Origin of the sequence: Paenibacillus caseinilyticus, assembly GCF_027533645.1 — a bacterium.
GTDB classification, from domain to species: domain Bacteria; phylum Bacillota; class Bacilli; order Paenibacillales; family NBRC-103111; genus Paenibacillus_G; species Paenibacillus_G caseinilyticus.
The window spans coordinates 57,672-113,830 of record NZ_JAQAGY010000015.1 but is presented as its reverse complement, the minus strand read 5'-3'; the positions used below and the strand labels follow the sequence as shown (position 1 = coordinate 113,830).

The following is a 56,159-nucleotide window of genomic DNA, read 5'->3' as shown; positions in this document are numbered from 1 at the left end:
GGGATACGGCGACGGATTATACTGTGCATATACTTACACAGTATAATCCGTCCCTGCGGCAATGCAGGACTGGACGGAGGGCAGGCGCAGCGTATTCGATTCTGTACTCTTATATTTCTAATAAGCGCGCATCGTCCTTAAAGGACCGCGAAGCTGTTTATCTTGCACTATACTGTGCAAAAAAACACTCAGTAAAAAAGCTCGATAAAAAACTCAGTAATGAGATGAGAGGACAGATGACTATGGAAACGACGAAAGAGAAGGCCCTTCGAGACTATTACAGCGTGGTGCGGGAGCGCCGTTCGGTCCGGCATTATGATCCAAGCGTGAAGATCACGCGGGAGGAATTGACCGAGATACTGCAGGAAGCGGTGCTCGCTCCGTCGAGCTCGAACCTGCAGCCGTGGCGTTTTCTCGTGATCGACGAAGCGCCGCTGAAGGAGAAGCTGCTGCCGATCGCATTCAACCAGCAGCAGGTGATCGATGCCGCTGCGGTGATTGCCGTGATGGGCGACAAGGATGCCTACCTGAACGCCGGCGCGATCTATGAATCCGCGGTAGAAGCAGGCTATATGGACGAAGAGCGGAAGAATCTGCTCGCCGGCAATGCCCTGAAGATGTATGCGGAGATCGGGGAAGAAAGACGCAAGGACATTGTGCTGGTCGACGGGGGACTCGTGTCCCAGCAGTTCATGCTGTCGGCCAAGGCGCGCGGCTATGATACGGTGGCCATGGGCGGCTACAATGCGCAGCTCTTCCGGGAGGCCTTCGGGGTGCCGGAATCGTACGTGACCGTGATGCTGATCGCGGTCGGCAAAGCGGCGCAGCCCGGTCACCCGACGACACGGCTGCCGATCGAAGCGGTCACGTCCTGGAACCGCATCGGGGAGAAGTAAAGAATTCATGCCTCAGCAGGAAGTCCCTGCCGGGCAGAGGAAAGGACAGAGAGCATGATCACACTAAGCGTGTTGGACCAATCACCTATCCCGGAGGGCAGCACGGCAGCCGAGACGCTGGCGCAGACGGCCCGGCTTGCGAAGGAGACTGAGCGGCTCGGGTACCGCCGGTTCTGGGTCTCCGAGCATCATGCCGCCGGCAGCCTCGCGGGGTCGAGCCCCGAGGTGCTGATCTCGCACCTGGCCGCGGTCACATCGCGCATCCGCCTCGGCTCCGGCGGCGTCATGCTGCCGCACTACAGCGCCTATAAGGTCGCTGAGAACTTCCGGCTCCTCGAGGCGCTGTATCCGGGGCGCATAGACGTCGGCCTCGGGCGGGCGCCGGGCGGCATGCCGCTGGCGACGCAGGCGCTGCAGGAAGGCCGCGCCTCAGGCGTCGACCGCTACCCCGAGCAGGTGGCGGACCTGACGGCTTACCTGCGCGACGCGCTGCCGGAGGGGCACCGCTTCGCGGGCTTGAAGGCGTCGCCGGTGATTCCTGCGTCGCCGCCGGTCTGGCTGCTCGGCTCTAGCGACGAGAGCGCCCGGCTTGCGGCGGAGCAGGGGACGGCCTTCGCCTATGCGCACTTCATCAACGGCTACGGCGGGCCCGAGGCGATGCGCTGGTACCGGAACCACTTCCGCCCGGCGGCGGAAGGCGACCGGCCCCAGTCGCTCGTTGCGGTGTTCACAGTCTGCGCGGACACGGACGAGGAGGCGGAGCGGCTGGCCTCCTCCATGGATCTCTCCTTCCTGTTCCTCGAGAAGGGCGTCCAGTGGCCGGGTATCCCCTCGCCGGAGACGGCGGCGAACTATCCGTACTCGGCGTACGACCGCTCCCGCATCGAGGGCAACCGCAGCCGCATGATCATTGGCTCCGCGGCGACAGTCAAAGCGAAGCTGCTCGAATTCAGCGAGCGGTATGGGACGGGCGAGCTCATGATCGTCACGATCATGCACGATGTCGAGGCGCGGCTGCGCTCCTACCGGCTGTTGGCCGAAGCCTTCGGCCTGCTGTCTTAGCCGGCGGTGCGCCGCCGCAGAGATGAACCACCTCTTGGCCTGACCGGCCGGGGGTGGTTCTGTTCATTCGCCGGGCGGTTCGCGCGGCAGCCCGCCCGCTGCCTGGCCGCCGCTGTCTGCATTCCGGCCGGCATCGTGATATGATAGTCTCACTAGCTACCACTAACTTACTACCGGGCCTGCACAGGATCCCGGCGAAAGGACTCAGACTATGCTGTTCATCGACAATCAGGGCGTGACCGATCCCGCACAGAATTTGGCCCTAGAGGAGTACGCGCTGCGGCATCTGCCGCCGGAGAACGATTACCTTCTCTTCTACATCAACGAGCCTTCGATCATCATCGGCAAAAACCAGAATACAGCCGAAGAAGTGAACCGGGAGTATGTGGAGGAGAAGGGCATCCATGTCGTCCGCCGGCTGTCCGGGGGAGGCGCGGTGTACCATGACCTCGGCAACCTGAATTTCAGCTTCATCACCCGGGATGACGGGGCCTCGTTCCACAATTACCGCAAGTTCACAGAACCTGTGATCCGGGCTCTCCATGAGCTTGGCGTGCAGGCGGAGCTCAGCGGCCGCAACGACATCCAGGTCGGCGAGCGCAAGATTTCGGGCAATGCCCAATTCGCCACGCGGGGCCGCATGTTCACCCACGGCACGCTGCTGTTCGACTCGCAGATGGAGAGTGTCGTCTCCGCCCTGAGGGTCAACCCGCTCAAGATTCAATCCAAAGGCGTCAAGTCGGTCCGCAGCCGGGTGGCGAATATATCCGAATTCTTGAATGAGCCGATGACCGTCGAAGCCTTCAGAGCGCATCTGCTCCGTTCGATCTTCGCGGGGGCCGAGCCTGCGGAGTACAAGCTGACGGAGGAGCAGTGGGAGGGAGTCCGCCGTCTTGCGGCCGAGCGTTACCGGAGCTGGGACTGGAATTACGGCCTCTCGCCCGCATTCAATCTGCACAAGGCGGCCAGGCTTGCGGCCGGCACCTTCGATGTACGGCTGGATGTGGCAGAAGGCTTGATCCGGGGCGCAGCCATCTATGGCGACTTCTTCGGTGCCGGCGACGCGCAGGAGGTCGAAGCGAAGCTGATCGGCGTCAGGTACGAAGCATCGGCGATCTCCAAGGTGCTCGAGGAGATCGATCTCGGGCATTACTTCGGTGCAGTGACCCGGGAGGAGTTCGTGGGGCTGCTGCTGTAGGGAGCAGCTGGACCCGCTGCGGGGCAATAAAGATGCTTGAGAGGCCGCAGCGGGCCGCGCGGCCTGCTATATTCTCCAGCGTATGTTTAAGCTGCATAGGATCGGCCTATAATGGGGGTAAGAACATGCTGTCATCGCGCCAGTCCAAGGCGCTTCCGGGCACCGCACGAGCGGACCAGGGAGGCGGGAGGGGGGACGCAGGGACACCATGTTTTTTTGATATCTAAGAATTGATCATCTCACCAGGGCTCGATTCTGTAATCTTATCTATTTTATAATCGCGCATCGTCCTTAAAGGACGGCGCAGCCGTTTATCTTGTCGTATACGGATTGTGGCATGTCGGCAGTATTCCCAAACGATCTGGAGCATTGGATCCTTTTTGTGCGCCTTTTGTTCATTTCGAAATCGCTATAGCGGAAAATTAAGCCTTGTATTTACTCGAAATCCGAAAGTAGATCCTGTATAATGAGAGATGACAAAGCTTTCATTATAACTTTCCGAGACAAGTGGGTTGACGCAATGGATAACGAGAAGCAGCGGTTAAGTATCGAAGCGGCCAGACTGTACTATCTGTCCGATTACGGGCAGCAGGATATCGCCGTCCGGCTGGGAGTGTCCCGGCCGACCGTGTCCCGGCTGCTGCAGTATGCCAAAGACCAGGGCTATGTGCGCATCAGTATCGTCGATCCGCTGGAGGATCTGGACGGCATGGGCGACAGGATCAAGCTCCAATACGGGCTGGATACCGTTCATGTCTGCTATTCACCGCTGAACGAATACCGCGAGATCCAGAAGCACATCAGCAAGCGGGCGGCGGATTATCTCCACGAAACGGTGCAGGATTCGGATATCATCGGCGTGACTTGGGGGACGACCATGCATGCGATCGCCCTCCAGCTTCAGACCAAGTCGGTGCGCGGCGTCGAAGTCGTGCAGCTCAAAGGGGGCGTGAGCCATTCCCACGTGAACACCTATGCGGCCGAAACGGTGAATCTGTTCGCGGAAGCGTTCCACACCATGCCCCGTTATTTGCCGCTGCCGGTCATCTTCGACAATACGGAGGTGAAGCAGATGGTGGAGGCGGACCGGCATATCCAGCGGATTATCGAGCTCGGACGGCAGGCCAATATCGCTGTATTCACGGTAGGCACCGTGAAAGAAGACGCGCTGCTCTTCCGGCTTGGCTACTTCAGCGAGGAGGAACAGCAGATGCTGAGGCAGGAGGCTGCCGGGGATATCTGCTCGCGGTTCTTCGACGGCGAAGGCCGCGTCTGCTCCAAGGAGATCAACGACCGTACCGTAGGGATCGACCTGCAGGACCTGCAGCGCAAGGAGAAGGCGGTGCTCGTCGCCGGAGGGCAGCGCAAGATCGAAGCGATCCGGGCGGCCCTCGTAGGCAAGTATGCCAACATCCTGGTGACCGACCAGTTCACAGCCCAAGCGCTGCTTAACGAATAGAGTTTGACCTGCCGCAGAGGATGCGGCAGGTTTTTTGTTATTTTCGGACATATGTCCTGGAATCGGGACACGGGTTTGTCGTATGAATAGAAATGCGGTTTCGGTACGACGCTAGAGAGGCGTCCCTCGTCCGCAAAGGTATGAACGAAATTTCAAGTGTTTATTTACATATGTGCAGGGGCGTGCTATGATGGGTCCATAAACCAAAGTGAAACTCAAAGGAGCGAATCCATATGAATTTGGCCGGCATGATCGACCACACGATGTTGAAAGCGGATGCGACGAAATCGGAGATCCTCAAGCTGATCGAGGAAGCGAAGAAATACAAGTTTGCTTCGGTCTGCGTCAATCCTACTTGGGTGGCTTACGCGGCTGAACAGCTGGCGGGTACGGAAGTGAAGGTGTGTACGGTCATCGGCTTCCCTCTGGGGGCGAATACCCCGGCCGTGAAAGCGTTCGAAGCGGGCGACGCGATCGCCGGCGGCGCGACGGAAGTGGACATGGTCGTGAACATCGGCGCACTGAAGGACGGGAACAACGAGCTCGTGGAGCGGGATATCCGCGGTGTTGTCGAGGCGGCGAAGGGCAAGGCGCTCGTCAAAGTCATCATCGAGACCAGCCTGCTGACAGACGAAGAGAAAGTCCGGGCGTGCGAGCTTTCCGTGAAGGCGGGAGCGGACTTCGTCAAGACATCGACGGGATTCTCGACCGGCGGCGCGACGCCGGAAGACGTCGCTCTCATGCGCCGTACGGTCGGTGCCGCGACGGGCGTGAAGGCTTCGGGCGGCGTGCGCAGCCTCGAAGATATGACGAAGATGGTCGATGCGGGCGCTACGCGGATCGGCGCGAGCTCCGGCGTGAAGATTATGGAAGGCGGACAAGCTTCGTCGTCCTACTAACAGCATTCCCAGCAAGCTTATTGAGGAGGCATACCCGGGTGAAAGACCAGTTGATACAGGAAGCGATAGAAGCAAGACGAGCGGCATATGCGCCTTATTCGGGGTTCGGCGTCGGTGCGGCGCTGCTCGCCGGCGGGAAAGTGTTCCACGGGTGCAACGTGGAGAACGCTTCCTACGGACTCACGAACTGCGCAGAGCGGACGGCCGTATTCAAGATGGTATCCGAAGGCCACCGCAGCATTGAGGAGATCGCCATCGTGGCCGATACGGAAGGACCGGTGTCCCCTTGCGGCGCATGCCGCCAGGTGCTTGCGGAATTCTGCGAAGCGGATACGAAGATCTATCTGACGAATCTGCACGGACATACGGAAGAATGGACGATGGAGCGGCTGCTTCCAGGCGCTTTCCGGGGCAAGGACATGGACTGGAAGGCCTGATCTGACTTTCCAACAGAAGGTATTCCATTAAAGAATTTTCAAAAGAAGAGGCTGTCCCATATCACTTTTCAAAAGAAGCTTCCCGCCCGGGTTCTCTTCTTTTGCCTACTATGTAAGCGCTTAAAGGTGGTTTCACAGGAAAGCGAACCCGGGCAATGGAGCCGGATGACGGCGAACTATGGATGAACCATTACATCATTGGGAGAAAATAACATGAAATTTGTCATCGCCCTTCTGGGTCTTCTCGTTGTCTTTGCTATGAGCTATGCGGCCTCCAACAACCGCAGCGGCATCCGCTACCGTCCGCTGATCGTGATGGTGGTGCTGCAGGCGCTGCTCGCCTTCGCCCTGCTGAATACGAGTGCCGGTGAGTTTCTGGTCGGCGGTTTCGCCGGGATTTTCACACACCTGCTGTCCTACGCTGCAGAGGGGATCAACTTTGTCTTCGGCGGCATAGCCAACGAAGGCCAAGGCCCGTTCTTCCTGAACGTGCTCCTGCCGATCGTCTTCATCTCCGCTCTCATCGGGATTCTGCAGTACACGAAGGTGCTGCCTTTCATCATCAAGTACATCGGCCTCGGACTTAGCAAGATTAACGGCATGGGCCAGCTCGAGTCGTACAATGCGGTCGCTTCCGCGATCCTGGGGCAGTCCGAAGTCTTCATCTCCGTGAAGAAGCAGATGGGCCTGCTGCCGAAGCACCGGCTGTATACGCTCTGCGCTTCGGCGATGTCGACGGTATCCATGTCGATCGTCGGCGCCTACATGCAGATGATCGATCCCAAATACGTGGTGACGGCGCTGGTGCTTAACCTCTTCGGCGGCTTCATCATCGCTTCGATCCTCAATCCGTATACGGTGTCGAGGGAAGAGGACCTGCTCGAAGTGCAGGAAGAAGAGAAGCAGTCGTTCTTCGAGATGCTCGGCGAGTATATTCTCGACGGCTTCAAGGTAGCGATCGTGGTAGCGGCCATGCTGATCGGCTTCGTGGCGCTCATCGCGCTGGTTAACGGCATTTTCCAAGGGATCTTCGGGATCTCCTTCCAGCAGATGCTCGGGTATCTCTTCGCTCCGTTCGCTTTCGTCATGGGTGTGCCGTGGAAGGAAGCCGTGACGGCGGGGAGCATCATGGCGACGAAGATGGTATCCAACGAATTCGTCGCGATGCTCGACCTTGGCAAAGCACAGGGCTTGTCCGCCCGTACGACAGGGATCGTATCCGTATTCCTCGTCTCGTTCGCGAACTTCTCGTCGATCGGCATCATCGCCGGAGCGGTCAAGGGGCTGCATGAGAAGCAGGGGAACGTGGTAGCCCGCTTCGGTTTGCGCCTGCTCTACGGCGCGACGCTCGTCAGCGTATTGTCGGCGACTATCGCGGGGTTGTATCTTTAGAGAAGGAAGAGTATAGTCTTTGCATATTGATATCAAGGGGGCAGAAGCAATGGGGACTTTTCGCAAAATACATCTGGTGGTCCTGGATTCCGTAGGCATCGGCGAGGCGCCGGATGCGGAGGCCTTCGGTGACGTCGGCTCCGATACGCTCGGCGCGATCGCCAGGGCGCGCGGCGGGTTGAACATGCCGAATATGGCCAAGCTCGGCCTCTCGAACATCCGCGGGATCGAGGGCGTGCCGGCGGCGGAGAAGCCGATGGCCTACTATACCCGCATGGAGGAGGCTTCCTCCGGCAAGGACACGATGACCGGCCACTGGGAGATGATGGGCCTGCATATCGCGACGCCGTTCCGCGTCTTCGAGAATGGCTTCCCGGATGAGCTCATCCGCCGGATCGAGGAGCATACCGGCCGCAAGGTCATCGGCAACAAGCCGGCGAGCGGCACCGAGATTATCGACGAGCTCGGCGCCGAGCATATGGAGACCGGGGCGCTCATCGTCTACACGTCCGCCGATTCCGTGCTGCAGATTGCGGCGCACGAAGAGATCGTTCCGCTGGACGAGCTCTATGCGATCTGCAAGTTCTGCCGCGAGATTACGCTTGATGATCCATATATGCTGGGCCGCATTATCGCCCGCCCGTTCCTCGGGGAGCCGGGCAAGTTCGCCCGGACGGCGAACCGTCATGACTATGCGCTGAAGCCGTTCGGCCGCACGACGATGAACGAGCTGCAGGACGCGGGTCTGGATGTCATCGCGATCGGCAAGATCTCCGACATCTTCGACGGCGAAGGCGTGACCCGGACGCTGCGGACCGTCTCGAATATGGACGGCATGGACAAACTGGTCAGCGTACTGGACGAGCCGTTCCACGGGCTGAGCTTCCTGAACCTGGTCGACTTCGACGCGCTGTTCGGCCACCGGCGGGATCCGCAGGGCTACGGCCAGGCGCTCGAAGAATACGATGCGCGCCTGCCGGAAGTGTTCGCGAAGCTCACCGAAGACGATCTGCTGATCGTAACGGCGGACCACGGCAACGACCCTACGTTCAAGGGGACGGACCATACCCGCGAGTATGTGCCGCTGCTCATTTATTCGCCGCGCTTCAAGGACGGCGGTCGCGAGCTGACGCTGCGCCGCACATTCGCCGATGTCGGCGCGACGGTCGCCGAGAATTTCGGCGTGAAGCTGCCGGCGCACGGCACGAGCTTCCTCGGCGAGCTGCAGGCCTAAGCGAGTCAGCTTGCGTGGAGACAGCTTTCTTGTGAGGGAACAACCGCCGACTCGGAGTAGTGCGCCCAAGGGGGGCCGGCTCCATAGCCGTTCCATGGCGGTTCGACTCCGGCCAGGCGGCATTCTTACTATTACGTGATTCCTTAGGAGGATACAGACATGAGTACACATATTGGAGCGAATCCCGGCGATATCGCCGAAACGGTCCTGATGCCGGGCGATCCGCTGCGGGCCAAATATATCGCGGAGACTTACCTCGAGAACATCGTCTGTTACAACGAAGTCCGCGGCATGCTGGGCTTCACGGGTACATACCAAGGCAAGCGGGTGTCCGTGCAGGGGTCAGGCATGGGCCTGCCCTCGATGAGCATCTACGCCAATGAGCTTATCACGGAATACGGCGTGAAGAACCTGATCCGCGTCGGCACGTGCGGCGGCATGCAGGAGAGCGTGCGCGTGCGCGACGTCGTGCTGGCCCAGGCGGCCTGCACCGATTCGAGCATGAACCGCCATGCCTTCGGCGGCTACGATTTCGCGCCGATCGCGAGCTTCCCACTGCTGCTGGCCGCCTACGAGCGCGGTACGGCGAAGGGCATGAAGCTGCACGTCGGCAACGTGTTCAGCTCCGACGTGTTCTACCGCGACGACAAGTCCGTCGTCCAGAAGATGATGGCGCACGGCATCCTGGGCGTGGAGATGGAGACGACCGCCCTGTACACCTTGGCTGCGAAGCATGGCGTGAACGCGCTGACGATCCTGACGGTAAGCGACCATCTGATCACAGGAGAAGAGACCACCGCGGCAGAACGGCAGTCGACCTTCAACGACATGATGGTTGTGGCCCTCGACACGGCGGTATCCCTGTAACTTTGAGAGTAGAGCATAGACACGTTTACGGACAGGAGAGACAAATCCGATGAGAATCAGCGATTTAATCAACAAAAAGAAACTGGGACAGTCTCTATCGAAAGAAGAGATTCAATACATCATCGCATCCTATATGGATGGCAGTACCCCGGACTATCAAATATCTGCTTTATTAATGGCTATTTATTTCAAAGGGATGAATGCCGCCGAAATTTCCGACCTGACGATGGCCATGGTGGAGTCGGGCGAAGTGATCGATCTGTCGGGTATCTCCGGAGTGAAGGTTGACAAGCATTCAACCGGAGGAGTCGGAGACAAGGTGAGCTTGATCGTCGCTCCGATTGTCGCTGCGTATGGTGTCCCCGTTGCCAAAATGTCAGGCAGAGGGCTCGGGCACACCGGCGGAACCGTAGACAAACTGGAGTCCATCGAAGGCTTCAAGATTGAATTGACGCAGGATGAGTTTGTTGCGGCAGTCAACAAAATCAAGATTGCGGTTGTGGGGCAGTCGGGTAATCTTGCTCCAGCCGATAAAAAACTGTACGCGTTAAGAGACGTAACAGGTACCGTGGACTCCATCCCATTGATCGCAAGCTCCATTATGAGCAAGAAGATCGCTTCGGGAGCCGACGCGATCGTGCTTGATGTGAAATTTGGGAATGGAGCGTTCATGAAGACCATTGAGGAAGCCAGAGCATTGGCCCAGACGATGGTCGATATCGGCAATAACTTGAACCGGAAAACCATCGCTGTCCTTACCGATATGAACCAGCCGCTGGGCAATGAGATTGGCAATGCCAATGAGATCAAGGAATCCATTGCCGTACTGAAAGGCGAAGGGCCCCAAGACCTGGTGGAAGTGTCTTATGCCATTGCTGCACACATGCTCGTATTGGGCGGGGCATTCGCATCGTATGACGAGGCTCTCAAGGGCGTCGATGAGGTGGTGAAATCAGGGAAAGCTCTGGAGTCGATGAGGCAGTTTATCTCGTCGCAAGGCGGCAATCCTGATGTAGTAGACAACCCGGATCTATTGCCTGAAGCGAAATATACGCAATCCATTACTTCCAACAAGACGGGGTATATCACGGCCATCAATGCGGAGAAAATTGGGACAGCCGCTATGATTATCGGTGCCGGAAGAGCGAAGAAGGAAGATGCGATCGATCACTCGGTCGGTCTGAGACTGCTTAAAAAAGTAGGAGACAAGGTGGAGCAGGGAGAAGTCTTGTGCCTGGTCAACTCCAACACGCAGGACATCACAGCGACCGAATCCCTGATTCATGAGGCATACGTTGTCGAGTCGGACAAGCCTGCTTCGTCCGATCACATTTTCGGAGTCATTTCTTAATTGAAGAATCTCCCTCCCGAGTGAAGCCCATCATTCTGGAGGGATTTTTTATTTCATTGTTATATATTTCATCGTTATTTTATCGTAATGTGGAGTTCTGTACTAAGGTTTATATGGGAATGGGAGCTGTCTGAGAATGCGGCGTCAATCCCAATCGTATAGTTCCCGGGTTGTAAAAACAGCGGACTATTCTCATATTCTTCACGGCCCGATCCCTTCTTCTTTTGAAAATGATATTCCCGAATTAAGCCTAAGGAGAGCCTCGCAGAGAGTTCGCTGTTTGGATTCCATATGGATCTTCTGGCCGATAAGTTTCTGTAGATCCCTGTTTGGAATCCCTGCTCATCTTGAATCGAGAACACCAGTACAGGAGAGGCATGAGTTATTTCACGGGGCTGCTCTCCTTTATATACCAAGCTGGCCCATATATCCGGCATACGGCCGTTTTCATAAATGGATTCTGCCGAATGCAATGTTAATTCGTAATCCCCTTCCGTTTTCTTTGAATTAACGGTGGAGAGTTTCTCTACTGCGTCATCATGATAGATGAAGACCGCTCTTTCCGCCTCCTTATATTCAATCGCCCCGCCCATGTTCTCAACCATAAATCTAGCAGGCAAGTACAGATGTCCTTTATAATTTAATATCGTATAAGCAGGGTTTAACGCTTTCAATTCGTCGTTCAGCATGATATGGATGGGAGATGAAAATACGTTCTCTACAGCGTCGGACGAGTAAGCAACGGATGCGGCCATGCTCATTCCCGCAATCAACCCGCAGAATAGTTTTCGCACTACGTAACCTCCTTAGCTTAGCGAAATATTATACCATTATATAACATAAAAGTGTAAAAATATCATAAAATTCAAAGGTGGTTCGAATGCATGCAGATAAAGCACTGCTGGCTGGAGGTGCCTAGTCATTCTTTGGTTATCCGCGGTGGAAGGGTACAATTTAAGCTGCTAATTCGGCGGGGAACCGAATAGGATAAGAGCAGGGGACTTTGCACGAGTAAGGTTCCTTGCCTGATATAACCTCTGTCCGTGTTGTGCGAAAGCCAAGATGTAAGCGTTGACATTCGGATAGTGGCTTCAACTCATACCAGATCAGACGAGGTGATCGTAATGGGGACCCGCTTACTTTCGGAACACATCATCAAGAAACACGCTCCGCATCTGAGGTATATCCGCATCCATTCGGCCGGCGGCCACAAGGCTATCATCTATGCATGGAACGAGGAGCTGAAGCTGTCCGATCAGGATTCCGCCTATCTGCGGCGCCTGGCAGCCGGGCATCTGTCTCCCTATGTGTGCTTCAAAGTCAAATCCTACGATAAGCTGCAGGAGGACGGCGTGCCTTCCATCTCCGAGCTTCCCGGGAGTGTGGTCGAGGCCGCAATGGCCCGCAGCCAGAAGCCCTCCGAGCTGCTGGCGCGGATCAACGAGATCTTCACGATCGGCTCTGTGACCTTCAACCGGTACGATGTCCATACGGGGACCCTGCTGTTCGACGTGTGCCCGCAGTCCGGGGTGACGGAGATCGAGAAAGAGCTGTTTCACCAATACTTGTACGAGATTATTCCGGTGGGCTCCTCCTATGCCTTGAATTATCGTTAAGGGGACAGTGGGCACGCTATAGCTTCGTTTTGCTCCGGCCCCAGCGGCCGGGGCTTTTTCCAGGTCCGGATCACGGCAACGAACAGGAAATGGGGGACAGGCCTCGAATAGTACGTTATAAGGCATGGTAGGTGCTAACAAAGGTGGCTTAAGAAGCCGGAATATAGAAATAAGGAGGAGCATTTCTATGGAACTCGGATTGAAAGGCAAAGCAGCCGTGATTACCGGAGGAAGCAAAGGGATCGGATACGAAACGGCGGTGCAGCTCGTGCAGGAGGGAGCCCATGTCGCGATATGCGCAAGGGATGAGGAGGCGCTGAAAGCCGCTGCCGAGCGCATCTTCGAGCGGACAGGCCAGGAGGTCTTCTACGCGGCCGCGGATGTGACCCGGGAAGAAGATTGCAAGCGGTTCGTCACGGAGGCGGCTCAGCGGTTCGGACGGCTCGATATCGTGGTGAACAATGCCGGCACGTCGGCTGCGAAGCCCTTCGAGCAGGTGGGCGCGGCCGCCTGGCAGCAGGATCTGGATCTGAAGCTGTTCGGCGCGATCCATGTCTCGAACGCGGCCCTGCCTTACCTGCGCCAAGCCGGGGGCGGAGCGATCGTGAACGTTACCGCTTCGATCGCGAAGACGCCGCCTGCCTCGTCCCTCCCGACTACGGTGAGCCGGGCTGCCGGCATGGCGCTGACGAAGGCGATGAGCAAGGATCTCGGCCCGGACAACATCCGGGTGAACACCGTATGCATCGGACTGATCCGCAGCGACCAGATCGAGAAGGGCTGGCAGGCAACCGCCCCGGAGAAGAGCTGGGAGGAGTACTCCCGCGATCCGCGGCACGGGGTGCCGCTCGGACGGATCGGCGGCACGGAGGAAGCCGCCAGAGTGATCACGTTCCTCGTGTCCGATGCGGCCTCCTATGTGACAGGGACGTCTGTCAATATCGACGGAGGGAAGGCCGGCGCGTTATAGACATGCCATATTCCTGCTTGGAGGGATTAAGCCCGCCGTTACGGGAACCGGGACCATCCATGATCATCTACGGCAGGAGTTCGAACGGCACGAAGCAGCCCTGGTCCGGCACCATGCCGGATCAGGGCTGCTTTGTTCGGTTGGAACCCCATACCCATTCCCTCCCTGTGCACCAACGTATGGACTGGCACGCAGAGATCTTAAAGGACGGCGAAGCCGTTGATCTTGTCTGCATGGGCGATACTGCTAAGCGGTTAAGAACGAGGCTGCTGGCTTGCCTCAAGGGTTCCTCAGCGCGATCCCGGGATTACCGCGCATACTGCATAGCGTATAATTGCGCATAGATCCCGTCCTTGGCCCACAGCTCCTCGTGTGTCCCTTCCTCGGCAATCCCTTGTTCAGATAACACAATGATTCGGTCTGCCCGCCTGATACTGGACAGCCGGTGGGCGATGACGAAGGTCGTGCGGTTCTTGGCCAACCGCTCGAAGCTCTCGAGCACCATACGCTCGCTCTCATGGTCCAAAGCGGAAGTGGCTTCGTCAAAAATGAGGATCGGGGGATTCTTGAGAAAGACGCGCGCAATACTAATGCGCTGCTTCTGACCGCCCGAAAGCTTGACGCCGCGCTGGCCGACATAGGCATGGTAGCCGCCCGGCAGCCCCATAATGAATTCATGGGCGTTGGCGAGCTTCGCAGCATGTATGATTTCCTCGTCGCTGGCCTCCGGTTTTCCATATGCGATATTCTCTTGAATCGTGCCGCCGAATAAATACACCTCCTGCTGCACGATCCCAATCTGCTCACGCAGCGACTTCAGCGTCACGGTTGTTATATCGGTGCCATCGATCGTAATGGTCCCTTCGCTGGGGTCGTAGAACCGCGGGATTAAATTGCAGAATGTCGTTTTGCCGGCGCCGGACAACCCTACAAGAGCTATATGCTCACCGGGGCTTGCCGTCAGGCTGACTTGCTTCAGCACGTCCTTCGAGTCGCCGTCATACCGGAATCCTGCGTTCACGAATTCCACTTTGCCTTTGACCTCGCGTAATACGGCAGCATCCTCGGCATCGGTGATGTCCGGCTGCACCGCCAGAATGTCCATGAACCGTTCAAAGCCCGCCGCACCGTTCTGGAGATTCTGCGTAAAGTTAACGAGTCTTTTCACCGGATCGATCAAGGTCGCCAAATACAGCAAAAAGGTAATCAGCTCGGTCAGAAGCAGCGCCTGATAGCTGATCAGGATGCCGCCCACGATAACAACCGAAATCTGGATAAAGGAGATGAATGCGGTCAGACCGTTGAAAAATAAGGCCTCGCTCTTATAGCCGTGCTTCCTGCTCTCTAGAAAACGCAGGTTGCTCTTGCGGAACTTCTCCAGTTCGAGTTCTTCGCCTGCGAACGATTGAACGACTCTGATCCCCGACAGGCTGTCCTCGATCTGCGAGTTGATGTCGCCCATCCGTTCCTTATTCCGTTGCAGGGCGTCCTTTACTTTCAGGCTGTAATGATAGGCAAACAGGAACATGCACGGCAAAATCAAGAAAATCGTCAGCGTTAGGAACCAATCGATATGGGCCAGGATTATAAACGAGCCGGCGATTCGCACCAAAGAGATCACGGCATCTTCGGGTCCATGATGCGCCAGTTCCGAGATATCGAACAAGTCGGTTGTCATACGGGACATCATCTGCCCTGTCTGCGTGTTGTCGTGATAGGAGAAGGAGAGCTTCTGATAATGCCGAAAGCAATCTTCCCGCATGTCGCACTCCATCCGGGCCCCCATCACATGCCCATAATAATCGGTGTAGAAGCCGCAGATATATTCAACGATCATCAATACCAGGAAAAAACCAACCATCTGTATGACCAGCCCCGCTGCGATGCCTTCATCGCTTATTGCGGTTGTGGTGATGTGATTGACCAGCATCGGATACACAAGGACGGTCGCCGAAGCCAAGGCGGCAAAGAGCAGATCCAGAACTAACACTTTTTTGTAAGGCTTGTAGTAGGCCAGGAATGTTTTCAGCTTGTGCAAGTGATATACCTCCATCGCTAAGCGTATGTTTGTGGACAGCCTTCTTGTAAAATGAAATGAGGCGGACATTCGCTAAGTTCAGGTTGTTTGTCATTCTGATCACTCCCGTCGGTGGGTTTATCCTTATGGTAGCAACGCAGCACCGAGCGGACAATGGAACAATTCGTTATAATCAGATCCTACCCACGGCACAAATCTTCCGCTTGCAACGTTCTTGCAGCTGAGCATGCCCAAAAAGACATGCCGGCTTTGGGAGCGGCATGTCTTTTTGGTTGATGGCGGCTTGGGCACAGGAGGCTGCGCTATTTATACGGACCGGATCTCAAGCAGTTCGTATGTGATGATGCCCACCGGGGCATTCACGCTGATCTTATCGCCTACTTTTTTGTTCATCAGCGATACGCCCAGCGGGCTTTCATACGAGATCCGGTTCTCGAGTACGTCGGCTTCGGAAGGGCCTACGATGCGGTATTCGATTTTCTCGGCGAATTCCACATCATACAGCACGACGACGCAGCCTACGCTTACCTTAGACGTATCCGCGGTTTCCGCAATCTTGGCTTTCTTCAGCATCTGTTCGATCGTGATGATCCGCGTCTCCAAGAAAGCCTGGTCATCCTTGGCGGAATGGTACTCGCTGTTTTCCTTAAGGTCGCCGTAGCTGATCGCCGTCTTGAGACGGGTGGCGAGCTCCTTGCGCTTGACCGTTTTGAGTTCCTCGAGTTCCTGCTCTAATTTTGCAAATCCCTCGCGGGTTAGAATTACTTCTTCTTGGGCCATGTCTGCATCTCCTGAACATTAATTTTACCTGGTAACGGCATTCCTTCCTGCCATTGTACACTAAATTGGCCTTACATGCGAAAAGGTTTTGGAGGCCCGGCACGATTCTTCCTCCGCTCACGGGTATCCCGTCCGAATAACGGACTTAGGTATACGCTCTCTCTTTTCTTTCTGTCGCTCAAAAAGATATACTAGAAGCATAGTATGTTGTGTGGATTCCTCCATCCTGCAGTCATGAGGTGAGTGCCTGTGAAGCTCTCTGAGAGAATGACAACGGTCACGGACGATGCCCTGCAATCCGGCAGAGACCAGATCGAGATCCGGTTCGAGCTGCGGGAAGGCGCCCGTATGGAAGCGGCCCTGCTCGCTGAGCTGCTGACTGCGGTTCAGCATACGGTCTATACGCTCGATGCGCGCTGGCTGCCGGATCTGAAGAAAGTGCCTGCCGTGGTAAGCGGGGAGAATGCGCTGTGTGCCGTGCAGATTCACGGCTCACCGTACGGCATCCGGCTGGAGTCGCGGCACGAAGCGGACCTGTTCGGGGTCACGCCCGCCACAAGGGCGGTACAGGCTCTCGCCGAGCTGGTGCGGGACAGTCCGCAGGAAGCGCTGCTCCAGAGCAGCCTGAAGCGGTTCAGTCCAAGAGCTGCTGCCGCTTACCAGCGGCTGCTGGAGCTGATGCTGCGCGCAAAGGCGAGCGTGCTCTTGGTGCACGGCGCGCCGAACGGGGGACACACGTCCGCACGGCTGACCGCAGCCGAATTGGAGAGAGCCTGCCTGCTCATCCAGCAGACGAACGAGAGTACATCCACCCTGACATCCCAAGGGATTCTGGCAGCGGTGAATGTGAAGCGGGGGACCTTCCAGCTCGAAGGCGAAGACGGCACGCCGTACTCGGGGAAGCTCTCCACGGAGATCAAGCAGTCCCTCTCCAAGGGAAACAAGATCGAAGTGCCGATGAAGGCCGATGTGCTGATGGAAGTAACCACGACGTTCAATATCAGTACGGGCAGCCGGACGGCGGCTTACAAGCTCCTGCAGTTCTATCCCCGCAGCGGATCCCTGGAGGACGCCCAGCAGGCCAAGCTCAAGGATACCCTCAGCCGGCTGCAGCGAATGTATAACAAGGTGGAGCGGATGATCTATAGGGAAGGGAGCTTCGCCTCCCAGGAATCCTACGAGGGCGGGGCCAGTCCTCTGTCGCAAGCAGATTATATGGAGCTGCGCGGCGTGGTCGGGCAGCTGGACGAGGAGGACACGGAGGAGCAGACGCTTGCGGTCGACGCGGCTGACCTCACCGTGCTGAAGGATCTGCTCGAACCCGGGCAGCCGATCAGCCAGTTGGCGGAGAGCTCCGGGGCCGCGGCCGCAGGCTTGGCGGCGGATGACCTGTACGGGGAAGAGGCGTATCTGGATCCAGGGGCTCACGCTGCGCTCGCGAAGGCCGCGGAGCAGCACAAGAAGCGGTCCCTGGAGGCGTATCCCGACATGAGGATGCTGCTGGAGAGGCTCGGGAACGTGATCGGTGCGCTGGAGCGGGTCTTATAAGGTGCGGTACTCCTTAGAGTGGAAGGGCAAGCGAAGGCGGTAAGGCAGGGAAGAATCCGGGATGGCCTTCGGCGTTGAGCGCCGTGTTGAATGTATAATCGGTTCGGGTGCGCCTTCGTGAGACAAGTAGATGAAGATGGGGTAATGAATAGGTGCGGAACCATCCGGGGAGACTTCTCCGCGTCCAGGCGCGGGATGCTAGTGCTGCGCCAAGCGGCGCCCACGCTGAAGCCCTCTCCCAAGTCGGATGGGCGGGCGTCCGGGAGGCCCGCCTCTGACAGGATTTGGAACAGAACAGCGGGGCCGGGGAATCCAGGTGTGAAAATGTTTTCATATTTGGTATCCCTGTGGCAACGTATGGTATCATAAGAAAAAAGCTATAGCTAGTCCAACTTAGGCTAGTTACATTTTGGAGGGAACACCCATTACTAACGTTGTCCTGAATGATGCCATGAGCATGCTGCAGAAAACGAGCAGAACTTTTTATATTCCGATCAGCCGTCTGGATCAGGGGCTGCGGGAAGCCGTCACCTCGGCATACCTGTGTATGCGCGCGATTGACGAGATAGAAGACCATGAAGGGCTTGCCCCCGGGGTGAAGTCAGAGCTGTTATACGGGATGCGGGAGGCGTTCCAGGCTCCCAATCTGCAGGAAGCGACAACGAAGCTGCTCGCTCCGTATCAGGGCACGCTGCCTGCGGTTACCATGCAGGTTCACGAGTGGGCGCTGCTCTGTCCGTCGGCCATCGCGCAGACCGTCTACCGCTATATTGCGATGATGTCGGAGCAGATGGCCGAGTGGGTCGACCGGAAGTGGACGATCCGTACCGAAGCGGATCTCGACCGGTATACCTACAGTGTCGCCGGCATGGTCGGGGAGATGCTGTCCGAGCTCTGGTACTGGTATGACGGGACGAAGTCCGACAAGGAGAAGGCCGTGGCCTTCGGCCGGGGGCTGCAGGCCGTCAATATTCTCCGCAACCGGGGCGAGGATCTCGAACGGGGCGTGGACTTCTATCCCGAAGGATGGGAGTTCAAGGAGATGCTGCAGTATACGCGGCGCAATCTGACGATGGCCGATGCGTATATCGCGGATTTGAAGGAAGGCCCGGCGCTCAGCTTCTGCAAGATTCCGCTGGCCTTGGCCCATGCGACCGTCAAGCTCCTTGCCGGCGGCGGCAACAAGCTGACCCGGGATGCCGTGCTGAAGATCGTGAACAAGCTGGGCGGATAGCTGAGTCCCGGGCAGCCGGCTTGCCCGGATGCCTCGGCCCATTCAAGCGTCACGGGTGTATCCCGTTGGACGTTTGCTCGCAGTCTCCTTCGGCTTCGCGGGCAGCGAGTTATTCCTAAGTTTGAGGCTTCCTCCCGGGAAGCCTTTTTCTTATTCAAGGGGTTATATGGCGGATTAAGCTGGGCAGTAAGAAGAAAATGGAAGGATATTTACGCAAGAATGCGCTTTCTTTTCCTTGCCTGCCTTCCGTTCCCGTGATACACTATGATACACAATGGATCAACGGAAGAGGCAGCCGCTACAGATATAACGCATACATATAATGATCACCGCAGACCGGGAAGGACGATAGGGATGAATGAGAAGGAACAGGTGATGCGCCGGAGCATCGATTCATCGAGACTGAATATCGAAGTGTCCGTCATTCAGCTGATCGACCAGCTGGCGGCCGAGCTCGAGAAGGGCTACCCGTGCATTGTCAACGATGCGATCCGCGAACGGATTGCCCGGCTGCAGGAGTGGCAGGAGCGTGCCGAAGCCGAGCTGGACCGGCTGCTTGTCCATTATTGTCCCGGTACCGAAGAGAAGCGCTTGTAGAAGCGCATCCCGACAGCGGCGATCGTAGAAGGATGGTTCCACCGTTGCCGGACAGGCAGTACTATATTAGAAGGCCAAAGTGAAGCGGACCGCCCTTGCAGGCGGTCTTTTTGTTGTTGCTTTGTTGAGCGGTCCTATTGACATGAATTTTCGAGATATGATATATAAAAATAAGAAGTTGGCACTCCGCCGTTAGGAGTGCTAAAATAAGGAGGGCCGAATCCCGCCGCCCTGACCGGGAGGCGGGCCGGTACCGTTCATTCTGTATAATCTGAAAGGAGATTCCTCCATGGCTGTTCAAGAATTCAAAGCCGAATCCAAACGCTTATTGGAAATGATGATCAACTCCATCTACACGCAGAGAGAAATCTTCCTCCGGGAACTGATCTCCAATGCAAGCGATGCCATCGACAAAATCTATTACAAAGCGCTGACCGATGACACGCTCGTCTTCGATAAGGAAAGCTACTACATAAAAGTGACGGCAGATAAAGACAACCGCACGCTGACGATCTCCGATACGGGCATCGGGATGACGAAGGAAGATCTGGAAGCGAACCTCGGTGTGATCGCCAAGAGCGGCTCGCTCGCCTTCAAGAAAGAGATTGAGGCCAAAGACGGGCACAACATCATCGGCCAGTTCGGGGTCGGTTTCTATTCGGCCTTCATGGTCGCCGATGAAGTGACGGTAGTCTCCCGGGCGCTCGGCAGCGAGCAGGCGTTCAAGTGGCAGTCCAAGGGCGCCGAAGGGTACACCATCGAGCCTGCAGACAAAGAGACGGTCGGAACCGAGATCACCATGAAGATCAAGGAGAACACCGAAGACGACAATTACGACGAGTTCCTCCAGGAATACCGCCTGAAGGCGATCATCAAGAAGTATTCCGACTTCATCCGCTATCCGGTGAAGATGGACGTGAAAGTCCACCAGCCGAAGGAAGGCAGCGAGAACGAATTCGAGGAACGGACCGAAGAGCAGACCGTGAACAGCATGGTTCCGATCTGGCGCAAGAACAAGAGCGAGCTGACGGCGGAAGACTACGAGAATTTCTATGCGGAGAAGCGGTACGGCTTCGACAAGCCGCTGAAGCATCTGCATATCAGTGCCGACGGCGCCGTAGTCTACCAGGCGATCCTCTACATTCCGGAGAATACGCCGTTCGACTACTACACCAAGGAGTACGAGAAGGGCCTCGAGCTCTACTCCAACGGCGTGCTCATCATGAACAAGTGTGCGGACCTGCTTCCCGACTATTTTGGCTTCGTGAAGGGGATGGTCGATTCGGAGGATCTGTCCCTCAACATCTCCAGGGAGATGCTGCAGCATGACAGACAGCTGAAGCTCATCGCGAAGAATATTAAGAACAAGATCAAGTCCCAGCTGGTCAGCATGCTGAAGGATGAGAGAGAGAAGTACGAGCAGTTCTACCAGGCGTTCGGCCGTCAGCTCAAGTTTGGGGTGTACAGCGACTACGGCATGAACAAGGACGAGCTCCAAGACCTGCTCCTGTTCCATTCCTCGACGGAGAAGAAGCTGGTGAGTCTCGACGAGTATATCGCGAGAATGCCGGAAGACCAGAAGTACATCTACTATGCCTCCGGCGAATCGATCCAGCGGATCGAACGTCTCCCGCAGACCGAGCTCGTGGCCGACAAGGGCTATGAGATGCTCTACTTCACAGACGATATCGACGAATTCGCGATCAAGTCCATCCGCACGTACAAGGAGAAAGAGTTCAAATCGGTATCGAGCGGCGACCTCGGCATCGAGTCCGATGCGGATGAGAAGGGAAGCGAGGAGCAGGAAGGCGAGAACAAGGAACTCTTCGATTCCATGCTCGAAGTGCTGTCCGGCAAGGTCAAGCAGGTTCGTGCTTCGAAGCGTCTGAAGAGCCACCCGGTTTGTCTGTCCACGGAAGGCGAACTGACCATCGAGATGGAGAAGATTCTGAAGGCGATGCCGAACGGCTCGGATGTAAGTGCCGACAAGGTGCTGGAGATCAACGTGAATCACCAGGTGTTCCAGTCCCTGAAGAATGCTCACGGCACGGACAAAGAGAAGCTCGGTCTGTACACCAACCTGCTGTACAATCAAGCCCTGCTCATCGAAGGTCTGCCGGTGCAGGATCCGGTTGACTTCACGAACGACATTTGCAGAATCATGGTATAAACCAAAGCAAAAGCCCGGAGGCGGGAGGCTGCGGTAAGGAAAAGGGTGAATCTTTAGGATTCACCCTTTTTTGGTATTGCTGCACATTGGCCAAGCGCAGCGCAGGCTTGCACCCCGGGGGGGGGGGGGGGGGGGGGGGGGGGCGACGACCCCATTGCTTTCACTCCAAAAGCGGTTGCGCTTTTTCGATGAAGCCCGGCCGCTCTGAGCTGCGCCGCCCGCGGTGGCCGGGTCAGCCGGTATGTGCGACTGCGCGGATTTCAATCAGTTGGTGAGGGAACGCCAGACCCGACACGCCGACGAGGGTGGCGGCCGGCCGGTGGTCGCCCACATACTCTTTGTACAGAGCGACGCACTGCTCGAAATGCTCTTGCGGGTTAGTCAGAAAGACCTCCATCTCAGCGAGGTTCGACCTTGTTACACCGAATCCCTCCAGCACGCGATCGAGATTCTCCAGCGTCTGCCGGGTCTGTGCCTCGATATCGCCCTCGCCAACAAACTCGCCCTGCATATCGTGTGAGAATTGTCCCGATATGTAGATGGTGCCGTTGATGCTGTAACCTTGAGTAACGCCGAACGTTTCTTCCCATGCAACACCGTGATTGTAAGTTTTGGCCATAGTCATTTCTTTTTCCCCTTTACTTGAAAGTAAGGTTAGTATAAAGTGAACGCAAATAAAAAAACAGTACGCACTAATTTGATAGGTACTACCAGAAAGGATAGTGTAAATATGGGGATGGGCGAATTTACAGGCAAAGTTAAACATATTCAAGATACACCTTTTGGTTATACGTTGTCCGTTATTGGCGGCAAATGGAAGATGGTTATACTGTACCTCCTCGCAGAAAACCAGCCGGTTCGCTTCAATGATTTGAAAAGACGGATCGGAGCGATTACTTATAAAACTTTGAGTTCACAGCTTAAAGAATTGGAAGCGGATGGCATGGTGAAACGCAAAGAGTATCCCCAAGTTCCGCCTAAAGTGGAGTACAGTCTCACAGACAAAGCGGAGTCGCTATTACCCGTTTTGGAAGGGTTATGCGAGTGGGGGACCAAAAACCAAAGCAAGTAAACGCAGTCATTTCGAAGCAGTTTAGCATCTCTACATCCCTGTACCATCATCTCTACCGCGTACCCGGATTGAACTTCATTCACGCCTCATTCCTATTCGGCAGTGGGGCGTGTTGCTTTCTCCAGGCACTGACGCCGGTAGATCCTCGGGGAGGTATTCGATATTTTCTTGAACATTTTGCCGAAATGCGAGAAATTATCAGAACCGACTCGCTCCGAGATCTCGGTGATGCTCCAATCCGTTGCGATGAGCAGGTGCTGCGCTTCTTTCACCCGCACGATATTGATGTATTCGGTGATGCTGTACCAGGTAGCTTCTTTGAAATTACGGCTTACATAGCTGGGACTGATATAAAACTGACGTGATATGGCCTCCATCCGCAGCGACGGATCGGAGTAACGGCTGTTAATATATTGAACGATTTCCTTCATCTTTTGTTTAATGGGAGTCGCTTCTTCCGTATGAATGCCCGTCCGCTTGGAGGCTAAGCGGAAGGAACGGATGAGCAGTTCCGCTGCCAGATGACGCAGTTGAAGCTCGTATCCGGGGGAAGCCTCATGGAGCTCGCCAAAAAACGTGCGGAACATCGCCTCCAGTTGGCGCCTCCTTTTCTCGGAGTTGGGCTTCACCGCAAGATTGATTCTGAGGATGAAGGTTGTGTTCTCGTATGGAGGAGAGTGCCATAAATGAAATTCCCTAAATCTTCTACATGGATCCTGGTCATCTCCATGCTGCTCAATATAGTACTGGGCAGCTTGTGGATGTATAAGAACAATCAGGCCGAGGCGGCCTTAGCCCGGGTTGCTATGATTACGCAGAACGATTTGGTTGAGCTGGAGAGCGCCATTGCTTATGAAGTGGAGCACGAGTGGAAGGAAGAGAGCATTATTCTCGAGAAGATCGAGGATGTGCTCCAGGATCTGTACACGATTACCGCCACAGCGGATGAGATTGGCGTACTAACGGAAGAGCAGGAAGCGATGCTTGACCATCTGCGTGAACTCTTATCCGGCTTTCCGGCTTATACGGGCTTCCCCAATACGGAGCTAAGCGACAGCCAGAGAAAAGATCTGGAGAAGCTCGCAGACAGCTTGCGGAGGGCAGGGTGGGGGATGAACTTAAGCTATAGCGGGGATTGGCAAAGCTTTGAACGGTCGGCCCGGTTGTTAACGGACTATTACGATCCGGGATAGAAGCAATGGGTTCAGAGCTTGGGAAGAATCCAAGAGACCAGAATGCCGGCTAGCGGAAGCCAGAAGGAGCACGAGGTGAGCAGCTTGACGAGCAGGCGGTTCTGCTTCTGCAGATGTCCCTTCCGGTCTTGATGCATGGACAGATCGGTGATCGAACCGGAGGGGTTGTGGATATCAGTGGAGCTGGACAGACCGCCGCCGCGAACAAAGAATAGAAGAACGGTAATCACCAGCAGGAGCAGTGAGCCGATAAACAGATAGTCGGATAAAAGTCTTACCATGGCTGACGCACCTCCATAGGAATTCCATTCGTAACCATATTTACAAGTATACAACAACCTTCAACTTCAGCCAAACCTAGATCCGGAAGGAGCAGGCTCCTGCGTGTGAATATTCAAGCGGAAGCTTCCCTCAACAAAACCACCTCAGCGGGTGGTTTTGTGCGTCCGAGCAAGGGTACTACTGCGGCCTCTTTGCCAGCCAGCCTTACGTCTTCGCCGTAATGTCCGGATTCGCAGCCAGAATCGCCTCCGTACACTCGTCGAGTCTCGGGAGGAACGCGATGGCCTCCCGGGCCCTCTCCATGATCGCGCCGGGGGACTCAAGCCCGAGATCGGCCAGAAGAGCCTCGAATGCCGGGAGATGCAGCCGCTGCACTTCCTGCGGCGCGTCGGCGGCCAGAATCTTGTGGCAGCGGGCGAAGGTGGCGGCGATCCAGAAGATCGCTTCCCGGTGGCTGCCGGACCGGATGAGCTCCAGGCTTCCCCCGATGGCGATGGACCGGGCCGGTGCCGTGATGTCGGAGCTGAAGGGGAACGGGGTCTTCGCTGCCGACGCTGTCGCGTCAAAGGTACGGGCCAGTTCGGCGAGATGATGTTCAGTGCGCTGAGGAGTGAAATGCAGGCATCCCAGCAGCCCCAGCAGCTCCGTATAGAAGGCGCTGCGGCCGTAATCCGTCAGTACGTCACGGACCGCCAGGTAGCGCAGCCGGATCGTAGGGTTGCGCAGCGCAGCTACGAGGAGCACATGGGTGGTGACGCCGGTGGGGAACAGCCAAGACGTCACGAGGTCGTGAAGAGGCAGGGCGGGGGAGAGGGACGAGAGTCCTCCTTCAACCCGCCTGCGCGCATGCCCGCACCGTCGCCGGACCCACTCCAGCTCCGCGAAGCGGTCTGAAACCAGGGCGTACAGTTCATGCAGATGTCCGGTAGGGTCGGCGATGACCGTATCTCTGCGGAAGCCGCCCGCCAGGTGATAATCCGCCAGGACATCTTCAGGCGATGCCAGCTGGGACAGCGGCACATAGGAGACTTCCAGCAGGGCGCCCCGGTAGAGGAACTTACCCAGCTTCGGCAGGGCTTCAGCACGGTCCGTTACGACCATGATGTCGATATCGGAAGCCGGGGGCAGTAGGACCTCCTCTGAAAGCGCTGCCACCGATCCGCTGAAGTAAGCTCCCCGGAAGCCGGCTTCCCTGGCGGCGATCCCAAGCACCCATTCCTTCGCTGCCTCTCGTGCGGTACCTACGTTCATCCCCTCTACCTCCTCCAAATTAGATAAACGCCTTCACCGTCCTTTTAAGGACAATGCGCGTTTATAAGAAATACAAGATTACGGGATCGAGCTCTGGCGAGATCTAGATTCGTATATTTAAAAAAGCCTGGAACAGCTCTGTCCCAAGATGAATATGGAAAAATATGTAAAATAATCAAAGGGGCGTATCTTAGCTATAGAATAATCGATCGCTCAGTATAAGTCTATTCTTTTTTTGGCCGATCACGTATAGTTTCCTTACTGCTTCCGCGGAGCGGTACGATGAGAAGGAGCGTGAGAGACGCATGTTCACCGAAACAAACAGACTTCGCTGGTTGACCCTTGGATTACTGCTCGGGTCCGTACTTGCTTCGATCGACCAGACCATTGTCGCCTCGGCCATGCCCAATGTGGTGAAAGGCTGGGAAGGCCTGTCGCTGTACGGCTGGGTCTTCTCGGCCTATATGCTGGCCTCTACCGTAACGATGCCTATCTATGGCAAGCTGGCGGACTTGTACGGCCGCAAAAAGACCTATGCCGCTGGCATGCTTCTTTTCCTGGCGGGATCGACCTTATGCGGCATGGCGGGAAATATGCCGGAATTCATCCTATACCGGGCTCTGCAGGGTCTGGGGGCCGGGGCCCTGCTGCCGGTTACGTTCACGATGATCGCCGATGTGTTCCCGCCGGAGCGCAGGGGCACATTCATGGGCTGGTTCGGTGCGGTGTTCGCCGTATCCAGTACGGCGGGGCCGGCGCTTGGCGGGTGGCTGGCGGAGTATGGCGATTGGCGATGGATCTTCTGGATCAATCTTCCCTTGGGGGCGGCAGCTCTTCTTCTGATCGGGGGATGCCTGCAGGAGAATGCGGCACGGGATGCCGGTAAGCCTTCCGTCGATTGGCTCGGGGCCTTGGCCCTGACGGGCAGCGTGGCCTCATTCTTGCTCTCCCTGGTGCTCGGGGGATCGGCATACGCCTGGTCTTCCCCGCCGGTGCTGGGACTGATTGCAGCAGGCGTCTGTCTGCTTGGCGCTTTGATCTGGATCGAAGCCCGGGCGAAGGACCCGATGGTGCCGCTGCGGTTGTTCCGGATCCGCTCCATCGCCTACGGCAATCTGGCCGGTTTCTTCGTCAGTGCGGGAATGTTCGGCGCGATCGCCTTCATCCCGCTCTTCGCCCAAGGCGTGCTCGGCATGAGCGCTTCCGCTGCCGGCACCCTGCTCATTGCGCTGATGCTGTCGGCGTCCGTCACCTCCATGGCCTGCGGGCGGTGGATGACCCGCGTCTCGTTCCGCGGGATTCTTGTCCCAAGTCTCGGCGCTATGCTCATCGGATTCCTGCTGCTGAGCCGTATGGATGCGAATACGGGGGCTGCCGTGATGATTCTCTATCTGATCTTGACAGGTCTTGGCATGGGGAGCGTATATCCCGCGTTGGGCACGGCGGCCCAGAATGCCGTGGAATGGAGGGAGCGCGGAGCGGCGACCGCCGGCTCGCAGTTCTTCCGCTCCATCGGCGGTACGCTAGGGGTCAGCGTACTCGGAAGCCTGCTGTCGGCACGGATCTCGGCAGGAGCGGGTGGATACGGTGCCGGTGCAGGAGAGAATGAACTCCAGCGTCTTCTGCTCGATCCGGTTATCCGGGCCTCTCTGCCGGAGGAGGTACTGGGAGGCCTGCAGACCGCCTTCAGCGATGCGCTGAGCGGCGTCTTCCTGGCCGGGGCCTTGTTCGTAGGGATCGGTCTAATCGCCAGCGTCCTGATGGGGAACGCGCGGATGGAACGGGCGGTGAAGGGGGAATCGATGCGAGGAAGTGGAGGAAACGAGAGGGTGACAGATGCGATGAAAGGGGAGATCGGGTGAAGGATGCCATAGGGAATAAGGATGAAATAAAGTAAGGAAGGCCACACGGAACAAGGCTGCCCGCAGCGGCAGCCTTGTTCCGTACCAGGTAAATGCTTGCGCTTATCGCTATCCAAACCTGACCAGACCAATCCATATCAAACCAAGCCAAGCCAACTCATGCCAAGCCAACTCATGCCAAGCCAACTCATGCCAAGCCAACTCATGCCAAGCTAACTCATGCCAAACCAACTCATGCTCCCGGGGCAGCCTATTCCATCGGGTCCGCAGCTTTGTCCGCTATAGCTAAGCGCCTTCCAACAGCGAAACTGCCTGCCGTCGCGCCTGTCAGAATGCAAGGAATGCGCTGGCCCGGCGGCTATAGCTAGCTTACATTATGGCTGTCACCTGCCCGGAGGGGCTCAGAGCTGCACATAGCGCAGCTGCCTTGCCGATTCCACGAGCTCCCGCCACATGCTCTGCAGCAGGAAGCTTCTGCGGTAATCCCGGTCAAGCTCCTCTATCAGCAGATCTTGGCTGCGGATCAGCTCTTTGGCAATCAGGCGGTATTCTTCCAGCGGAGAGGGCTGCAGCACCCCGCTCACCAGCTCATGCAGCACCTGCAGGCGCGAAGCGCGGTCTCGGCTCCGGTGGCAGCGGGAGAGAACCTCCGCCAACTGGGCCGGGGTGCCGGCTTCCATGTGAGCGAAGAAGCCGGTCCGGCCCGGCAGGCGGACCAGGTGGAGGTAATCCCGGCCGAACACCGAGATCAAGTGGTTATAGTCCGCGAGCTTCGCGATGCCTTTCCAATACTGCAGCATCTCGGACAGCACACGGCGGCCCGGGCTGTGGGCATGGACGATTTTGTTGGGATGATAGACGCAGGGGGCATGCAGCATCGCTCCCAGAATGTACGTATGGTAGTCGAAGCCGATACAGCGCGAACCGATAAAACTGGGAATCCATTGGAAAATGTCCTTCATCGCCATATTGCCGCATTCCGGATAGAAGGGAGTAATCTCGGGGAGGGCGGGCCGCCCTTCGCAGGTGATGAGCAGCACCCCGGAGGAAGGGCGATCTTGATCCTCTTGGCCCAGCGGGTATTTGGCCCGGATATAATCCGGGACTGAGTCTTCCGGAATGCTGAGCGCCTTGAGAAACGAGGGCAGGGCCTGGCTGTTCTTCTCCTGCAGCCCGGCGAGGTCGACGTTCCAGTCTCCCGTATAGTCGCTTCCGGCGATGAGGATCTCCTGCTCCCGCAGTCCGCCGGAGGGCTGCTCGACGGAGTTCATGCCGGAGTCGATTTCACTCACCTTGCGGCCCAGATACATAAGCTCGCCCTGCACGGGATAGCGGGATTCGTCGAGCCCGGCCGTCGTCGTATCGGAGTCCCGGCGGTGAATGACGTACCTGCCGTATTTGACCGCGTAGAGCGCCGTCATGTTGAATACTTTGCCGTAATCCCCTTCCTCGGGATACGGATAGAGCAGATTCATGAGCAGATCCGTATCCCGCAGCGACGACACGGCGAGCTGGCGGACCCACTGCCGCTGTTCCTCCAGATCCACGTGATGGATAGGGAAGGGGGAGGTGCGCTGCAGCTCCTGCAGATCCTCGCGGTTGCGCCGGGAGACTCCGGGCTGTGCGTTATCCAGCACTAGGAGCTCTTCGGGATCCCGGCCGGCGCGCTGCATGACCAGCATCTCTTGAACCGCGGATCTCGCTGCTTGGAGTACTGGGCGGTTCGTAGGAATGACAAACACAATCGTGCCCTCTTTCGTCTGTATCGGATTTCCAAGTGTTGGGTGTACAGACGCAATCTATTATAGAGAGTAACAGGCATTAGGGGTATGAGGCAATCTTCAGCAGTACGGTTTGTGAATTATAGAATAGCAGGGCGCAGGGATCCTCCCGGGACAAATTCTAAGATGGAACGGGGCGCCATACACATGAGGATAGCAGGCCCAAGGCTGGCAGAGTCTGGAGACAGAAGGGCGGGTGCGTACGGATGTCTTTCTTCGAGAAGATGAAACAAAGCGCGGCGGAGGCGGCTCGGCTCGCGCAGCAGACGCTGGAGGTCACGAAGCTGAACGCTCAGATCGCCTCGCGGGAAAAGGAGGTCGAGCGCAAGCAGCTGCTGGCCGGGCAGGCGGCCGTGAGCGCTTATGCGGCAGGTAATATTGCGGCGGCGCAGGAGGCGGTAGCGGAGCAGGCGGGGGCCATCCTCGATCTCCAGAAGGAGATCGAGGGGCTGCAGGCGCAGGTGCTTGCGGTCAAAAGCGAGAAAGCGTGCCGCTGCGGCCATCACCTGCCCCGGCATGCGCTGTTCTGCTCCAAGTGCGGATACAAGTTCACCGGAGACGCGCTTACCGGCCCGGGGGAAGAGGGGCCTTAGGCTCCGACAGCCGCAGGAAGCGCGGGAAGAAATGCGAAGCCTTGCCCCAAGAAATGCCAAGAAGGACAGACTTCGGTCTGTCCTTCTTGGCGTGGAATGCCGTTCTATGCACCGCTGAGGGCGGCATGGGGGGACCACATCTTCAATACCCGCTCCACTTCGCGGGCGAAGACCGGCTTCGAGATGAAATCGTTCATGCCGGCGAGGAGGCAGGCGTCCCGGTCTTCGGACTGGGCGAAGGCGGTGACCGCCACAATGACCGGCTGCTCCTGCTCCTGGAATAAGCGGCGGATGACGGCCGTGGCTTCGAACCCGTCCATCTCCGGCATCTGCAGATCCATGAAGATAAAGTCGTAAGAGCTGCGTTCCACCGCCCGGACGGCTTCCGCCCCGTTCACGGCGGTATCGGCAGCATAGCCAAGCTTCCTCAGAAGCAAGACGAAGAGCAGGCGGTTCACCTCGTTATCATCGGCAACCAGGATCCGCAGGGGACCGTATAGAGGCCTGGACTCCGGCGCGCCGCTGCCGCTGCTCTGCACCGGAAGTCCGTCCGCCATGTACTCGGTCCCCCCTTGCTCTGTGCTTACCGGCTCCGCAGCGGGAAGGCCGTAGGGAATCAGGAAGTGGAACGTCGATCCCGACGCTTCCCCGCTGTCTACGCCGATGTCGCCTCCCTGCAGCTCCACGAGCTTTTTGCATATCGCCAGCCCAAGTCCAGTGCCGCCATACTTGCGGTTGATCGTAGGGTGCAGCTGCGAGAACGACTGGAACAGCAGGTTATGCTTGTCGGAGGGGATGCCGAGGCCTGTATCCCGTACGGAACACTCGACGACGGCCCTCCCCGGTTCCAGGCCGGGCTGCAGCCTGGCGCTGACCTCCACGCTTCCTTCCTCCGTGAATTTGAGCGCATTGCCAACGAGGTTGACCAGGATCTGCCGCAGCATGCCTTCGTCCCCCAAGACGACAGCAGGCACGTCTTCGTCGAGGCGGAAGCTAAGCGTGATGCCGCGTTCAGCGGCTCTCGGGGAGAAGAGTTCGATTACGCTTTCCATTACGGCATGGATGCTGAACGGGTCATGGGCTGCCTCCGCTTTTCCGGACTCGATCTTGCTGAAGTCGAGAATTTCGTTCAAGATCTTGATCAGGGCATAGCTGCTCCGAAGGATGATATCGGCGTAACCCCGCTGTTCCTCGGTGAGCTCCGTTTCGGCGAGCAGGTCGGCCATGCCGATGATGCCGTTCATCGGCGTACGGATCTCGTGGCTCATGATCGCAAGAAACTCCGACTTCGCCTGATCCGCCCGTTCGGCCGATTCCTTGGCCCGGATGATGGCTTTCTCCCCGGTCCGGTCCTGGAATACGACGACAGCTCCTTTGAGCTGCCCTTTGTCCAAGATCGGGCTCGCGCGGAAATCCGCGAGGAAGCTCGAGCCGTCCTTGCGCCAGAACACCGCTTCCCGGTTCTCATACGGCCGGCCTTCGCGGATGGCGTCCTGCAGCGCGCTGTCATCCGAACCGCCCGGAGACCCCGGGAAGCGGGCCTGCTGCATTAACCCGAGATAAGGCCTGCCGATCAGCTCGCCGGGTTGGAAGCCCAGCATGGCGGCACCGGCCGGATTGATGAAGACCGCGTGCCCCTTCTCGTCGAGACCGAAGATCCCTTCGGATACCGAACCGAGTATCAGCGTATAATCGCGGCTCAGCTTCTCGATCTGTTCTATGTACCGGTGGCGTTCCGTAATATCGACGGAGATGCCGTAGACGCCGACGACTTCGTTATCGACGATCATCGGAATATTCGTCGAATGGATTTCGACAGGATGGCCATCCTTATGGATAATCGTAAGATCGTAGCTCTGGGGGAAACCTTTCGCGGCGAGGGCAAAGTGGTGCTGGGTCTTCGCTAGATCCTTGACATCCACAATCGGGCCCCAGTACATGCCGATGAGCTCCTCCAGGGAGTAGCCGGTCAGCTTCTCGAGATTGGCATTAGCTGTCAGATAGTCGCCTTCCAGATTCATGGAATAGACGGCGGCTGGGTTATGGTCGAAGAGTGACTTGTAGCGCTGCTCGCTCTCCTGCAGCCGCTGCTCGGACGCACGCCGCTCCGTGATATCGCGGGAGATCGAGATGATCTCGTCGATGCGGCCGTCCGGATCGAAGGTGTAGCGGGAGGTGGACTCCAGCCACACGTACGCTCCGTCCTTGCGCCGGAAGCGGAAGATCACCTGACTGCCTTCCGTATTGATATTGGCTTCCAGGAAGGCCTTGACTCTATCGAGATCGTCCGGATGTACGAGGGAGAGTGCGCTGAGGCCGACCATTTCTTCGGGGGCGAAACCAAAAAAAGTCCTGCAGCTGGGCGAGGAAAAGGTGATCGTGGCTTCTTCGTCCGCCCGGTGCCGGGAGATCCAGTCCAGGGTGACCTCGGAGATTAGGCGGTGCCGCCGTTCGCTGTCGCGCAGCTGATCTTCGGTCCGGCGCTGTAAGGTTATGTCCGACACATGGACGAGGTAGGCTTCGGGCGACGCCTCATTCGGTTTATCGAGCAGGGACAGGTGGAGGGAGGCCCACACTTCGTGCCCTCGTTGGTGGAGGTACCTTTTCTCGAACGCGTGTGGCGTTCCTTCGGCACGTCCGCCGGAAGAGCCGGCGGTACGGTCTCTTAACAGGATATCGCCGGGACGGGTTAACTCCTCCTCAGAGAGGCCTGCGAGTTCTTCCGGCGCATAACCCAGCATCCGGCAGAAAGCGGGGTTGACTTTCACCCAGCGGTCGGACCCCGGAGCATACAAACCGATGCCAAAGGGGGCGCTCGCGTAGGCAAGTGCGAATAGTGCATAATCGTCGAACGTATTCATGGATGGACAGCCTCCTTGGGCTTGCTTGCTTTCTGGCTAAGTATGGTATGGACATTATACAGCACGATGAGGGAGAGGAGACAACTATAATATTTACCCTGCCGGAGGCCTTCTGAATTGAATGTAAGGCGGCTCGGCCATTGGAACGAAAGCTTGCCGGGATAGGAGCCGCCTTCCTTTGATAACATGCAATCCAAATCAGTTGACTTCCCCAATCTATTGACACTTCAAAATAAATTGTGTAATATTAAATTGTAAACAATTTAATATGAACGGAGAATGAACATGAGCGCATTATATACAGCGGAAGTAACGGCGACAGGCGGACGGCAGGGCAGAGTAGTATCGGCGGACGGGGTGCTGGACCACGAGATTAAGATGCCCAAAGCGCTTGGCGGCCCCGGCGGGGAAGGCACGAATCCCGAGCAGTTGTTCGCGGCGGGATACGCGGCTTGCTTCGACTCCGCATTAAACCTGGTGATCCGCACGAAGCGCATTCCGGAGGTTACCCATACCTCGGTTACCGCTCACGTCTCGATCCTGAAGGACGAAGCGGACGGCGGGTTCAAGCTGGCCGTGGAGCTTGAGGTATATATCGAAGGAGCCGACCGGGAGGCGGCGCTCGCGCTGGTGGAAGCGGCTCATGGCGTATGCCCTTATTCCAAAGCGACACGCGGGAATATCGAGGTAGCGCTGCGGCTGGTGTAATCGGATGAAGCGATACGCTGCGGCGCTGAAGTGAAGGTGCTGAAGTGAAGGTGCAGAAGCAGCAACCGCATCTATAAGCCGGGGATCAAGATGGCTGGGTGAAAGCTCAGAGAAAATGCGCAGGGAAAAAGCGTAGAATGAAGCAAGCGCAGGGCGGCACATCCTGGCCGGGCGGGCCCGGTTTTGTGTTCGGCGGGCGGATTTGGTACTATGAGACGGAAGCAATCCGGATTCATAGGAGGACAATATACGTGAAATTCAAGGCGATGGGGCTGGCACTCCCGCTCGTGATGGCGGCGAGTCTAACCGCTTGCGGCGCCAAGGAAGCGGCGGAGAAGCCGGCTGTCCATGCCGCGGCGCATCATGGCGATATCCAGGAGACCACGGCATCTCTCGATATCCTGCCTTCGTTCCTCGCATCCCAGCCGGAGCAGACTCGTCTGATCTATGGGATTGCGGCGAAGAACATCGACCGGCTGCAGTGGATTCCGTGTTACTGCGGCTGCGGCGAGTCGGCAGGGCACCTCAGCAATAAGAATTGTTTCATTAAGGAAGTGCGGAGCGACGGACAGGTGGTGTGGGACGATCACGGGACGCGCTGCGGGGTCTGCATGGAGATCGCCGTGAAGACGGCCAAGCTCACGGCGGAAGGCAAGACGCTCAAGGAGATCCGGGCGCAGATTGACGCCGAGTATGCCAAGGGCTACGCCAAGCCAACCCCGACGCCGATGCCGTCTTGATCTGCGGACGCGCGAAGAACCTCAAGAAGTATTCTTGAGGTTCTTCGGCATGCGGGCAGCGCTTCTGCGGGGCGCCTAGAGCGCCGAGATCAGCACCAGAATCCAGCCGGCCAAGAAGGCGAGTCCGCCCAGCGGCGTGATCGCGCCGAGCTTGCGGATTCCCGTCAGACTCAGCGCATACAGGCTGCCGGAGAAGAGGACGATGCCCGCCATCAGCAGCCAGCCTGCAGTTGCGAGCAGCCCGGCTTCCGGCTTCAGTCCGGCGAGCAGACCGATGAGAAGCAGTCCGAGCGCATGGGCCATATGGTACTGGACCCCGGTCTGGTATACCTTCATGGCGTCTTCGCTCAGCTTGCTCTTGAGGCCGTGGGCCCCGAAGGCGCCGAGCGCGACGACCAGGAACATGTTCAAGCTTCCGAGTACGAGTAAAGTGGACATAAGTGAACGCCTCCCTACGAAATACTACCGATTCTGGAGCTTCGCGTCAACGCCGGAGGGCTGTCGAAATGTTGCTCTCGTATCCGGGAGACATGTCAAAAGCGGCAGGCTCGGGTTATACTGGCGGTAGGAGGTGATCTTGTGGATCCCGAATTGTTCGACCGTATCTATGAATCCATTGCGAGCAAAGAGAGCACCTATGACGGTGTGTATTATACAGGCGTGCTGACAACTCGGATCGTATGCCGTCCGTCCTGCCGGGCACGGACGCCGAAGCGCGAGAATATCAGGCTGTATCCGAGCGTGGAGGAGGCCGTCGCGGCCGGCTTCCGGCCCTGCAAGCGGTGCAAGCCCGAGTCGCCCGGCTCCCACGGCCCGGACGCGGCGCTTGCGGCCGAGGTAGACGCCTTGATCGAAGCGGGGTTCGGCGGCCCCATTACGCTGAAGACGCTTGCTGCCCGACTGGCGGTCTCGCCGTACCATCTGCAGCGGACCTATAAGCGGGTGACAGGCCGCAGTCCTGCCGAGAGGCTGCAGATGGCAAGGGTGCAGGCCGCAAGGCACATGCTGGAGCACACGGAGTCGTCCATGACGGAGATCGGTGCGGCGGTTGGTTTCCGGAGCCCGTCGCACTTTGCGGTTTGGTTCCGGCAGCAGACGGGCTTCAGTCCCACCGCGTTCCGGGAAGTTCACATGGGGAGTATCCCGAAGGAGGAGAGAAGATGAGCGAACCGGTTGTATATTACACAACGTTTGGGGTGAGGGGCGAGGAGTGGACCCTGTTGGCCACGGACAAAGGATTGTGCCGCATTCACTTTCCCCACGAGACGCTGGAGGCGGCGCTGCCTTGGCTGCAAAGGCACCTGCCGGGGGCCGTCTTGACGGAAGACAAGGCGGTCTTTGAACAGAACGGCGCCCTGGAAGCACTGACGGCGTATTTTGCCGGAGAGCCGGTCCGCCTGGAAGAGATCCCGCTTGATCTGCGCGGTACCGCCTTCCAGCAGGAGGTATGGCGGGAGCTTGCCCGCATTCCGGCCGGCCGCACCCGGTCGTACCGGGAGATTGCGGAAGCGGTCGGCCGGCCGCTGGCCGTGAGGGCCGTGGGAGCGGCGAACGGAGCGAATCCGCTGCCGGTGATCTTCCCGTGCCACCGGGTCATCGGCACGAACGGCAAGCTGACAGGCTACCGCGGCGGGCTGCGGATCAAACAGCTGCTGCTCGAGCTGGAAGGGGTGAAGGGACTTGACGCCGCCGGACACGAACGATTCCGTTTTTGAGCTGGAGCTTCTGGATCACTTTCGCTTCTCCGTCTGTCTGGACTATATGTCCCGATCGGACAACGAATCGCTCTTCGAGGTGAGGGAGAACGGAGTGAACCGGCTGCTGGTGCTCGCTGGAGAGCCTGTTCTGCTGCGCTTGACGAGCAGGGACGACCTCCGTCTGGAGATCCGTGTGCTCGCTGGCCGGTGGAAAGGGCAGGAGAGCAAGGAAGAGGCGGTCGCCTATATCCGCGACTGGTTCGATCTGGACCGGGATCTCTCGCCGTTCTACCGCATGGCGGACGGTCATGCGATGCTGGGCGGGCTGGCGCGGGAATTCCATGGTCTGCGTCTGGTCGGCGTCCCCGATCTCTTCGAAGCGCTGGCTTGGGCGATCGTCGGCCAGCAGGTGAACCTGGCCTTCGCCTATAAGCTGAAGAGGAGGCTCACCGAAACGTATGGCGGCGCCTTGGAGTGGGACGGCACAACCTACCGGCATTTCCCCAGTCCGGGCCGTCTGGCGGGCATCGATCCGGAGGAGCTCGGGGCGCTGCAGCTCACGAGGATGAAGGCTTCGGCCATCGTGGCGGTAGCGAAGGCCATGAGCGAAGATGGATTATCCAAGGAAGGGCTGCTCGCGCTCGGCTCCTTCGGGGAAGCCGACCGAGAGCTGCAGCGCATACGGGGAGTGGGCCCCTGGACCTCGCAGTATGTCCGGATGCGCTGCCTGCGGGACCCGCTCGCTTATCCTGTAGGCGATGTGGGACTGCACAATGCGGTCAATTTCAAGCTGGGGCTGGGGCGTAAGCCCACCCTGCCGGAGCTGACGGACTTATTCGCGGGCTGGGCCGGCTGGGAAGCTTATGCGGCCTTCTATCTATGGCGTTCCCTGTACTAGAATGAAAGAAGCAGGGCGCGGAATAACGGACATACGGAAGAGATCGGGGTGGAGCTTGTTCTCCACCCTGTTTTTGTTCTTGGTAAGGCTGGAATCCCATACCCATTCGCTCGCCGTGTACCACCGTATGGACCAGCACGCTGAGATCTTAAAGGACGCCGACAGGCGTTTTTCTTACGTAGGGAGGCTAGGGGGTGTGCCCGGTTTAAGGTTATTTTAAGGTTCTTTTTAAGTTACATTAAGGTTAAGTTCATATTTAGTTCATAACTAAAGTATAAATTTTACCTGATACTGGGAATTTTGAATAGAGAGAGGATACGAGTGAGATGAGAGAAACCAATGGTAAAGGCAATGGCAGCGACCCTGACCATCCCGTGGCGCATAGTCATCAGGATGTGTTCGCAGCTGAGCACAGCCCATTTGTGCCTGGGCATAGGGAGGACCCCTGGCCGACGGCAGGGTGGTTAGCCGTGGAACCGGAAGCGCAAGGAATGGATTCCGGCGTACTGGCCGGGACCATCGAAGCTTTCCGCGGACGCGGTGTGCACAGCCTCGCGGTGATAAGAGGCGGACGGCTGGTGGCGGAGGCCTATGATCGGGGGACGGAGGCGGAAGTCCCGCAGGACGTGCGTTCGGTGACGAAGAGCATCGTCTCGGCGTTGACGGGTGCGGCGCTGGCGGACGGCAAGCTGAAGAGCGTGGAGCAGCGCGCCGCCGAGTTCTTCCCTGTCTTGGAGGGAGATCCGGTCAAGTCCCAGATCCGGATCAAGCATCTGCTCTCCATGACCTCCGGACTCCAATGGGACAATGCGGAGGATCGTTCGTCCGTTGCGATGATGCATTCGGACAACTGGATCGACTATATTCTGGCCCGGCCTGCGGCGAGCAGTCCCGGCAAGGTATCGACTTACAGCAACGGGGATGCGCACCTGCTGTCCGCCGTGCTGCAGGAAGCCGTCGGAGCCCCTTTATCCGAATATGCCCGTACCCGGTTGTTCGGTCCGCTCGGCATCGGGAACTTCCGGTGGAATGCCGACCCTCAAGGCCGCAGCATCGGAGCTTGGGCGATGGCCTTGACCGCTCGGGATATGGCCAAGCTGGGATGGCTCTTCCTTAAGGAAGGAGAGTGGGAGGGCAAGGCGCTTCTGCCCAAAGGGTGGGTCCGCGAGTCGCTCTCCAAACGCGTGGTTCATCATTATAAAGACGGAAGACAGGGCGGGTACGGATACTTCTGGTGGCTGAAGCCGCTGGCGTCGGGGCTCCTTGGGGCAGATAAAAGATCCTACGAGACGTTCTATGCGGCAGGTTCCGGCGGGCAGCGCATCTTCGTCGTTCCCGGGCTTGAGCTTGTCGTCACGCTCACCGCCAGCTCTGCGGACGGAGAGATGCCGGAGGAGCTGCTGAACGGTGTCGTGCGCTCGATCCGGCCCAAGTCCCAGCTGCCGGCCGCGCCGGATTCGGCCTGTAGGCTGACGCAGGCGATCCGCTCCTTCAAGACGGAGCCCTACAAAGTGTAGGCTGTACGTCTGCGTCAACTAATTATTGACATATCTATATATATAGATATAATGTGGGTATGGACCCTTTACAGATTATGAAAGCATTATCCAACGAGACCCGGCTCCAGATTATGGAGTGGCTGAGGGAGCCCGACCAGAACTTCGGTCCCCAGCTTACGCTTCCTCCCGACTCGGACTTTACCCGCGCGGTCTGCGTGGGGAGCATACAGGAGAAAGCCGGATTGTCCCAATCCGTCATATCGGGCTATCTGACGGCACTTCACAAAGCCGGGCTGCTCGAATCGAGGCGGTTCGGCCAATGGACCTATTACCGGCGCAACGAGAATACCATACGAAGATTTGCCGAATTTATCGGCAAGGACATGTAGGCAGCTAAGACGGAAGGCTGCCGTTTTTTTGGGACAATATATCTGTATTTCTAGATATACAAATATCAATATTGGTGGAGGGATCATTATGGTATGGAATAGGGAAGCTGCGGAGAAGAACGGGCACGAGGCGGACCCTCACAGAGGCTATTCGGAGGGGGGTGGAGGGTCAACGGACCGGAAGGTCGCTCTGGTCGTAGGGGCGCAGGGGGTTATCGGGCGCAATCTCATCGATTATCTGGCTTCGCTCCCGGAGTGGGAGATCATCGGCTTATCGAGACGCGGAGGCGAATCCACGGATCGGGTACGGTATATCTCCGTCGATCTGTTGGACCGCAGCGACTGCTTGGCGAAGCTCGGGGGACTAAACCAAGTCACGCATATATTCTACGCCGCTTACCAAGACCGTCCGACCTGGGCCGAGCTCTCGCCGCCGAATCTCGCCATGCTCGTACATGTCGTAGAGGCAGTGGAAGCTGCCTCCCCTGCACTCCGGCACGTCTCCCTCATGCAGGGATACAAAGTCTACGGGGCGCACCTCGGACCGTTCAAGACACCTGCCCGTGAGAGCGATGCCCCTCCGATGCCTCCCGAGTTCAATGCCGAGCAGCAGCGATATCTCGAAGAAAGGCAGAAGGGCAAAGCTTGGACCTGGTCTGCGCTGCGGCCATCGGTGGTCGGCGGGTTTGCCACCGGCAATCCGATGAATCTCGCTCTGCTCATCGCTGTCTATGCCACGATCTCCAAGGAGCTCGGGCTGCCGCTGCGCTTTCCGGGCAAACCCGGCGCCTACGACAAGCTGATGGAGATGACGGACGCGGGGCTGCTCGCCAAGGCTACCGTATGGGCGGCCACAGACGAGCGGTGCGCCAACCAGGCGTTCAATATCAACAACGGCGACCTGTTCCGCTGGAATGATATGTGGCCGAAGATTGCCCGATACTTCGACATGGAGACTGCCCCTCCGCAGCAGCTGGCCCTTGTGGAGGCGATGGCTGACAAAGAGCCGCTCTGGGAGGCGGTGAAGGGCAAATACGGTTTGGAGAGCACGCCTTATAAGGACGTGGCGGCGTGGGCTTTCGGCGATTTTGTGTTTTCGTGGGATTACGATTTTTTTGCCGACGGCTCGAAGGCGCGCCGGTTCGGCTTCCATGAGTATGTCGATACCGAAGCGATGTTCACGGACATCTTTGATGACTTCCGCCGGCGCCGGATCATTCCATAATCACGGGCGGGGGCTTCTCTAGAACGGGACGATGAAGGGATGATAAAGCGATGATAAGCGATGCCGCAGCAATAGGGTGAAGCAATGAGGTAGAACGCACAGAAGCCGCCCTGGCCAGAGGGGCGGCTTCTCAGACTTGGTTTCACTGTGGCAATAGATCAGGTGCGGGCGCTGCCGTAGACGCTGCGCTCGACAATCTCTTCGAGCTCGGATTTCTGCGCGAGGTAATCTTCTGCAGTCAGGCTCCCGCCGGCGAGCCGGGCGTCGAGCTGCTCCGCGAGCTGGGCAACCTGCAGGCGGACCACTTGGCGGGCATCCCGGCCGTTCCGCTGGGCGATGCCGGCAAGCGACTCTCCCTCGAGCAGGGCATCGTATACCTCTCCGTCGGAAGAAGCGCCGAGCACCTGGAGGAAATCGCCTTGGCTTGCCGTATGTATGTTCTTGGTGGCCGTCAGTTCCAGCACGGAGCTCAGCGAATCCGCTTTGGACTCCTTGCTCCACAGGCCGCCGCCGATAGTGATCGTGAGCACCATTGTTCCGACGACAAGAATGAATTTCGATCTCATGGTTCGTCCTCATTTCATGGTATGAATGCTTAGACGCGAGGCGTCCTTTTGTCTGTTAACCACTTCCAGTATACCTCAAACGTCAAACACCGTCTTTGGACCCGCGCCTTGTTTGAACCTGGACCAAAGTCTAGGTTCAAACAAGGCGCGAAGGCTCCAAGACGCCGGCTGCATCATGCTCCGGTGCGGGATCGGGCCGAGTCTATCCGGCTGCCGGGCAAGCACGTCTCATTCTTCCCGCTGGGCTCCGCTGCCGTAGAACATGCGGGAGATTCCGATACCGGCGGCTCCGAGGCCGATGAATAGCACCGCCTTGACCCATAGGGCCACATTCGGCAGATCGAGGAAGATGACCTTGATCAGCGTCAAGAATAAGAGGCAGAGGCCGGCCAGGCGAACGCTCTTGCGGCTTCGGCGGATGCCGAAGAAGAGAACCGCGACCGCATAGAGCGACCAGACCAGCGAGACGAGCAGATGCTGTATTTGGACCGGGAGTCCGCCGGCTGCGGCGCTGGTGAAGTCCGCAAGGAAAAGGAGCAGTACGCCGGCCATCATCGAAGCGAGCACGGCAGCGGCCTTGCGGGTGGACTCCGCAAGATGCCGGGTATACAGGAAGCGGATCGCTGCCAGGCTCACCAGCGTGATCAGCCAGGTCAGCGACTGCAGGGACCAGGGGGACTCCATCCCATGCGCCAGATATCCCGCGGCCAGCAGCAGGCCAAGGATGTACACGATCAGGGCGTTGGCCTGCTGCAGCCGGCTCCGGACAGTGACCCCGAGATAGAAGGAGGCTGCTCCCTGCAGCTCAAGCGCCAGAGGCAGCGTGCGGCCGGGCAGTACGGCAGCGAGATAGGCGAGCAGCGCGTAAGTCAGGATCATCAGCCCGTAGGGCAGGGAGGCGGCCGCCCGTGCCCGCAGGAACCAGGAGACGGCCGCATAGAGCGCCGTGAAGGCGAGCAGCGCCGCCTCATACACCTGGGGCTCGAACGTCAGCTTGAACCAGACGGCCATGATCGCGAAACTTAGCACGAGCACCTTGGTGTGATGCCGAAGCAGTGACTGGCCCGCGATCAAGGCGCAGAGGAGAATAAAATGCTGCGCCAGCACGCCGACAGCCATCGCTTCCGCACCTGTCCCGGTCAGGACAGGGAAGAGCAGGAGCGAGAGCTGCTGCAGCGCGAAGATCGTATAGAACAGCGTCACGAACCGCAGCTTCATCGCGAGGAGCAGGAAGGCCGTGAACAGCAGCGTATCATAAGATACCAGGAAGAGCGGGGAAGGCTCGCTGCTGCGCACCAGGAACGGAGCCAGGATGCCGGCGAGACTCGCGAGCACGGCCAGCGTCTCCGAGCGAAGCCTTGCGGCAACAGCAAGACCCGCGAGCACCCATAGCACGTTCAGGGCAAAGGCCGGCACAGTACCGAAGAAGCCATAGAAATAGTGGGCGGCGAACGTGCTCAGCATAAAGATGCTCAGGGCACCGCCGAGCAGCACTTGCGAGAGCAGCACGCGCCCCATCCGCTGCTGGCGCCACCCGGCATAGAAGCATGCCGCTCCGGCGGCGAAACCCAGCATACACCGCAGCGCGGGGCTGAGCAGCCCGGCGTCAGCAGCTGCCTTGAAGCCCCACAGTACGCCGATCAGGAGCACGAACATGAAGATTCGGGGCAGCCATACCTTGGCGATCAGATGCTCCCAGTCTACCGGCTTGCGTACTTCCGGCTTCCGCTCTACCGGTGCCTGCGGGGAACCGGCGGATGCCGGAGTCTGGGCGGGCTTCGAATTGCTGCGGGAAGCCCCGGAAGGCAGCCCGGTCCCTGCGGGAGTCCGGCTCAGCCGCCGGACTTCCCGCTCGAGCTCCAGCACGCGGCGCTCCAGCTGGTCAACACGGTCTATCAGGTCCATAGGTCACCTCTCGAACCGCCGGATGCGCGTTGCACGCGGGGCCGGCGTCGGATTGTTTTTCCTATAGTTAACCATGAATCCCATCTAAATGGAAGAAGAACGCTCCGCACCGCTCCGCTGCCAGTTCACGGTATTCTCCAGCAGAACGGAGAGCAGCACGCCGACTACAAGACCGTTGCTGAGGAGGGGACGGATGTAGACAGGCAGCGCCTGCAGGGCCTCCGGCGGCAAGGTCATGACGGCAATTCCGGTCAACACCGGGAGGGCGACACGGTAGACGGTTTTGGCATCGTACGCTTCCTTCTGGAAATAGCGGAGGGCCGTGCCGAACAGGGGCAGATAGGCCACGAAGAGCACGCTGCTGCCTACGGAGGACGGCATCGTCGAGAAGAAAGCGCCCAGCGGCGCGATGCAGCCCAGCGGCGCGAGCAGTACACCTCCGGCCGCCATGGCGGAGCGCTCGAGCACTTTGGTGCTCTCGAGAAAACCGACGGAGGAAGTGAATAGACCGAAGGGAACGAGGCCGAAGACGAAGGACAGATCACCGCTGCCGCCAAAAAGCTGCATATGTCGCAGCCGCCCCTCAGCCAGCAGCTGAAGCTGCTCGAGAACGAGCTCGGCGTCGCTTTATTCGAGCGCAGGGGGCGGTCGCTGCATTTGACCGAACCCGGCAGGGTACTCTACGGACACGCGCTCCGCATCACGAAGCTGATGGAGCAGGCGAGGGGAGAGGTAGGGGAGATTGGGCGGGGAACCCGGGGCAAGTTCATCCTCGGCATCAATACGCTGTCGGACTTTCAGCTGCCGCTGCTGCTCCGCTCGTTCAAAGAGACGTATCCCGAGGTAACGTACAAAATCCAGCAGAACGAGTCCGCGCAGCTCTGCAAGCTGCTCCGCGACCGCGAGATCGAACTCGCCATCGTCCGGCTGCCCGTGCCCCTAACCGACTTCTCGCTGGTCCACTTGGGGACGGAACCTTTTTATCCTACCCAAGCGAGAATACCCCGACTTCAAGCGTTAGCTAAGTGGGGGATGGATCACGTTTTTTTGCGACCAATCCGAACGTATGTGCTATAATGTTTCTATACTCACTATGGAAGGAGGTTGTGCGGCATGCTCATTCATAAAGCCTATAAATACCGCATCTATCCGTCGAAAGAGCAACAAACGCTTATCCACCAGATGTTAGGCTGTTGCCGTTTTGTGTTCAATCACTTCTTAGGGAAGTGGAATGATACCTATGCGGCAACAGGTAAAGGCTTGTCGTACAATACATGTGCCACGCAGCTGCCGGCACTGAAAACCTCCTTTGAATGGCTTAAAGAAGTGGATAGCATCGCATTACAATCGGCTGTGAAGCACGTTGCTGACAGCTTTAACCGATTTTTCAAAAAGCAGACTCTGGGCACCACGCTTTAAAAGCCGGAAGAATCCTATTCAAAGCTACACAACCAAGTATACGAATGGCAATATTGCAATCCAAGGCAACCAAGTCAAGCTTCCGAAGCTGGGCTGGGTTCGTTTTGCAAATTCCAGAACCTGCGGAGGACGCATTCTTTCCGCTACGGTACGACGAAATGCGGTGGGCAAGTATTTCGTATCGCTTGTTTGTGAAGTAGAGCAGCAATCCTTGCCGCCAGCCGATAAGCATATCGGTATTGATCTTGGCTTAAAAGAGTTTGCGGTCTGTTCGGACGGACTGCGAGTTGCAAGCCCAAAGGCTTTCCGCAAATACGAGAAGAAGTTAGCCTTCTGGCAGCGCCGTATGAGCCGCCGCACCAAAGGTGGATCGAACTGGCATAAAGCCAAAATCAAGGCAGCTCGCATCCATGAGAAAATGGCAAATATCCGCCAAGACTTCTTGCACCAGCTGTCCACGAAGCTGATTCGTGAAAACCAAACGATCAGCATCGAAAGCCTGCAAGTGGGGAATATGCTCAAAAATCATAAGCTGGCAAAATTCATCGCAGATGCATCCTGGAGTGAATTTGCAAGGCAGCTTACCTATAAATCCGAATGGTATGGACGCATCCTAAAGGTGGCGGACACGTATGCACCAACCAGCCAAATGTGCCATGTGTGCGGCTTTGTGAATCCAGCAGTCAAGCATCTATCCGTTCGGCAGTGGAGCTGTCCATCCTGTGGTGCTTTGCATGATCGGGACGAAAATGCCGCCCGAAATATAAAAAAACTCGCTATATAGCGGCTCTGTAAAGCTGTGGGAACCACAGTTCCGCTTGGCATGCAGCTTAGTGCTGTATAGTTTGAACCAGTAGGTTCGATTATCCAAGAATCCCCCGCTTCAAGCGTTAGCTAAGTGGTGGGAGTGTTCAATTCATTACCTCGGTGCCGGCCGGCAAGGGGATCCGCAGCGCCAAGGCGGACTACGGGCAGATCGCCCGTCTCCCGCTCATCCTGCCGAGTGCGGAAGGGCTGGGGCTGTACCATGCGCTCCTGGAGAAGTTCACGCGGCGCAAGCTCACGCCGCACATCGTATGCGAGTGCTCCGATATCGCCATGTTAATGAGATTGGTAGCCTCCGGTTTCGGCGCGAGCCTCGTGCCGAAGACGGTGCTCCAGCTTCATCAGGGTCATGAAGTGACAGCCTTCGAAGTCGATGATTCCCATGACTCCATGTCCCTCGGTCTCATCTGGCTGAAGCATCAGGAACTGTCGGCGGCGGCGCAGCGGTTTGTCGATTATTTGTCCGAACACTATGATATATCCGGCGGCTGACCAAGGGCAGGGGACGGGCCCCCGAAAAAAAAGTGTGACTTTGTCTAAAATGCTTGTTTCGCGTCTTGCATTCTGGGGTAATTCATAGTAAACTCCTTTTTGTACCTATATTTTACAATTGCATATTCGATCGCTGAATTTTCTGTAAGAAAAGCGGGGGAACCAAGTTATCATGGGGTGAATCGGCCTGTACCTTGCGTACACAGCCGAAGGGCGCATTCTCACTGCCCGAATCCGACAGCTAACCTCGTAAGCGAAGTGGGAAGGATAGATGTGTGTTGAGGGACACAAGGCTAGCCTTGTGTTTTTTTAGTTATCCAAATACACCGCTTTCATTCCAAAACAGATGGGAGATCAAACAATTCATGACCTGATTGGAGGATGAACACATGACTTACAAAGAAAAGCTGTTTCATTTGGTAGACGGGCTGGATGAGAAAGATCAGAAATCGGCATACGAATATCTGCAGTCTCTTGCAAGCATGAATGTCCAAGAATTCGACCATGAAGACGAGATCCACATTTTGGGCAACCGCTTTTTCGTCGTACCGGATTAACCGGTCCCGGTGACTCGAACGAGCTCAGCGAGGTACACTTACACGTACTGTACGGTGGGACAAAAAGGAGTTTCTACCCCAGCCCTGCAGGCTGCAAATTCCGCTTCAAGAACCTCCGCTCATGCCTACGGAGGAAGACAGGCGTCTTCCCCTTCATTCGAAACCCGCTAAGGTGCGGGTTTTTTGTGCATCTCTAAGAATTTAAATCTCGCCAGGGCGCGGCCGGATCTAATAACCGAGATAATGATGCTCCGTCTCCTTGCGCTTGTCGAGGGACAGCTTAATATACAGCTGGGTCATCTCGCTGAGCGGGTTATCCAGCATCACCAGCGGGTCATTGAGGTGAATATACTCGATCGACCAGCTGTGAAAAAGCAGCTTGCCCGTCTCTTCCAGCCCCTCGAAGGCAAAATCCCCGCCGTATTGGAAGATCCCTTGGCTGTCCCGCAGCAGCAGATCGAGCCGCTTGGAGCTGAGATGAACACTGATCAGCACGCTGTCTGACATCGGAATGAGCAGGGTCCCGGCCTTGACTCCGAGTCCCAGCTTGCGCCAGTCCCCGGCAATCGTCTCGGCCAGCGTATACTCATCGGGAAAATCACTCATATCCATCCTGCCTTTCATATGGAAACACCCGAGAAAAAGATGGAGGGCCGCTTCCAGAAGAAGTAATATTATATCAGTAGTATGGGTACTATGCGGGGTCCTATACGTCCGTAGTATCTTGGATCTGAAAGGGACAAACAAACAAACAAACGGGGATGGGGAGATCACAATGAAGATCGGTTTGGCGCAAACAAGATTTCCGAAGTCACTTCAGGACGGTACGGCGGCAGTACGGGAGATGCTGGAGCGGGCTGCGCAAGAAGGCTGCGCTCTGGTCTGTTTTCCGGAGGCGGTGATTCCGGGGCTGCGCGGCGTGGGGCATCCCGTCGAGTCTTACGATCACGGGGCGGCCGAGGCCGCTCTGGAGGAAGTGAGAGAAACGGCCGGGCGCCTGGGCGTAGCCGTGATTCTCCCTATGGAATGGCGCAGCGAGCTGGGCCTGCATCTCGTGGCCTTCGTCATCTCGGAGACAGGGGAGCTGCTGGGCTACCAGACGAAGAATCAGATCGATCCGGACGAGGATGCCTTCGGATATGTCGCGGGGACCGGCCGCCGGATCTTCGCAGCGGGCGGTCTGACATTCGGCATCGCGATCTGCCACGAAGCGTGGAGATATCCCGAGACGGTCCGCTGGGCCGCGCAGCAGGGAGCGCAGATCGTGTTTCATCCCCAGTATACGGGAAAGACGGCATACCCAGCATTCTATCAAGGGGCGCTCTTGTGCCGCAGCCTCGAGAACGGGATATACTTTGCCAGCGTGAATTACGCGCTTGTGGAGCAGGACATTGCCTCCCAGGTGATCGGCCCAAGCGGCGAACGGCTGTGCGAGGCGGGGACGGCGTCGGAGGAGCTTGCGGTGTGCGACATCGATCCATCCTTGGCGGAGCGGCGGCTCGTCGAGCGGTTCCGCCCGGATCTGCTTGCCGATGACCTGTCCGCCGTGGGTGCTTCGGAGGCACTGGAGGGGGAACAGATTAGCCTGCGGGTGCTGACCCCGGTGCATACGGAGACGCTTTTTCATCATGAACTGGCGAACCGCGATTTTTTTTGCCTCTACACGGGCACGACCAATGAGGATTTCTATACGGTGGAAGGCCAGCGGAACCGGATACTTCGTTACCTTCGGAAGCGGCAGCGGGACGAGGCGTATCTCTACGGCATCTTTCTGCGGGAGAGCGGCGAATTGATTGGTACGATCTCGCTCATGGAGGTGATGAGAGGCAGCCTTCAGAGCTGCTTCGTCGGTTATACGCTGGACAAGGCTCATAACGGGAAGGGCTATATGACGGAAGCCGTCCGTCTGCTCGTGAAGCATGCCTTTGAAGTTCTCGGCCTGCAGCGCATCGATGCCGGCGTGATGCCGCATAACACCGGTTCGATCAGGGTACTGGAGAAGGCCGGCTTCCGGCAGGAGGGGCTCGCCCGGAAGAATGTGGAGATTAACGGAGTCCGGCAGGATCATCTGATGCTGGGCATTGTCCGTGAGCCGGCAGACCCGGCTGTGACGGCCCATCCGCTGGATGCCGGCTAGAAGGTACAGAGGGGATAAGAACTGCCCGTCCCATGGATAGACGAAGCCAGCCAGGCTATTTGACAAGTCGGGCTGGCTTTTTTGGATACATAAGAATTTATATCTCGAGCCAGGGCTCGATCCTGTCTGCGCCGAACAGAGCCTGCTGCAGGAACAGGGGTTTAGGCCACTCTGTCTCTGGCAACAATGGGGGTATCGATCGTATGAGCGGGAGGGCGGACAGGTGGGGATTGTATCAACCATACGCAGCATGTTCGGAGCGCCCCAGCATCCGAGCCAGGCGGATTCGCAAGCCAAGCCGCCGGCGGACGATACGCTCTCTGCGGATTTGAGCCTGACGCTCAAGAAGTTTCAGGGTCAGCTCGGAAGCAGCCCGGATGTCATCATCCGCCATATGGCCTTCGGCCCCCGCAATGACCGGCTCGCTCTGCTTTATGTGGAAGGGATTGCCGAGACGAGGCCGGTACTGGAATTTCTCATGCAGAAGGCATCCGATCCCGAGTTTCATTCGACCGTCGTCCACTCGGATCTATGGAACCTGCTGTGCGATAAGCTCCTGGCTGTCGGGGAGATTAAGAAGTCGGCGTCCCTGCAGACGCTCTGTCATTCTGCATTGTGCGGCGATACGGTGCTGCTGGTCCATGGCTATGCCGCGGGACTTGTTCTCGGTACGAAGCAGTGGAAGGACCGGGGGGTGGAGGAGCCGAGCGCGCAGACCGTCGTGCGCGGACCGAGGGACGGCTTCACGGAAACGCTGCGTACCAATACCGCGCTCGTCCGGCGCAGAATCAAAAGCCCGGATCTGCGTATGGAAGCGAGAACGATCGGCCGCGTGACCCAGACGGATGTGGCGCTGCTCTATATTCAAGGCATCGTGAATGAATCGGTGCTGGGCGAAGTGAGAAACCGGCTGGAGCGGATCGACATTGATGCGATCCTGGAGAGCGGCTACATTGAGGAACTCATTCAGGATTCAACCTGGTCTCCATTTCCCACGATATATAACACGGAGAGGCCCGACGCTCTGGCAGCCGGCATCCTGGAAGGGAGAGTGGCGATCCTTATTGACGGCACGCCCTTTGCGCTGCTCGTACCGGCCCTGTTCTCCCAGTTTTTCCAGTCGTCGGAGGACTATTACCAGCGGGCCGATTTTGCTACTCTGCTCCGCATCCTGCGGTATCTGTGTTTTTTTGTAACGCTTCTTGCGCCCTCCCTGTACGTGGCGGTCACCACCTTCCATCAGGAGCTGCTGCCTCCGGAGCTCTTGATCCGGCTTGTGGCTGCTAGGGAGGGAGTGCCGTTCCCCGCATTCGTGGAAGCGATGATGATGGAGCTTACCTTCGAGATTCTCCGGGAAGCAGGGATTCGGATGCCGCGGACGGTAGGGCAAGCGGTGTCGATCGTCGGTACGCTGGTGATCGGACAAGCTGCGGTGGAAGCCGGACTGGTCTCCCCGTCCATGGTCATCGTGGTATCGATTACGGCAATCTCGAATTTTGTTATTCCGTCTTTCAATATGGGGATATCGCTGCGGATCCTCCGGTTCTTCATCATGTTCATCGCAGCTTCGTTCGGTTTGTTCGGCATCGTCGTCTGCCTGATCGGCGTCGTACTGCATCTGTGCAGCCTTCGTTCCTTCGGAGTGCCCTATTTGAGCCCGTTTGCCCCCTTCATCCTGGAAGAACAGAAAGATTCCATCTTTCGCCTGCCTCAATGGGCGTTGTTCAGAAGACCCAAGCTCATTGCCCAGAACAACAGGCAGCGGGGGCAGTCTCCCGTGCCGCGGCCCGAAAAACGAGTATGAAAACGAGTGTGAAAACGAGTATGAACCTGCGCAGACTTCTGCTGGCGGCCGTCCTGGTGCTGTCCCTGCTAGCCGTTACCGGATGCTGGAACCGGAGGGAATTGAACGAACTGACGATTGTCTTCGCGCTTGGAATCGACAAGGCCGAGGACGGTTACCTGGTCAGCGTGCAGCTGGTGAATGCCCAAGAGATAGCTTCGAAGGGCGGCTCCGGTTACGCGACGCCGATCACCGTATACTCATCGAAGGGAGCCACGGTATTCGAAGCGCTGCGCCGGATGTCGACCAAGCTGAACCGGAGAATGTATCTGTCCCACATCCGGGCCGTGGTGATCGGAGAAGAGGTGGCGCGTCAAGGGGTGGGCGACGCCTTGGATTTTCTCTCGCGGGATCATGAGCTCCGCACCGATTTCTTCGTCCTGATCGCGAGGGAGTCGCGGGCCGAACAGATCCTGGGCGCCCTGACGCCGTTGGAGAAGATTCCGGCGAACAAAATGTACTCGGCGCTGCAGGTGATGAAAGAGAACTGGGCCGGAGAGACGGAAATTACGCTCGATGATCTTCTGTCCGATATGCTCAGCAAAGGAACGAACCCGGTCGTTACCGGAATTCAATTGACGGGCTCCACCCAGCGGGCCATGAATAAATCGAATGTCGGAAAAACGGTGACGGATACGGTGCTGCGGTACCACGGGATGGCTGCTTTCCGGGATGACCGGCTGGCCGGCTGGCTGACCGAAGAAGAGGCCATCGGGTTCAATTATGTGCTGCGGAATCTGAAGAGCTCGATCGTGAATCTCCGCTGCCCGGGCGGCGGGGGAAAAGTAGCAATGGAGCTGACCCGCATCCAAAGCAAGATCCGTGCGAGCGCACAAGACGGAGCTCCGGAGATAACCATCCGGCTAGAAACGGAGGCCAATATCGGCGATGTGGAATGTCCGCTGAAGGTGATGGATATCCAGACCGTACCTGAGATCGAGCAGCGGCTCGAAGAAGCCATCCGGGGCAGCATCCGGGCTGGCGTCCAAGCGTCCCAGAAGAGGCTGAAAACAGACATCTTCGGGTTCGGCAATGCCGTGCACAGGGACCAGCCGAAGATCTGGAAGCAGGTGCAGACCCGCTGGGAATCGGTGATGCCCGGCGTGCCTGTCGAGGTGGAGGTGGATGCCAAACTCCGGAGGGTCGGAACCGTGAAAGAGCCTGTTAATCACAAAAAGGAGGCGGAAGAATAGCCATGTGGTCCGCTTTCTGCATTCTGTTGATTGCCGGCCTGATCTGGATGTACGAAGCGCCGGGCTTGTGGAGGAAGGGAAGCTACAGGGATTTGGCCGCTTTCAGTCTCTTGCTTGTCTACGGCACCGGTGTGGCCATGGCGCAGGCGGCTCATCTCCCCATCCCGAATCCTAGCCGTGGTTTGGAAATGGTGTTCCGTCCCGCAGGCGAAGCGCTGGAGCGATGGTTGAAGTAGGTCAAGGCTACGGAAGGGGAATCCCTCGTGAGAACGGCAGGCAATCGGCAGGGGGCCGTGGAGAATCATGGATAAAAGCGTAATCAGCACCGCCCAGTTCCAACTGCTCGTCATCCTCTTCACCATCGGGACGACGATCCTCATTACGCCTGCGGGGTTGGCGGCCGAGGCGCATCAGGATGCCTGGATTGCTGCGGTTATCGGCGTTGTCATGGGGATGCCCGCGGTGTGGTTTGTCGGCTTTTTCGGCAGGCGGCTGGGACAGAAGAGCTTTGTGGAGTACTGCCGTGAAGTGCTTGGCACATGGATAGGAACGGCCGTATGCCTTTTCTATATTTTTTTCTTTTTTGTGTCCGCGGCTTCGCTGATCAGCTATGTAAGCAATTTTTTAACGACGCAGATTCTGGTCGAAACGCCGGTCCAATTCATTCATTTGCTGTTTGCCATCATCGTCGTGATGGCGCTGCGCCTTGGGCTTGAGACGATCGCGAGAACGGCCGAAATCTTCTTCCCCTGGTTTCTGCTCCTGTTCGCGGGCCTCGCGCTCCTTCTGCTGCCGAAGATCGATATCGAGAAGGTACAACCGCTCTTCGAGGCAGACCTGAAGTCGCTGCTGCGCTCCGGCATCACCCTCATGGGGATCTCGGCGTTCCCGCTCATCTCGTTCCTCATGGTTATTCCTTCCGTCAAACGACCGCAGACGACCGGAAAAGCAATCGTCTCGGCCAATCTGACGGGCGGATTTTTTATCATCGCCATCTCCTTCCTGAGCATCGCGGTGCTGGGGGCGGATTTGACCGAGAGGCTCATGTATCCGAGCTATGCGCTGGCCAAGAAAATCAGTGTTGGCAAGTTCATTGAACGGGTCGAAATCATTATTGCCGCGTTGTGGTTCATCTCCATTTTTTTTAAATTAACGCTGTATCTGTATGCCAGTGCCTTATCGCTGTCGCAGCTTGTCCGGATGAAGAGCTACCGGCCCTTGGTTCTGCCGCTCGGCATGCTGCTGGTGGTCTACGGACAAGTGGTTTATCCGAATGTGAATTATATGGCGGAGTGGGATAAGAAAGTGTGGGAGCCCTTGGTCCTGGTGGTCGGATTGATCATCCCTGTGATGCTTCTCGCGGTAGAACGTATACGCAAAGCATGGGGACAATAGAAGGAGCGGCTGTCATACGGCGGCCGCTTGCAAGCACGAAGCGCGGGCTGCGGACCGGCGCTTTTTTTTGATTTGTTACATTATTGGAGAGTATAACTCGCATTGTTCTTAAAAGGACGGCGAAACCGTTTATCTTATTGCCCGGGCAATGTTATAATTTGGTAAGCTCACGAAAGGAGACCAGACATGAAACTGGCATTTATATCGGATATTCACGGGAATTGTACGGCGCTGGACGCCGTACTGGAAGATATCAGGGGCAGGGAAGCGGACGAGATCTACATCCTCGGCGATCTTTGCTACCGGGGGCCGGAGCCCAAGAAGTCGCTGGATACGGTGCGTTCCCTGCACGCGCAGGTGATCAAGGGCAATGCGGACGAATGGGTAGTCCGCGGTGTAAGGCAGGGGGAGGTGCCGGATTCGGCCCTGGGCCTTATGAATGAAGAGCGGGAGTGGACCCTGTCGCAGCTGAACGAGGAGGATCTTGGCTATCTGAAGGAACTGCCGGAATCGCTGCATTTGCAGAAAGATGGGGTGTCGATTGAAGCGTTTCATGCGACACCGGACAGTCTGTTCGCAATCGTCCCGCCCGGAGCAGCCGAGGAGGAACTGCAGGCGAAGCTGATGAAGTCCGCAGCAGCGGATCTGTATGTCTATGCGCATATCCACAAGCCCTACATACGGTATCTGGACGGCAGGGCCGTGATCAATACCGGGAGCGTCGGTCTGCCGTTCGACGGGCTGCCGCTGGCATCGTACGCCATGGTCGAGATAGGGCGCGGCGGCATACACGCGTCGATCCACCGCGTTGCCTACGATATCGAAGAAGTCATCCGGCAGTATGAAGCGGGGGAGTACCCTAACCGGGCGATGATGGCCGGGATACTCCGCAGCGGAAGGATCCAGGCAGGATGACGGGGTGCAGAAGGGAGACGGAGGCAAGTGACATTCAATCGCAAGCAAGCTGAGCGCCGGGGGGCGCCCGGTACAGGACGCTCGAGGCTGCGCCTGCTTGGCCTGTGTCTCGGAGCGGCCGGGGCGGCGATCCTCGTGTACTCGCTCGTACGCGGACCGGGAGGGATTCCGCTGCCGGCGCGGGAGACGCTGTCTGCGGGAGGGGAGCACAGCGTGCCCTCCCGTGAGCCGGTCGCATTCCGCATGACGGATCCGGACCACGGCTGGATCCGTTACGCAGACGGGTGGCAGTCGACCTCCGACGGAGGGGCGACCTGGACCGAAGGCCGCGGAGAACCGCCCGCCGAAGCGCAGGGGCAGGACGGGCTGGCGGAGGCGGTGCCCGCTCCGGCGATTGCCTCCCTGAGCTACAAGGCCAAGGAGTATCCGGTGAAGGGGCTCCAATTCGCTAGCGAGGAGCTGGGCTGGGCGCTGGTCGGGGAGGGGCCGGGCGGCCGTCTGCTCGTCACGGCGGATGGCGGTGCATCGTGGCAGGCTGAAGTGACGGATGCGGTCCGGGAAGCGTTCCGCGAAGCGAAGCGGCGTCTTCAAGGGATGAAGGAGGAGCTGCCCTTGTACGATTCGGCGGCCACCGCCAAGCTGGCCTTCCAATCCGAGTGGCTGCTTCTGCCCGAATCGGCGGCGCCGGGCGATGCGGTGCTCGTGAGGCACAAGAAGCCGGGATCGGTGTACTGGGACGGCAGGACGTATGTCCTGCAGCCTTACGGAGCCGGATACTTCACCTATCTGCCGATTGGCATGGACGCGAAGCCCGGCAACTACCCGATCGGGGACCGGACCTTGGCCGTGACGGCCAAGACGTTCCCGAAGCAGGATCTGCGCGTGACCGAAGAGCTGAATGCCATGCGGCAGGATACGAAGCGGATCGCAGCGGACCAGGCGCTGATCAACAAGGCAAGGAGTGTCTCCGAGCCCCGGTTCTTGTCCACGGCTGCCTTCCTCGTTCCGGTGGAGGGGCGGCTGACGACACCGTATGGGCATAGGCGCTATGTTAACGGAAAGTTCAGCGGAGCGCACCTGGCAGTGGATCTGGCGGCGCCGGAAGGCACCCCGGTGAAGGCGGCGAACGACGGGATCGTCGCGTTGTCCGAACCGTTATATCTTACGGGCAATTCCATTTATATCGACCATGGCATGGGGTTGTTCTCCCAATATGCGCATCTGTCCAAGCTGCAGGTGAAAGCGGGGGATAAGGTGAAGCGTGGCGATGTTATCGGTCTCGTGGGGACGACAGGCTTCTCGACAGGCCCCCATCTGCATTTTACTTTCTGGATGCACAACGTGCAGGTGAACCCGACCCTGTTCTGGGATACGACCCCGTTTCATTGGCTGAAACATACAGAGGGAGAACCAAAGAAGGGGGAAGCGAAATGAGCGGAAACGTGCATATCCATGAATATGTCATTCCGGGCGAGACGGTATTGCCCTATGGAATCGCGGCAGGACCGGACGGCGCGCTGTGGTTCACGCAGCACAAGGGAAATGCGATAGGACGCATCACAGCGGACGGGAAGATCGCTTCGTTCCCTTTTCCGTCGCCGGATGCGGGGTTGTCTTCGATCACGGCGGGCGGGGACGGCTGCATGTGGTTCACAGCTTACCAATCGGGCAAGCTGGGCCGTATAACGATGGGCGGCGCGGTTACGGAGTATGCGCTTCCGGAGGCGGAATCCGGTCCGTTCGGCATCGTGCAGGGGCCGGATGGGGCGATGTGGTTCACGGAAAGCGCAGGGGGCCGGATCGGCCGCTTCAGTACGGCGGGAGAGCTTACAAGATATGATCTTCCCCGGCCCGGCTCGTTCCCGTCCTTTATTGCCTGCGGATTGGATGGGGCGCTGTGGTTCACGGAGAACGGGGGCAACGCCATTGGCAGGATCACGACGGACGGAGACATCCGGGAGTTTCCGCTGCCGGCGGAGAGGTCGGGACCGGTAGGCTTATGCGTAGGACCGGACGGGGCGCTCTGGTTCACCCAGCTTCTCGGCAACCGGATCGGGCGGATCACGGCCCAAGGACACATTAGCGAGTATGCTCTCCCCTCGGAGAATGCCCGGCCGCATGCCATTGTCTCCGGCCGGAACGGCGAGCTGTGGTTCACGGAGTGGGGCGCCAACCGGATCGGGCGCATCACGGTGGACGGCGAGGTTACGGAGTATCCGATCCCGACAGAGGGAGCGGAACCGCATGGCATTGCGCTAGGGGTGGATGGTGCCGTCTGGTTCGCAGAGGAATGCAACCGGATCGGCCGGCTTCTCCCCCCTTCGCGCGGCTCCAGCGGGAAAGCGTGACGGCAGTCATGACCCACATGGCCAAGGGCCGGCTGACGGCAATTATGGCGGCGGCGATGATGGCCGTAGGGACAGCGGGATATCCGGTCCCAAGGGCGGCGGCGGAGTCGGAGCAAGCGGCGCCGTCCGATCTTCACGGCCACTGGGCCGAGAGGGAAGCGGCGTCGATGATGTCAGAGGGCCTCATCGCCGGTTATCCTGACGGGAGGTTCCGTCCGGATGAGGCCATAACCCGCGCCGAATTCTTGAGGCTTGCCGTCACCACGGCGCGGCCGCCGCTGCCGGAGAGAGAGCCGGCGTTTTTGGATGTGCCTGCGGAGCATTGGGCCGCACCTTATGCGGCAGCCGCCTTGCGGGCGGGAATCATCCGAAGAAGCGAGTGCCCGGAGGGGCTGCTCCGGCCGGGCCAGTCCATATCGAGAAGCGAGATGGCGGTGAGCGCGGCGAGGGCGCTGAAGCTTCAAGAAGCAGAGAATCCCCTTCCGTACCCCGATATTGCCGGTCTCCCCGAGGCCGGTCTGATCTCAGCGGCTGCGCGCATCGGTCTTGTGACCGGCTTCGCGGACGGGGCTTATCGTCCGAACGATCCGGCCACGCGCGCCCAGGCCGCCGTCTTGATAACCCGCATGAGGCTCTATCTCGCTCTAGGGACGACGGGAGTTGAGAGGGAACGGGCGAAGGGTCCTGCAGGAGACGGTACGGTCCTGCTGGATAGGCATTTCCTGGAGGCTGGGAGGCTGTACGGCACCGGCGTCTACCTCGGGA

54 protein-coding genes, 1 pseudogene and 1 riboswitch (1 of these 56 only partly in view) are annotated in these 56,159 nt (G+C 58.0%); of the genes and pseudogenes, 41 read left to right on the top strand and 14 right to left on the bottom strand.

Annotated elements, in window-relative coordinates:
• Positions 1-242: 242 nt before the first annotated feature.
• From O9H32_RS21015 to O9H32_RS20970, 10 genes are all read left to right on the top strand, one after another.
• On the top strand, positions 243-896 hold the full coding sequence (locus O9H32_RS21015; protein ID WP_269868093.1) for a nitroreductase family protein: 654 nt from the start codon (positions 243-245) through the stop codon (positions 894-896).
• A gap of 54 nt (positions 897-950) precedes the next feature.
• On the top strand, positions 951-1,958 hold the full coding sequence (locus O9H32_RS21010) for an LLM class flavin-dependent oxidoreductase (RefSeq protein WP_269868092.1): 1,008 nt from the start codon (positions 951-953) through the stop codon (positions 1,956-1,958).
• Positions 1,959-2,169: 211 nt separating this feature from the next.
• The gene (locus O9H32_RS21005) at positions 2,170-3,156 is read left to right on the top strand and encodes a lipoate--protein ligase (RefSeq protein WP_269868091.1); all 987 of its coding nucleotides are present in this window, start codon (positions 2,170-2,172) and stop codon (positions 3,154-3,156) included.
• A 520-nt stretch (positions 3,157-3,676) separates the two neighbouring features.
• Positions 3,677-4,615 carry a sugar-binding transcriptional regulator gene (locus O9H32_RS21000; protein WP_269868090.1) on the top strand — a complete coding sequence of 313 codons (939 nt, stop codon included), beginning with the start codon at positions 3,677-3,679 and terminating at the stop codon, positions 4,613-4,615.
• 233 nt (positions 4,616-4,848) lie between these two features.
• Positions 4,849-5,514: a deoxyribose-phosphate aldolase gene (gene deoC, locus O9H32_RS20995; protein WP_269868089.1), complete on the top strand. Its 666-nt coding sequence runs from the start codon at positions 4,849-4,851 to the stop codon at positions 5,512-5,514.
• Between the two features lie 38 nt (positions 5,515-5,552).
• Positions 5,553-5,951 (top strand): cytidine deaminase, encoded by a 399-nt coding sequence (locus O9H32_RS20990; protein ID WP_269868088.1) that lies wholly within the window; start codon positions 5,553-5,555, stop codon positions 5,949-5,951.
• Between the two features lie 213 nt (positions 5,952-6,164).
• The gene (locus O9H32_RS20985; protein ID WP_269868087.1) at positions 6,165-7,343 is read left to right on the top strand and encodes a NupC/NupG family nucleoside CNT transporter; all 1,179 of its coding nucleotides are present in this window, start codon (positions 6,165-6,167) and stop codon (positions 7,341-7,343) included.
• 49 nt (positions 7,344-7,392) lie between these two features.
• Positions 7,393-8,577: a phosphopentomutase gene (gene deoB, locus O9H32_RS20980; RefSeq protein WP_269868086.1), complete on the top strand. Its 1,185-nt coding sequence runs from the start codon at positions 7,393-7,395 to the stop codon at positions 8,575-8,577.
• Between the two features lie 159 nt (positions 8,578-8,736).
• The gene (gene deoD / locus O9H32_RS20975; protein ID WP_269868085.1) at positions 8,737-9,444 is read left to right on the top strand and encodes a purine-nucleoside phosphorylase; all 708 of its coding nucleotides are present in this window, start codon (positions 8,737-8,739) and stop codon (positions 9,442-9,444) included.
• A gap of 49 nt (positions 9,445-9,493) precedes the next feature.
• The gene (locus O9H32_RS20970) at positions 9,494-10,795 is read left to right on the top strand and encodes a pyrimidine-nucleoside phosphorylase (protein ID WP_269868084.1); all 1,302 of its coding nucleotides are present in this window, start codon (positions 9,494-9,496) and stop codon (positions 10,793-10,795) included.
• 74 nt (positions 10,796-10,869) lie between these two features.
• On the opposite strand, the gene O9H32_RS20965 is transcribed toward O9H32_RS20970, so the two are convergent.
• The gene (locus O9H32_RS20965) at positions 10,870-11,589 is read right to left on the bottom strand and encodes a hypothetical protein (protein ID WP_269868083.1); all 720 of its coding nucleotides are present in this window, start codon (positions 11,587-11,589) and stop codon (positions 10,870-10,872) included.
• A 330-nt stretch (positions 11,590-11,919) separates the two neighbouring features.
• Here O9H32_RS20965 and O9H32_RS20960 point away from each other — a divergent pair, with 330 nt between their 5' ends.
• Positions 11,920-12,411, top strand: coding sequence for a hypothetical protein (locus O9H32_RS20960; protein ID WP_269868082.1), 492 nt, complete (start codon positions 11,920-11,922; stop codon positions 12,409-12,411).
• 187 nt (positions 12,412-12,598) lie between these two features.
• The gene (locus O9H32_RS20955; RefSeq protein WP_269868081.1) at positions 12,599-13,381 is read left to right on the top strand and encodes an SDR family NAD(P)-dependent oxidoreductase; all 783 of its coding nucleotides are present in this window, start codon (positions 12,599-12,601) and stop codon (positions 13,379-13,381) included.
• A 307-nt stretch (positions 13,382-13,688) separates the two neighbouring features.
• Here the strand turns inward: O9H32_RS20955 and O9H32_RS20950 are convergent, their stop codons facing one another.
• On the bottom strand, positions 13,689-15,419 hold the full coding sequence (locus tag O9H32_RS20950) for an ABC transporter ATP-binding protein (RefSeq protein ID WP_269868080.1): 1,731 nt from the start codon (positions 15,417-15,419) through the stop codon (positions 13,689-13,691).
• A gap of 306 nt (positions 15,420-15,725) precedes the next feature.
• Positions 15,726-16,199, bottom strand: a complete 474-nt coding sequence (gene greA, locus O9H32_RS20945) for a transcription elongation factor GreA (RefSeq protein WP_269868079.1) — start codon at positions 16,197-16,199, stop codon at positions 15,726-15,728.
• A 249-nt stretch (positions 16,200-16,448) separates the two neighbouring features.
• On the opposite strand from greA, the gene O9H32_RS20940 reads away from it, so the two are divergent.
• The 4 genes from O9H32_RS20940 to htpG all read left to right on the top strand — a co-directional run bounded on the left by O9H32_RS20940 (position 16,449) and on the right by htpG (position 21,748).
• On the top strand, positions 16,449-17,747 hold the full coding sequence (locus O9H32_RS20940) for a hypothetical protein (protein WP_269868078.1): 1,299 nt from the start codon (positions 16,449-16,451) through the stop codon (positions 17,745-17,747).
• A gap of 451 nt (positions 17,748-18,198) precedes the next feature.
• The gene (locus O9H32_RS20935; protein ID WP_269868077.1) at positions 18,199-18,981 is read left to right on the top strand and encodes a phytoene/squalene synthase family protein; all 783 of its coding nucleotides are present in this window, start codon (positions 18,199-18,201) and stop codon (positions 18,979-18,981) included.
• Between the two features lie 354 nt (positions 18,982-19,335).
• Positions 19,336-19,578, top strand: coding sequence for a hypothetical protein (locus tag O9H32_RS20930; RefSeq protein ID WP_269868076.1), 243 nt, complete (start codon positions 19,336-19,338; stop codon positions 19,576-19,578).
• Positions 19,579-19,867: 289 nt separating this feature from the next.
• Complete coding sequence (gene htpG / locus O9H32_RS20925; RefSeq protein WP_269868075.1) at positions 19,868-21,748, top strand: molecular chaperone HtpG; 1,881 nt, start codon at positions 19,868-19,870, stop codon at positions 21,746-21,748.
• A 232-nt stretch (positions 21,749-21,980) separates the two neighbouring features.
• Here the strand turns inward: htpG and O9H32_RS20920 are convergent, their stop codons facing one another.
• Positions 21,981-22,373, bottom strand: a complete 393-nt coding sequence (locus O9H32_RS20920) for a RidA family protein (protein WP_269868074.1) — start codon at positions 22,371-22,373, stop codon at positions 21,981-21,983.
• A gap of 105 nt (positions 22,374-22,478) precedes the next feature.
• Between O9H32_RS20920 and O9H32_RS20915 the strand changes: the two genes are divergently transcribed.
• Positions 22,479-22,820: a winged helix-turn-helix transcriptional regulator gene (locus O9H32_RS20915; protein ID WP_269868073.1), complete on the top strand. Its 342-nt coding sequence runs from the start codon at positions 22,479-22,481 to the stop codon at positions 22,818-22,820.
• A 92-nt stretch (positions 22,821-22,912) separates the two neighbouring features.
• Here O9H32_RS20915 and O9H32_RS20910 read toward each other — a convergent pair whose 3' ends face one another.
• Positions 22,913-23,407 (bottom strand): helix-turn-helix domain-containing protein, encoded by a 495-nt coding sequence (locus O9H32_RS20910; protein WP_269868072.1) that lies wholly within the window; start codon positions 23,405-23,407, stop codon positions 22,913-22,915.
• A 99-nt stretch (positions 23,408-23,506) separates the two neighbouring features.
• On the opposite strand from O9H32_RS20910, the gene O9H32_RS20905 reads away from it, so the two are divergent.
• Positions 23,507-24,013, top strand: coding sequence for a hypothetical protein (locus O9H32_RS20905; protein ID WP_269868071.1), 507 nt, complete (start codon positions 23,507-23,509; stop codon positions 24,011-24,013).
• An 11-nt stretch (positions 24,014-24,024) separates the two neighbouring features.
• Here the strand turns inward: O9H32_RS20905 and O9H32_RS20900 are convergent, their stop codons facing one another.
• Positions 24,025-24,294, bottom strand: a complete 270-nt coding sequence (locus tag O9H32_RS20900; protein ID WP_269868070.1) for a hypothetical protein — start codon at positions 24,292-24,294, stop codon at positions 24,025-24,027.
• A gap of 205 nt (positions 24,295-24,499) precedes the next feature.
• Positions 24,500-25,546 (bottom strand): hypothetical protein, encoded by a 1,047-nt coding sequence (locus O9H32_RS20895; RefSeq protein WP_269868069.1) that lies wholly within the window; start codon positions 25,544-25,546, stop codon positions 24,500-24,502.
• Between the two features lie 305 nt (positions 25,547-25,851).
• Between O9H32_RS20895 and O9H32_RS20890 the strand changes: the two genes are divergently transcribed.
• Positions 25,852-27,408, top strand: a complete 1,557-nt coding sequence (locus O9H32_RS20890; protein WP_269868068.1) for an MDR family MFS transporter — start codon at positions 25,852-25,854, stop codon at positions 27,406-27,408.
• A gap of 401 nt (positions 27,409-27,809) precedes the next feature.
• Here O9H32_RS20890 and O9H32_RS20885 read toward each other — a convergent pair whose 3' ends face one another.
• Positions 27,810-29,150, bottom strand: coding sequence for a DUF6271 family protein (locus O9H32_RS20885; RefSeq protein ID WP_269868067.1), 1,341 nt, complete (start codon positions 29,148-29,150; stop codon positions 27,810-27,812).
• A gap of 263 nt (positions 29,151-29,413) precedes the next feature.
• On the opposite strand from O9H32_RS20885, the gene O9H32_RS20880 reads away from it, so the two are divergent.
• A complete protein-coding gene (locus O9H32_RS20880) occupies positions 29,414-29,782 on the top strand; it encodes a hypothetical protein (protein WP_269868066.1) in 369 nt (122 codons plus the stop codon).
• A gap of 104 nt (positions 29,783-29,886) precedes the next feature.
• Here O9H32_RS20880 and O9H32_RS20875 read toward each other — a convergent pair whose 3' ends face one another.
• Complete coding sequence (locus tag O9H32_RS20875; RefSeq protein ID WP_269868065.1) at positions 29,887-32,643, bottom strand: PAS domain S-box protein; 2,757 nt, start codon at positions 32,641-32,643, stop codon at positions 29,887-29,889.
• A gap of 285 nt (positions 32,644-32,928) precedes the next feature.
• Here O9H32_RS20875 and O9H32_RS20870 point away from each other — a divergent pair, with 285 nt between their 5' ends.
• Positions 32,929-33,351 carry an organic hydroperoxide resistance protein gene (locus O9H32_RS20870; RefSeq protein ID WP_269868064.1) on the top strand — a complete coding sequence of 141 codons (423 nt, stop codon included), beginning with the start codon at positions 32,929-32,931 and terminating at the stop codon, positions 33,349-33,351.
• 266 nt (positions 33,352-33,617) lie between these two features.
• The gene (locus O9H32_RS20865) at positions 33,618-34,091 is read left to right on the top strand and encodes a PCYCGC motif-containing (lipo)protein (RefSeq protein WP_406627361.1); all 474 of its coding nucleotides are present in this window, start codon (positions 33,618-33,620) and stop codon (positions 34,089-34,091) included.
• A gap of 75 nt (positions 34,092-34,166) precedes the next feature.
• Here O9H32_RS20865 and O9H32_RS20860 read toward each other — a convergent pair whose 3' ends face one another.
• Positions 34,167-34,529, bottom strand: a complete 363-nt coding sequence (locus O9H32_RS20860; RefSeq protein ID WP_269868062.1) for a DUF423 domain-containing protein — start codon at positions 34,527-34,529, stop codon at positions 34,167-34,169.
• A 141-nt stretch (positions 34,530-34,670) separates the two neighbouring features.
• Here O9H32_RS20860 and O9H32_RS20855 point away from each other — a divergent pair, with 141 nt between their 5' ends.
• The 6 genes from O9H32_RS20855 to O9H32_RS20830 all read left to right on the top strand — a co-directional run bounded on the left by O9H32_RS20855 (position 34,671) and on the right by O9H32_RS20830 (position 39,799).
• Positions 34,671-35,255, top strand: coding sequence for a bifunctional transcriptional activator/DNA repair enzyme AdaA (locus O9H32_RS20855; protein ID WP_269868061.1), 585 nt, complete (start codon positions 34,671-34,673; stop codon positions 35,253-35,255).
• Positions 35,252-35,806, top strand: a complete 555-nt coding sequence (locus O9H32_RS20850; protein WP_269868060.1) for a methylated-DNA--[protein]-cysteine S-methyltransferase — start codon at positions 35,252-35,254, stop codon at positions 35,804-35,806. The genes O9H32_RS20855 and O9H32_RS20850 overlap by 4 nt, the downstream gene beginning before the upstream one ends.
• Positions 35,772-36,686, top strand: a complete 915-nt coding sequence (locus O9H32_RS20845) for a DNA-3-methyladenine glycosylase family protein (RefSeq protein WP_269868059.1) — start codon at positions 35,772-35,774, stop codon at positions 36,684-36,686. Before O9H32_RS20850 ends, O9H32_RS20845 begins: the two co-directional genes overlap by 35 nt.
• 326 nt (positions 36,687-37,012) lie before the next feature.
• Positions 37,013-38,203, top strand: coding sequence for a serine hydrolase domain-containing protein (locus O9H32_RS20840; RefSeq protein WP_269868058.1), 1,191 nt, complete (start codon positions 37,013-37,015; stop codon positions 38,201-38,203).
• 77 nt (positions 38,204-38,280) lie between these two features.
• The gene (locus O9H32_RS20835) at positions 38,281-38,574 is read left to right on the top strand and encodes an ArsR/SmtB family transcription factor (RefSeq protein ID WP_406627356.1); all 294 of its coding nucleotides are present in this window, start codon (positions 38,281-38,283) and stop codon (positions 38,572-38,574) included.
• A gap of 88 nt (positions 38,575-38,662) precedes the next feature.
• On the top strand, positions 38,663-39,799 hold the full coding sequence (locus O9H32_RS20830; RefSeq protein WP_269868056.1) for an SDR family oxidoreductase: 1,137 nt from the start codon (positions 38,663-38,665) through the stop codon (positions 39,797-39,799).
• Between the two features lie 158 nt (positions 39,800-39,957).
• Here O9H32_RS20830 and O9H32_RS20825 read toward each other — a convergent pair whose 3' ends face one another.
• The 3 genes from O9H32_RS20825 to O9H32_RS20815 all read right to left on the bottom strand — a co-directional run bounded on the left by O9H32_RS20825 (position 39,958) and on the right by O9H32_RS20815 (position 42,837).
• A complete protein-coding gene (locus O9H32_RS20825; protein WP_269868055.1) occupies positions 39,958-40,365 on the bottom strand; it encodes a hypothetical protein in 408 nt (135 codons plus the stop codon).
• Positions 40,366-40,593: 228 nt separating this feature from the next.
• Complete coding sequence (locus O9H32_RS20820; RefSeq protein WP_269868054.1) at positions 40,594-42,270, bottom strand: DUF2339 domain-containing protein; 1,677 nt, start codon at positions 42,268-42,270, stop codon at positions 40,594-40,596.
• A gap of 84 nt (positions 42,271-42,354) precedes the next feature.
• Positions 42,355-42,837, bottom strand: a complete 483-nt coding sequence (locus O9H32_RS20815; protein WP_269868053.1) for a purine/pyrimidine permease — start codon at positions 42,835-42,837, stop codon at positions 42,355-42,357.
• On the opposite strand from O9H32_RS20815, the gene O9H32_RS20810 reads away from it, so the two are divergent.
• The 4 genes and pseudogenes from O9H32_RS20810 (at position 42,838) to O9H32_RS20795 (ending at position 45,563) form a co-directional block, all read left to right on the top strand.
• On the top strand, positions 42,838-43,347 hold the full coding sequence (locus tag O9H32_RS20810) for a LysR family transcriptional regulator (protein ID WP_269868052.1): 510 nt from the start codon (positions 42,838-42,840) through the stop codon (positions 43,345-43,347).
• 36 nt (positions 43,348-43,383) lie between these two features.
• Positions 43,384-44,473 (top strand): annotated as a pseudogene (gene tnpB / locus O9H32_RS20805) (IS200/IS605 family element RNA-guided endonuclease TnpB).
• Positions 44,474-44,616: 143 nt separating this feature from the next.
• The gene (locus O9H32_RS20800) at positions 44,617-45,006 is read left to right on the top strand and encodes a LysR family transcriptional regulator substrate-binding protein (protein WP_269868051.1); all 390 of its coding nucleotides are present in this window, start codon (positions 44,617-44,619) and stop codon (positions 45,004-45,006) included.
• A gap of 121 nt (positions 45,007-45,127) precedes the next feature.
• Positions 45,128-45,277: riboswitch (cyclic di-AMP (ydaO/yuaA leader) on the top strand.
• A gap of 118 nt (positions 45,278-45,395) precedes the next feature.
• Positions 45,396-45,563: a hypothetical protein gene (locus O9H32_RS20795; protein WP_269868050.1), complete on the top strand. Its 168-nt coding sequence runs from the start codon at positions 45,396-45,398 to the stop codon at positions 45,561-45,563.
• Positions 45,564-45,791: 228 nt separating this feature from the next.
• On the opposite strand, the gene O9H32_RS20790 is transcribed toward O9H32_RS20795, so the two are convergent.
• On the bottom strand, positions 45,792-46,187 hold the full coding sequence (locus O9H32_RS20790) for a hypothetical protein (RefSeq protein WP_269868049.1): 396 nt from the start codon (positions 46,185-46,187) through the stop codon (positions 45,792-45,794).
• A 163-nt stretch (positions 46,188-46,350) separates the two neighbouring features.
• Between O9H32_RS20790 and O9H32_RS20785 the strand changes: the two genes are divergently transcribed.
• The 9 genes from O9H32_RS20785 to O9H32_RS20745 form a co-directional block, all read left to right on the top strand.
• Entirely contained in the window at positions 46,351-47,700 is a 1,350-nt protein-coding gene (locus tag O9H32_RS20785; RefSeq protein WP_269868048.1) for a GNAT family N-acetyltransferase, read from the top strand.
• A gap of 250 nt (positions 47,701-47,950) precedes the next feature.
• On the top strand, positions 47,951-49,504 hold the full coding sequence (locus O9H32_RS20780) for a spore germination protein (RefSeq protein WP_406627360.1): 1,554 nt from the start codon (positions 47,951-47,953) through the stop codon (positions 49,502-49,504).
• Complete coding sequence (locus O9H32_RS20775; RefSeq protein ID WP_269868046.1) at positions 49,501-50,736, top strand: Ger(x)C family spore germination protein; 1,236 nt, start codon at positions 49,501-49,503, stop codon at positions 50,734-50,736. Before O9H32_RS20780 ends, O9H32_RS20775 begins: the two co-directional genes overlap by 4 nt.
• Positions 50,737-50,738: 2 nt before the next feature.
• Entirely contained in the window at positions 50,739-50,972 is a 234-nt protein-coding gene (locus O9H32_RS20770) for a hypothetical protein (protein ID WP_269868045.1), read from the top strand.
• A gap of 67 nt (positions 50,973-51,039) precedes the next feature.
• Positions 51,040-52,131 carry a GerAB/ArcD/ProY family transporter gene (locus O9H32_RS20765; protein ID WP_269868044.1) on the top strand — a complete coding sequence of 364 codons (1,092 nt, stop codon included), beginning with the start codon at positions 51,040-51,042 and terminating at the stop codon, positions 52,129-52,131.
• A 186-nt stretch (positions 52,132-52,317) separates the two neighbouring features.
• Positions 52,318-53,046, top strand: a complete 729-nt coding sequence (locus O9H32_RS20760) for a metallophosphoesterase family protein (protein WP_269868043.1) — start codon at positions 52,318-52,320, stop codon at positions 53,044-53,046.
• A gap of 27 nt (positions 53,047-53,073) precedes the next feature.
• Positions 53,074-54,480: a peptidoglycan DD-metalloendopeptidase family protein gene (locus tag O9H32_RS20755; RefSeq protein WP_269868042.1), complete on the top strand. Its 1,407-nt coding sequence runs from the start codon at positions 53,074-53,076 to the stop codon at positions 54,478-54,480.
• A complete protein-coding gene (locus O9H32_RS20750; protein ID WP_269868041.1) occupies positions 54,477-55,394 on the top strand; it encodes a Vgb family protein in 918 nt (305 codons plus the stop codon). The genes O9H32_RS20755 and O9H32_RS20750 overlap by 4 nt, the downstream gene beginning before the upstream one ends.
• Positions 55,337-56,159, top strand: the 5' portion of a protein-coding gene (locus O9H32_RS20745; protein ID WP_269868040.1) for an S-layer homology domain-containing protein. 353 nt of this gene lie beyond the right edge of the window; the window shows 823 of its 1,176 coding nt (coding positions 1-823); its start codon is at positions 55,337-55,339; its stop codon lies off the right edge, out of view. The genes O9H32_RS20750 and O9H32_RS20745 overlap by 58 nt, the downstream gene beginning before the upstream one ends.

What these genes read in the sequence shown, in the direction of transcription:
- O9H32_RS20790 (WP_269868049.1), bottom strand. Translation starts at nt 46,187, where the DNA reads ATGAAAGGCAGGATGGATATGAGTGATTTTCCCGATGAGTATACGCTG.
- O9H32_RS20900 (WP_269868070.1), bottom strand. Translation starts at nt 24,294, where the DNA reads ATGGTAAGACTTTTATCCGACTATCTGTTTATCGGCTCACTGCTCCTG.
- O9H32_RS20930 (WP_269868076.1), top strand. Translation starts at nt 19,336, where the DNA reads ATGAATGAGAAGGAACAGGTGATGCGCCGGAGCATCGATTCATCGAGA.
- O9H32_RS20960 (WP_269868082.1), top strand. Translation starts at nt 11,920, where the DNA reads ATGGGGACCCGCTTACTTTCGGAACACATCATCAAGAAACACGCTCCG.
- deoD (WP_269868085.1), top strand. Translation starts at nt 8,737, where the DNA reads ATGAGTACACATATTGGAGCGAATCCCGGCGATATCGCCGAAACGGTC.
- O9H32_RS20765 (WP_269868044.1), top strand. Translation starts at nt 51,040, where the DNA reads ATGGATAAAAGCGTAATCAGCACCGCCCAGTTCCAACTGCTCGTCATC.
- O9H32_RS21010 (WP_269868092.1), top strand. Translation starts at nt 951, where the DNA reads ATGATCACACTAAGCGTGTTGGACCAATCACCTATCCCGGAGGGCAGC.
- O9H32_RS20760 (WP_269868043.1), top strand. Translation starts at nt 52,318, where the DNA reads ATGAAACTGGCATTTATATCGGATATTCACGGGAATTGTACGGCGCTG.
- O9H32_RS20835 (WP_406627356.1), top strand. Translation starts at nt 38,281, where the DNA reads ATGAAAGCATTATCCAACGAGACCCGGCTCCAGATTATGGAGTGGCTG.
- O9H32_RS20915 (WP_269868073.1), top strand. Translation starts at nt 22,479, where the DNA reads ATGGGGATGGGCGAATTTACAGGCAAAGTTAAACATATTCAAGATACA.
- O9H32_RS20880 (WP_269868066.1), top strand. Translation starts at nt 29,414, where the DNA reads ATGAAACAAAGCGCGGCGGAGGCGGCTCGGCTCGCGCAGCAGACGCTG.
- O9H32_RS20910 (WP_269868072.1), bottom strand. Translation starts at nt 23,407, where the DNA reads ATGTTCCGCACGTTTTTTGGCGAGCTCCATGAGGCTTCCCCCGGATAC.
- O9H32_RS20750 (WP_269868041.1), top strand. Translation starts at nt 54,477, where the DNA reads ATGAGCGGAAACGTGCATATCCATGAATATGTCATTCCGGGCGAGACG.
- greA (WP_269868079.1), bottom strand. Translation starts at nt 16,199, where the DNA reads ATGGCCCAAGAAGAAGTAATTCTAACCCGCGAGGGATTTGCAAAATTA.
- htpG (WP_269868075.1), top strand. Translation starts at nt 19,868, where the DNA reads ATGGCTGTTCAAGAATTCAAAGCCGAATCCAAACGCTTATTGGAAATG.
- O9H32_RS21005 (WP_269868091.1), top strand. Translation starts at nt 2,170, where the DNA reads ATGCTGTTCATCGACAATCAGGGCGTGACCGATCCCGCACAGAATTTG.
- O9H32_RS20775 (WP_269868046.1), top strand. Translation starts at nt 49,501, where the DNA reads ATGAAAACGAGTGTGAAAACGAGTATGAACCTGCGCAGACTTCTGCTG.
- O9H32_RS20830 (WP_269868056.1), top strand. Translation starts at nt 38,663, where the DNA reads ATGGTATGGAATAGGGAAGCTGCGGAGAAGAACGGGCACGAGGCGGAC.
- O9H32_RS20850 (WP_269868060.1), top strand. Translation starts at nt 35,252, where the DNA reads ATGAGCGAACCGGTTGTATATTACACAACGTTTGGGGTGAGGGGCGAG.
- O9H32_RS21015 (WP_269868093.1), top strand. Translation starts at nt 243, where the DNA reads ATGGAAACGACGAAAGAGAAGGCCCTTCGAGACTATTACAGCGTGGTG.
- O9H32_RS20770 (WP_269868045.1), top strand. Translation starts at nt 50,739, where the DNA reads ATGTGGTCCGCTTTCTGCATTCTGTTGATTGCCGGCCTGATCTGGATG.
- O9H32_RS20955 (WP_269868081.1), top strand. Translation starts at nt 12,599, where the DNA reads ATGGAACTCGGATTGAAAGGCAAAGCAGCCGTGATTACCGGAGGAAGC.
- O9H32_RS20920 (WP_269868074.1), bottom strand. Translation starts at nt 22,373, where the DNA reads ATGACTATGGCCAAAACTTACAATCACGGTGTTGCATGGGAAGAAACG.
- O9H32_RS20860 (WP_269868062.1), bottom strand. Translation starts at nt 34,529, where the DNA reads ATGTCCACTTTACTCGTACTCGGAAGCTTGAACATGTTCCTGGTCGTC.
- deoC (WP_269868089.1), top strand. Translation starts at nt 4,849, where the DNA reads ATGAATTTGGCCGGCATGATCGACCACACGATGTTGAAAGCGGATGCG.
- deoB (WP_269868086.1), top strand. Translation starts at nt 7,393, where the DNA reads ATGGGGACTTTTCGCAAAATACATCTGGTGGTCCTGGATTCCGTAGGC.
- O9H32_RS20985 (WP_269868087.1), top strand. Translation starts at nt 6,165, where the DNA reads ATGAAATTTGTCATCGCCCTTCTGGGTCTTCTCGTTGTCTTTGCTATG.
- O9H32_RS20865 (WP_406627361.1), top strand. Translation starts at nt 33,618, where the DNA reads ATGGGGCTGGCACTCCCGCTCGTGATGGCGGCGAGTCTAACCGCTTGC.
- O9H32_RS20905 (WP_269868071.1), top strand. Translation starts at nt 23,507, where the DNA reads ATGAAATTCCCTAAATCTTCTACATGGATCCTGGTCATCTCCATGCTG.
- O9H32_RS20935 (WP_269868077.1), top strand. Translation starts at nt 18,199, where the DNA reads ATGAGCATGCTGCAGAAAACGAGCAGAACTTTTTATATTCCGATCAGC.
- O9H32_RS20970 (WP_269868084.1), top strand. Translation starts at nt 9,494, where the DNA reads ATGAGAATCAGCGATTTAATCAACAAAAAGAAACTGGGACAGTCTCTA.
- O9H32_RS21000 (WP_269868090.1), top strand. Translation starts at nt 3,677, where the DNA reads ATGGATAACGAGAAGCAGCGGTTAAGTATCGAAGCGGCCAGACTGTAC.
- O9H32_RS20815 (WP_269868053.1), bottom strand. Translation starts at nt 42,837, where the DNA reads ATGCAGCTTTTTGGCGGCAGCGGTGATCTGTCCTTCGTCTTCGGCCTC.
- O9H32_RS20840 (WP_269868058.1), top strand. Translation starts at nt 37,013, where the DNA reads ATGAGAGAAACCAATGGTAAAGGCAATGGCAGCGACCCTGACCATCCC.
- O9H32_RS20870 (WP_269868064.1), top strand. Translation starts at nt 32,929, where the DNA reads ATGAGCGCATTATATACAGCGGAAGTAACGGCGACAGGCGGACGGCAG.
- O9H32_RS20780 (WP_406627360.1), top strand. Translation starts at nt 47,951, where the DNA reads ATGTTCGGAGCGCCCCAGCATCCGAGCCAGGCGGATTCGCAAGCCAAG.
- O9H32_RS20795 (WP_269868050.1), top strand. Translation starts at nt 45,396, where the DNA reads ATGACTTACAAAGAAAAGCTGTTTCATTTGGTAGACGGGCTGGATGAG.
- O9H32_RS20890 (WP_269868068.1), top strand. Translation starts at nt 25,852, where the DNA reads ATGTTCACCGAAACAAACAGACTTCGCTGGTTGACCCTTGGATTACTG.
- O9H32_RS20810 (WP_269868052.1), top strand. Translation starts at nt 42,838, where the DNA reads ATGTCGCAGCCGCCCCTCAGCCAGCAGCTGAAGCTGCTCGAGAACGAG.
- O9H32_RS20825 (WP_269868055.1), bottom strand. Translation starts at nt 40,365, where the DNA reads ATGAGATCGAAATTCATTCTTGTCGTCGGAACAATGGTGCTCACGATC.
- O9H32_RS20895 (WP_269868069.1), bottom strand. Translation starts at nt 25,546, where the DNA reads ATGAACGTAGGTACCGCACGAGAGGCAGCGAAGGAATGGGTGCTTGGG.
- O9H32_RS20820 (WP_269868054.1), bottom strand. Translation starts at nt 42,270, where the DNA reads ATGGACCTGATAGACCGTGTTGACCAGCTGGAGCGCCGCGTGCTGGAG.
- O9H32_RS20875 (WP_269868065.1), bottom strand. Translation starts at nt 32,643, where the DNA reads ATGAATACGTTCGACGATTATGCACTATTCGCACTTGCCTACGCGAGC.